This window comes from Terrimonas ginsenosidimutans, assembly GCF_022012415.1.
Lineage (GTDB): Bacteria > Bacteroidota > Bacteroidia > Chitinophagales > Chitinophagaceae > Terrimonas_A > Terrimonas_A ginsenosidimutans.
The window spans coordinates 1-57671 of sequence record NZ_JAKLTR010000018.1 but is presented as its reverse complement, the minus strand read 5'-3'; the positions used below and the strand labels follow the sequence as shown (position 1 = coordinate 57671).

The following is a 57671-nucleotide window of genomic DNA, read 5'->3' as shown; positions in this document are numbered from 1 at the left end:
AATACTGAATTGGAAAACAACCAGTCCTTTCCGAAGGGAAAAACCGCTGCGGTTCATCGTCGCTCTGCCTTTGATTGCAGTTACGGGCTTGAAAGAACTCAATACAAAGGCAACATATCCACCGGCCAGCAGCGCACCCACGATCACGCAGGTAATTGCCCCGGCCCAGAACCAACCCTGGTTCAGCACACCCAATGACAGCTCTTTTCCCGTGAACCTGTTGAAAAGCCCCTGCGCAAACTGTACGATGACCAGCGACAGTCCGATGCTTACCAGCGTAAGCAGAAAAGTTTCTGACAGGTATTGCACCGTCAGCTGTTTCCTGCTTGCTCCCAATACTTTCCGGACACCGGTTTCCTTTGCTCTTTTCAATGCCTGAACTGTCGACAGGTTGATATAGTTCACCCAGGCGATCAGCAGGATCAGCAAGGCTACTGCCAGCAGCATTGCCACTAATTTTAAACTCCCGAACGTATGATATGAATAATCAAATGATGGTGCCAGATGCACTTCACTGAAGGGTTGTAAAAATGCGATCTGATCTTTTTCATCCGGCTGTAATGAATGGATCAGCTGCGTAATGCCAGCCGCTGCTTCCGTTGGCTTCGCATCTTTTTTCAGCAATACATAACTGGTCACAAATCCATTCTCCAGCGTTGCAGGATCCGCCCAGTCGTTTTCATTCCTGTTCGCAGCAGTTGCCAGCGTATTGAATGAAAGCAATACTTCCGGTTTCAGGTCAGACTCAGCCGGGGGAGTTTTAAATACTGCGGAAACTGTGTAATCAGTATTTCCAAACTGGTTGCTCACTTTGATGATCCTGCCCGCAGCCTTTGTCGTTCCGAATAGCTTTACCGATGTATTCTCAGAGATCGCCATTGCCTGCGGCTGATCCAGAACCGGGGCACCATCAAGAATTGCAAAAGAGAACGCGGAGAAGAAGCCGCCGTCCGTATAGGAAATATTTTCTTCGCGGAACGCATTGCCGGCAACTCCATTATCCATCACACTGAGCACCCCGCTTCCAAGTCCATCCGCCGTTCGTACAAACGCTTCTACTGCAGGTAGCTTCTGCACAATCGGACCTGCGAGTCCCGGCGCAAAATGATAGTTCTGATCACCGCTCTTGCCGGTCGCACCAAGCCTGTACAGGTGGTCATAGTTCTGATGGAACCGGTTTGCGCTCCACTCAAAACCGATATACTGAAATATCAGCAGGAACACAGCCAGGCCTATCGCCAGCCCGGTGATATTGATAGCGGTGAACGTTTTGTTACGCCACAAGCTCCGGAATGCAACGGTTAAGTAGTTCTTGATCATACGATAGATGCTGGTGTATTGACAGCCCTTACTGGTTTTCAAGGGCTATGCCACTCCACAAACCAATGATTATCAATGGCAAATAATAGCTTCGCTTTAGGATTGTGCGATAATGGACAAAAACTGTTCGAATACGAACAGTTTTTGTCACTAAAAAATGCAGCTGGTATTGGTACGGGTTATTCAGCCCGAAGGTTGCGAACGGGATTGCTGGTCGCCGGTTTCATCGACAGAAGGCCGATCAGCACGACTGCAATGCCAAATACAGACAGACCCGCCACAAAGAAAGGCGTCAGGTTTTGCTGTACCCGGTAAACATACTGCTGCAACCATTGATGAGCAAACCAATATGCAAGAGGCCATGCGATCACATTTGCCAGCAGGATCAGCCATGCATATTCTTTGATAAAGAGCAGGAGAATACTTTTAATATCGGCACCAAGCACTTTTCGCACGGCAATCTCCCTGTTACGTCTTGCAATGGTAAAAGAGATAATGCCGAAGACCCCCATGAATACGATGAACAGATTCAGGACGGTAGCAAGACTGGTCGCCTTTTTCAAACGAAGCTCGGACGCATAGAGCGAAGCGAACTTATCATCCATAAAGAAATAATCAAACGGCGCATTGGGCAAAAGCTCTTTCCATTTCGATTTCACCGAATTGATGGCAGCTGTCATGTCATCACCCACCACTTTAATGGCGAAGAACCGGTAACTCAACGCATCTTCAATATGAAAAAATGCCAGCGGCCCTATCTCTTCATTAAACGAAGAATAATTAAAATCCTTCACCACCCCCTTTACCGTTAAAACATTGGATGGTGGAAGTTTCAGCGTTTTGCCTATCGCAGTTTCCGCAGTCCAGCCAAATGCTTTCGCGGCAGATTCATTGATCACTACCTGGCCGGGAATATGCGCTCCTTTATCATTGAAGAATGTACCTGCACTAAGGTTCAATCCCAGCGTTTTCCCAAAGTTCTCGTCAACATTCAGTGCAGGGATCAATACAGGTTGATCCATTCCCTCTCCTTGCAGACTGGCCGCATTGGGCGGCTTTCTGTCTGGGATTTCAAATGTGAGACTCGCTGCTTTTACGGATGGTACCTGCTTCAGCCCCTCTCTGACGGCCATCATACGTCCCACACCTGTTGAATCCCATTGCTTGGGAAATGCAGTCACGATCAGTACCTGTTCTTTATTATAACCAAGATCTTTATTGAAGATGTAGGAAACCTGGCTGGAGATCGTCAGTCCACAGATAAACACCAGTATCGCCAGGGAGAACTGGACCACCAGCAAAGATTTTCTCAAGATCATTCCACCTCTTGAATCATCCATCTTTCCCTTAACGGCTTTACTGATCCTTACAGCACTTAACACAAGGGCCGGGTAGATCCCTGCCAGCAACCCAACAGCAAGCAGCAATAATACAAAGAAGCCGATCTGCACCCAGCTGAATTGCCAGCATGGTAATAAGGAGGTCTGCAGGACCTGGCTGAAAAAAGGCCGGAGCGCTTCATAGAATATGACCGAAAGAAAACCCGAGATCAGGGTGAGTACCATCGCTTCGGTGAGATACTGCATCACGAGCTGACTTCTTGCTCCGCCAAACACTTTACGCAGTCCGATCTCTTTCAAACGGTATGTTGATGTACCGATATTGATATTAATGAAATTGATCACAGCCATCGAAATGATGAACAGCGCCACCAGCGAAAGTGTTACGATCACCCGGTTTACCGCATTGTTATTATCCTTCAGATAATAATCCCGCACGGGAGCAAGCTTTACCGTCAGGTTGGCCCGCGTTGTTTCGTCAGCATATTTTGCCAGTACCTGCTCAAAAGGTTTCTCCATAGAGGCAGGCGTGACGCCGGGCCGCAGTTCAAGCAAACCAATCTCGTAAATGCTTTGCCAGGAAACAGCAGGATCACCACCGGGATAGTACCGGTTACCAATTGTCGGAACAAATACTGAATATGTTTCACCAAACAACCCTGTAACAGAGTTTTTGGAAATATCCTTCATCACGGCAGATACCAGGTAATCCTGTTGTTCGCCGGTTGTTGCAGCAATACTGATCCGCTCATTTAATACATCTGTTTTTCCAAACAATTTGATCGCCATTGATTCGGTGATGACTGCAGAATTATTATCTCTGAAAGCCTGTTCGGTATTGCCGTGCAGTAAAGGAAAACCATACATGGATACAAGAGTCGTATCTCCTATTGCAATATTCTCCTTAAAATGCTTATCACCAGCAGACACCACATTCGTTACCGGGTTAAAGCGGTAGTAATTCGACACAAGATGCGGGTACTCCTCTTTCATCGCTTTCGGAAGTGGCGCCACCGTAGTGATATCAAGCCCCATTTCTTTAACCTTCCAATCGCTTTTGACAATAAATTGCTGGTCCGGATTTTTCAGATCCGCATTGACCTGCTTCTCCTGGATAATATAAACACCGATCAAAAGGGAAAAAGCAATCCCAACTGAAAGACCAAGGATATTGATCAGGGAGAACAGTTTCCTTCGCATCAGGTTCCGGAATGCTATTTTCAAATAATTTCTCAGCATATGTAATGTGTGTGTATGTGTGTATGTGTTCGTAAATTATTCCGATCTCAATGTTTTGCCTGGATTTCGCAATGCCGCGGCTGATGCGTTCAACCCAACAGTGACCAGCGCAATGATCAGCGTGATACTGCCTACCAGCAAAAATACTCCCGCTCCGATATTGATCCGGTAATTGAAATTCTTCAGCCATTCATTCATCGCCCACCATGCCGCCGGTATGGCCACCAGGAAAGCAAGCCCTACCAGTATAAGGAACTCCCTTGACATCAATACCAGCACCTGTTGCACCGAAGCTCCCAGCACTTTCCTGATCCCGATCTCTTTCGTACGACGTTCTATCGTAAAAGAAACCAGCCCAAATAAACCAAGACAGCAAACAAATATGGAAAGACCCGCAAAGATCACCGCCAGCTTACCGATCAACTGCTCATTCAAAAACTTCTGGTTGAACTCATCATCGATGAAACGGAATTCAAAAGGATATTCGGGGCTGAACTTTTTGTAAGCCGCTTCGATCAACGATAAAGATTTCCGCACATCCACTCCTTCATTCAACCGGATATTGGCAAAGCCCGACCATTTATTATCATAAGCAACCATCATAGGTGACGCAGCTTCATACGGAGAAGTCATTACCATATTGTCAACCACCCCAACGATGGTACGCTGACGCCCTGCCCAGGTAATCTCTCTTCCTACAGGAGATTCAAGGCCCATCAACCGGATCGCTTCTTTATTAAAGATAACGGTATTGCTATCCCCGTCGCAAAAATCCCGCCCATCGATCAGCTTCGCATTTAATGTTTTTGTGAAATCATTATTGGAGAACAGGAAACCGATGATCAGTTGGGTATTCGGATCAGCGCCCTGCCACCGGATGCCTGAGGTAAATCCAAGGATCGTGGTCAAAGGCGAAGAGGTCCTTACCACTGAAGACAGCACGCCCGACTGCTGCAATTCATTTCTGAAGGCATCATAGTTCTTCGTAAGATCTTTATTTGCTTTTACCTGGATCAGGTTATTCGTATCATACCCGATATCTCTTTTCTTAACATGTTGTAACTGCTGATAAATGATCAGCGTTGCGGAGATCAGCACGATGGCAGCAATGAACTGGGAAGTAACCAGGATCTTCCTTGGAAGAACAGCCTGCTTTCCCTGAAGGATCGTCCCCTTCAACACTTTCACCGGCATGAAATCAGAAAGATAGAAAGCCGGATAACCACCCGCTACAAAACCCGTCAGCAAAATGATGCCCAACACGATCGCCCACATGGCCGGTTCGCTGTATGGTATGATCACTTCGATATTGAGTAGCTTCGTAAATGAGGGCATCGCGGCGTATACAACTGCTGTTGCCACAAGAAAAGAGATCAACGCCAGTAAGACAGATTCAGACAGGAATTGTGCGATCAGCTGTTTCTTACCGGATCCCAACGTTTTGCGGATCCCCACTTCCCGCGCCCTCTTTTCGGATCTCGCTGTCGACAGGTTCATGAAATTCACGCAGGCGATGATCAGGATCACAACGGCAACCCAGGTAAAAAGATTAACATACTGGATCCGCCCACCTGTATTCTTTCCTCCACGGAACTCTTCAAACAATCTCCACTTTTCCATTGGGTGAAGGAGAACAGATCCGCGGGTGGTCGGATTCTCGCCATTCGTTCTTTTACGGATCAGGTTGATCAGATTCGACTCCAGTGAGCTGACACCCGTTCCCGGCTTAACATCCAGAAAAACCTGGTAGCTGCAATTCACCCACTCACTCTCCGCTTCTTTGATCTCAGGTGAAGATGGATTGAAAGGAATAAGGCCGTCAAACTGTACAGTTGAATTTCTGGGCACATCCTTCAGGATCGCTTTTACAACAGCATTCCGGTTATTGTTAAGCCGGACCTGCTGCCCCAGTACATCTGTTGATCCGAATACAGCTTTCGCCGTACTTTCCGTCATAACGATCGCATCCGGATCTTTAAGCACTTCCTTGTTCCCCCTGATAAAATCAAAAGTAAAAATATCAAAGAAGTCCGGAGATACAGTCAGGGTGGTCTTATTGATCCTTGTTTCGCCATTTCCCATCAGTGTTGATCCGGGAAAGGAAACAGTGACAGCATGCTGCACTTCCGGATGAGTTGCCTGGATCGCGCTCACCAGCGGATACATCAAATCCGGACCCGTGGAAATTTCTCCATTGAAATTCCTGTTGACATACAGTTGGTATACACTGTCATATTTCTTGTGATACCCATCCCAGTTCTTTTCATTGTATACCCACAGCGCGATCAGCATGGTACACGCCATACCGATGGCAAGACCAAGTACATTGATCAGCGAGAATGTTTTGTTGCGGGTCAGATTGCGCCAGGCAACTTTGAAATAGTTCTTGATCATAGAAAGGTTTGTTATTCGATGGCTTAATGGTTATAATCGTTATTCAGTTCTTAATGATTTGACAGGGTTTGACAACGCAGCGCGCAGCGCCTGTGTACCCACCGTGAACATGGCCACAAAAGTGATCGATAATCCCGCAACAAGGAAAATGTATACAGGAATATCTGTACGGTAAACAAAGCTGCTCAGCCATTTTTCAGAAAGCATCCAGGCTACAGGCACTGCGATGAGGAAGGATATAAAAACAAGTTTAACGAATTGGTTCACCAACGACACTGTGATCCTTGCTGATGATGCACCTAAAACTTTCCTGATCCCGATCTCCTTCGTTCTCTGCTGTACAGAATAGGCCGACAGTCCGAACAATCCCATGCAGGCCAGCAGGATCGCAATGGTTGCAAATACTTTGAACACATCACCCGTCCTCATTTCCGATGCATACATTTTGTTATAGTCCTCATCCATAAATGTGTACATGAACGGACGATGTGGAGCGAGTTCCTTCCAGGTCTTCTCCAGATGGGCAATCGTCTGAGACATATTGTTACCAGTCATTTTTACCTGCATTACCGAACCCCAGTTATCCGGGAACAGTACCAATGGTTCAACTGCCGTATGCAATGATGCAAAATGAAAATCCTTAATAACAGCCTTTACCTCACCCGGGCGCTGGTCGCCAAGAAACATCCTTTTCCCGATCGCTTCTTCCGGCTTCCAGCCCAAAGCAGCAGCGGCAGATTCATTCAATACGTAGTGGAAATAAGGTTTCCTGGTCGTATCACTCGTGTTAACATCCAGCAGATCCTGACGGCTCAGGTCAGTTCCCGCAATGATCTTCAGATTATTGACCTTGATATAATCTTCGTCGATGGGATTAGCTTTTACCGACATCGCATTCTCATTCGACAGGGAGTTACTCATGGAGTACCCACCCATAATATTTACAGGCGTGTTATAAGACTTTGAAACTGCCAGAACCTCGGGGTCCTTTTTGAGTGCCGTTTTAAACAGCTCCGTTTTTTCATTGATCCGCGAGTCCATCGGTAATACGACAATATGCTCCCTGTCATACCCAAGCTTCTTCGTTTGGATATACTTTAACTGGCGTTGCAATACAAACGTCGCGATGATCAGGAATGCGGAAACAGTGAACTGAAAAACAGTCAGTGATTTTCTGATCCATGTACCGGATGAAGAATTTCTGAATGTCCCTTTCAAGACTTTTACCGGTTGGAAACGCGAAAGGATCAGCGCGGGATAACTTCCTGCCAGCAATGATATGGATGTAAGTATCAATAAGGCAATGATCAGGATAGACGGTTTGAGCAATCCGCTCAAAGAAAGAGACCTTTCTGCAAGCTCATTAAAAGAAGGCAGCAACAGACCTGCAAGCACAAAACTAAGTATCAGGGCTATTCCTGTCAGAAGTGAAGACTCCCCGATGAACTGCCAGAATACCTGGCTTCTGAATGCCCCCGATACTTTCCTGATACCAACCTCCTTTGCCCGCTCCATTGACCGTGCCGTACTTAAATTCACATAAGTAAAGCAGGCAATGATCAGGATCAGCAGGGCTACTCCACCGGTGATATAGATATAATTGATATTACTGTTCGGTTCAAAACCATCCAGCCCGGAATGAAGATGCACGCTCGTGTAAGGTTCAAGATGGAAAGTCATCGCAGCATCCGTCATATCTTTTTTCATGAACGGCGCTATCTTGGGTTGAAGAGAGGCGATAGATGCTTTATCCTTCAACAGGAAATAGGTAATGAAATTAGCATTGAAATAAGTAGTCTCCTGTGCAGGCCCAAGACTTGAGAAAGAAGCAAGGAAATTGAACTTGATCTGGGAATTGGATGGGCAATCTTCCGCCACACCCGTGATCAGATAGTTGGTCTGTGCGGCACCTACCTGTAATGTTTTACCAACGGGATCATCATTACCAAAAAGTTTCTTTCCGGCAGACTCACTGATTACAAGCATATTTGGCGCCTTCAGAACCTGGTCAGCAGTGCCCTTCAACAATTTGAAAGAAGAGAACACAGAAAAGAAAGTTGAATCAGCATGAATAAAACCTGGCTCAATGAACACCTTATCTTCATATTTGACCAGACCAGACCTGCCACCCGACATCCGCACACCATCTTCTATTTCCGGGAAAACCCTCTTAAGCGCAGGAAGGACCTTGGTACTCGTCATCACGATCTTACGCGGTTCTCCCCCGCTCATACTATACTCCATCGTGACCCTCGCGATCCGGTCCGCATTCTTCTGAAACTTGTCATAGCTGAGTTCATGCTGGATATACAGCACCATCAATATCACGCAGGTCAGCCCAACGGTCAGACCGGCGAGGTTGATAAAGGTGAAGGTCTTGTTCTTCCAGAGATTACGGAACGCGATCTTAAAATAGGTCTTGATCATCTGATGGTTTTTATCTTGTTATATATCTATTCGGAACGTAATGATCTTACCGGGTTAGCTAACGCTGCCCGTATAGCTTTTACACTGATCGTCAATAAGGCAATAACCGCAGCGGATATTCCAGCCAGCATTATTATCTCCCACGAAATATCGATCTGATAAGCAAATTCTTTCAGCCATTTATTCATAAAATACACCGCAAGCGGGGCTGCGATCACAAAGGCAATACCGATAAGAATCAAAAATTCCTTTGAAAAAAGCAATACGATCTTCAGCGATGAAGCACCCAGCACTTTCCGGATCCCCACTTCTTTTACCCGCTGAATAGCCATAAAAGAAACCAGCCCGTACAAGCCGAGACAGCTTAGGAACATAGCCAGTGCTGCAAAGATCTTATACAGTCCGGACAGCCGCTGCTCCTGTGCATAGAAGTTGGCAACCTTTTCATCCAGGAACTGTTCCTGGAATACAAAGTCAGGAAATGTAGCGGTCCATAATTGCCTCAATGATGTAAGCGCTGTTCCCATATCAGCTGTTTGCAGCTTGATACCCGCTTTCCGGTAGTTTGTCTTATTGGTAGAGATGACCACCGGCACAAAGCCGCTGCGAAGAGAAAGTGCATTGAAGTCTTTGACCACACCGACAACATTCCCCTTCATCGCATCCCAGATACTGATCTCTTTATTCAGCACTTGCCGGACATCCGTAATACCCAGTTGTTTCACGAATGTCTCATTCACCAGGAATTCAGCAACTGTATCAGACGGGTAAAGATTGCGTCCCGCGATAAGCTTGATATCATAAGCGTTCAGGAAATCATGATCAGCCCACTTCAGATTAGCAAACCATTCTGTCTCTTCCGCAGCGTGATCAAACCGGAAGTTCGAGCTCCAGTTTCCATTGTCAGCCGGGCTTGCAAAACTGAAACTTACTTCTTTCACTCCGTTTATTGATTTTACTTTCGAACGGAGAAAGTCCATTTTACTCATCGAAGCACTGTCTGACGGAATGGACAGATTCACGATCGCTTCCTTATCAAAACCCATATCGTGCTTTTGAAAAAAGCTCATTTGTTGTACGATCACCACCATGCCGATGATCAGTACCTGCGCTACTACAAACTGAAAGACTACAAGACCTCTTCTTACAGCTACTCCACCAGATGCTTTACGCGTAAGTTTTCCCTTTAAAGCGGTAATAGGATTATAGCGGGAGAGAACGATCGCAGGATAAAAGCCCGCGAGTGCAACAACTAAGGCAAGCATTCCTGCCAATGCCAGTAATACAGACGGTTTCAGCAGGAGGCTGTTATCCAAAGGCAGGTCTAATAGACCACCAATCGCAGGAAGCGCGGGTATAGTAATCAAACCAGCCAGGATAGTTGCACAGGCAGCCAGTAAGAACGTTTCTCCATAGAACTGGCTTCTGATCTGAAACTTGCTTCCACCCAGGACTTTTCTTACACCCACTTCTTTCGAACGGTTGAACGCCTGCGCCGTGGAGAGATTCACGAAGTTAACGCAAGCGATCAGCAGGATAAATCCGGCTATAAGAGACAACGTGTTTACCAACTGACCTGTAACTGCACGGCCGGTATAGTTACTGATCTCTCCATTATAATGCACGTCAGTAACAGGCTGCAGCGCCTGTGCATCACCTTTCTTCTTATCGTCAGAGTGTTTAGCCAGCAGGGCTGTCAGCTTAAGAGAGATATCAGCGCTTTTTGTGCCTTCAGGCAGAAGAAGGTAACAATTATGGTTGCTGGCAGTACTATGCCAGTCATCACTTGTGGACAGCCATTTTTGAGAGGAATAAGAAACAAATATCCCGGATCGCAGATCGGTATTTACAGGAAGATCTTTCATGATCCCCGCCACTTTTATCACCTGGCCATTCTTACGGAATGTTTTGCCGGTAGCCGTTCTCCAATCACCGAAAAACCGGTCGGCAACTTCCTTGCTGAGCAACGCAGTATTGGGATCGGCAAGGGAATGATAGTCGCCAGCCTCTACAGCAAAATCAAATATCTCAAAAAACGAAGGCTCTACGCAGAATACACTCCCTTCCTCACGGAATCTTTTGACGGGCCGCCCCTGCTCATCATCGATAATGATCTGCACATTTGTTTCCTGGAAAACGCCGGAAGAAATAACACCGGGCATTTCTTGTTTAAGAATACCAGGCATGGGATAAGGCGCCCCCGGCGAACGACGGATATCACCCGATTGTTCACGTTCAGAGATCACGCGAAAAATGCGGTCCTTGTTTTTATGAAAGCCGTCAAACCCCAGTTCAAACTGCAAAATGGTAAAGATTATCAGGCATACAGCAATGCCTGCGCCGAGCCCGGCGATATTGATCAACGAGAATCCTTTGTTTTTCCAAAGACTGCGGAACGCAGTTTTGAGATAACTTCTGAACATAGAATTATTTAAATATTACTTAAAGAACAGACTGCCCTGCTTATCTGCATTCACAATAAGCAACACGCCTGGCTGTGCCGCGAAATGATCAGTTTGATCGCGCAGCCAACACTTTCTCTCTATGTGTGGTAATATTTATTCCGACCTGAGTGACTTCACGGGATTGACCAGTGCAGCTCTGACTGACTTATATCCGACCGTGATCCATGCTATAACGACAGAAACCAGGATAGCAAGCGCAAAGATCCATACACTGATATCTATCCGGTATTTAAAATCTCCCAACCACTGGTTCATCACGTACCATGCGAGCGGAGCCGCGATCGCAAAACCAACCAGGATAAGGATCGTAAATTCTTTGGAGAACAGATATACGACATGCGCCACAGACGCACCAAGAACCTTCCGCACCCCGATCTCTTTTCTGCGCTGGACCGCCATAAATGATACCAATCCGTATAATCCCAGGCAGGAGATCAAAATGGCGATCACTGAAAATATCTTATACAACAGCGAAAGCTGATTCTCCTGCTGATAAAACCCTTCGATGGATTCATCCATGAAATAACTGTCATACGCATATTGAGGATAGAACTTATCCCAGGATCGTTGGATATCCTCCCTTATCTGGGCAAGGTTACTCGTTTTAAGCTTGATACTTGTGCATCCATACCGGTCCTGCCGGGAAGCGATCATCAAAGGCTTGACATCTTCCCGCAATGAATTCGTCTTGAAATCCTTCACTACACCTACTATCGTCTTCCAGCTATTCCTGCCTATACGCATCTCCTTTCCGATTATATCAGCAGGATTCTTTACACCAAGCTGGCTGACCATTTTTTCATTCACCACAACATCCTTGATCGTATCACTTTGTCCATACCGGTTGCCCGCCAAAAGCTGAAGGCCGAATGTTTTAAAATAATCCTCATCTGCAAATTTCATGAACACATCAAAGTCTTCATCGTCCTTATGATCAAAAGCAAAATTAGCCGACCAGTTATTCTCCGATGAAGGAACATCGCTGCTGAAGCTGACCGCCTCTACTCCATTCATGGCAAGCAGATCCTGCTTAAAAGCACTTTGCTTTGAAAAGATCACGCTATCCGCATTTGAGGTCATTACCAGCACTGCGTCTTTATTGAATCCGAGATCCGCATTTTTTACAGAATTCATCTGGCTGATCGCAATGATCGTACAGATGATCAAAGCCTGCGAGATTGAAAATTGCAGAACAACCAATCCCCTTCTCAGCGATATACCACCTACGCTGGCCGAAGTGATCTTATTTTTCAGCGCAAGCATCGGCTTGAAACCCGACAGGATCAGTGCAGGATAAGAACCTGAAAGGAACGTCACCAACAGTGCTGCCAGTAAGGTGAACAGCAGAACAGAAGGCGTAAAAATAGAAAGTTTGTCACTGATAGATGCCACATGACTGATGAATGGAAGGCACACAAGTGCTATCGCAAGGGCAAGTACAACCGAGATGAATACGATGATACCTGTTTCTCCCATCATCTGCCAGAACAGGCTCATCCTGTTGCCGCCGAGAACTTTCCGGATGCCGACTTCCTTTGAACGGTTGATCGCTTGTGCGGTTGAAAGATTAATGAAATTGATACAGGCCATCGTGATGATCAGCACACCGATCAGCGATAAGGTCCATAACGTAGATCTATTGGTGATATGGTCCCCGAAATTTTCCACGCGGGTATCAAAATGAAGTTCACTGAGTGATTGAAGTAAAACCTCACGTTTTGTCTTACCCGGCGCGTCAGGGAAATGTTTTTTACTGAATGCCGCAAGTGCAGTAGCCAGCTGGGCTTCGGGCATATTATCCGGTTTGCGGACAAACACCTGGTAGTTGCTGGTAGTGCTTCCCCAACGTGGATCATAGCCACTGACGCCTGCATTATTCTTAGCCGTGACAAAAGAAGTGACCACCTTAAAAGGGAAGTCTGAGTTGCCTGGCACATCTTTCAGAATACCGGCAACCTTCACGGTAATGGCATTATCCAGCCGGATATACTGTCCGACAGCGGATTGCCAGCTGCCAAAATATTTGTCGGCAATGCCCTGGGTGAGCACGGTCATATTGGGTTCGTCCAATACGGCCGGAGAACCGGTTAGCCAAGGGAATTGCAGAACATTAAAGACGTTTCCATCTCCATAGAATACGCCTCCATCTTCAATGAACTTTTTGCCAACGACTGCATTGGGATCATTACCAAGGACGGTCATCTGGCTGCCAAAGCTGGAGAATAGAGAGCCGGCCTTGAGATCCGGCATATCAACTTTTATTGCATCATATAAAGGGAAGGGAACACCAGATGTGTACTCTTCACCACTGGCTTCCTTGTCTTTAGTGATGATGTGGTAAACCGATTCATGACCAGGTAAAAATTTATCATAGCTAAGCTCATACCGAACTACCAGGAAAAGCAGGATACATGAAGCAATCCCAACCGCAAGGCCTAATACGTTCAGTAAAGTAAATCCCTTATAACGGGAGATATTACGAAAAGCTACTTTAAAATAGTTCCTGATCATTTTGAAATAATAAAAATGGTAGAGTAAAATTCTAGATCATAATGTTTTCGATGACCGTCTGACCATCCAGCATGCGGATAATACGATGGCTGTAACGTGCATCATGCTCACTGTGCGTTACCATGATGATGGTTGTACCCTGCTCATTCAGATCAGTCAGCATTTCCATTACTTCGTTACCATTGCTTGAATCCAGGTTACCGGTGGGCTCATCGGCAAGGATCAGCTTTGGTTTGTTTACAACCGCTCTGGCCACAGCCACACGCTGCTGCTGACCACCGGATAATTGTTGCGGGTAGTGATTGCGACGGTGCATGATCTGTACTTTGTCAAGCACTTCATCTACACGCTTTTTTCTGTCAGCCGCTTTCACGCCTGTATAGATCAGGGGCAGTTCTACGTTTTCAAAAACAGTCAGTTCGTCGATCAGGTTAAAACTCTGGAATACGAACCCGATATTTCTTTTGCGGAGGTCTGCTCGTTTTCTTTCATTGAATTTCGCTACTTCAATTCCGGCAAATACAAAGCTGCCGGCATCGGGATCGTCAAGCAGGCCCAGGATATTCAGCAGGGTCGATTTGCCGCAACCGGAGGGGCCCATGATCGCCACAAATTCACCCTCTTTCACTTCGATGGATAATCTGTTCAGCGCCACGGTTTCAACTTCCTCGGTCCGGTAGATCTTTTCGAGATCAGTAATCTTAATCATTTAAATAAATTATTAGGTGAAGAGTAATTACATATTTAATACAAAGAACCCTACGGGCGAAAGGTCATATCCTTTCTTTGCTGCGGCTACATCTGCTTCAGCAGCATGCTGCCCCTTCGCCGGTTCGACGATAAAGGTATCGCTGCAGCGCTGTCTTGCAAAGGAAAGCGGACTCATACCGCAGGCCAGCAATAACAGGTAAACAAATTTCTTTTTCATGGCTTTACTTTTGTTGGTTTGGGTACGGACGATATTTATTTCTTTAAAATAAGCTCCTGCATCTTTCCATAATTCTCATAGCTGGATGTAATTACCTTGTCGCCCTCTTTCAAACCATTCGTTACCTGGTAGAAATCCGGGCTTTGCATCCCCAGTTGAATATCCACTTTATAAGCAGTTTTTCCATCCTCACTGAGTTTGAAGATCCAGTTACCGCCCGTTTGCTGATAGAATCCACCTTTAGGCAAAAGGATCGCCGTGGTTTCTTCACTCAGAGCAAGACCGATCTGAAGCGTCTGGCCGCGACGGACATTTGTTGGCACTTCACCCTCAAATTCCATATCCACCTGGAAACGCCCATTGGTCACCTGCGTATATATCTTTTTGATCTTGAGTTTATATTGTTTGTTGGCAAATGTGAACGTACCAACCAGTCCTGTATAGATCCTGGAAATGTAATGCTCATCGATGTCTGCTCTTACTTTAAAACCGCTGAGCACATCTATCTGCCCAAGACGCTCTCCTTTATTCTTTGACTGTCCGATCTCTGCGTCCAGTGAAGTAAGCTGTCCGTCTACCGGTGAGCGAACGATCAGATCCCCCACTTTCTTACGCATTACATTCAATGCATTCTGTGTACGGCCATAAGACTGGCGGGCCTGGTCAAACTCCTGCTTTACAGAAAGAGAATCTTCATTCAGGATCTGGCGGGAAAGGCGTTGCTTTTCGCGCAGGTAGTTATAGCTGTTTTCAGACTGTTTGAACTCCTGCAGGCCGATCGCTTTTTCTGAATACAGATGCTTGTTCAGGTTATATACCCTCTCTGCTTCTTTGAGGTCATTGTCAGCGTCGGTCATCTGATTAAGCTTGCCGATAGTATTCTGGCGCGCATTGTTCTGGGAGATCTGCATCTGGGTAAGCAGGTTATAAACGGAAGTCTCCTGGTTCACAAGGCTAAGTTCCAGATCTGTATTGGAAAGACGCAGGATCGGCTCACCTTTTTTCATGACCGTTCCGTCTTCAACATACTTTTCTTCCACACGACCTCCTTCCAGCGCATCCAGATAGATCGTGGTGATAGGCAATACCACACCATTGACAGGGATGAACTCAAGGAAAGGCCCTTTTTTGATCTCACTGATCGTGATCCGTTCAACATCTACATTCAGTTGCGACTTGCCTGTGGTAGCCAGATAACTCGCCACTGCCAGCGTTGCTATACCCAGCACACCTGCCAGCGTCAGGATTCTTTTCTTACCCCATTTCTTTTTTTCAATAACGCGATCCACTTGTTGTATTACTTTAATTGATGAATATCCGTTTTACTCTTCCGGAAAAACGGTGGCTTTCCCGGCGACATCCGATTAAAGTCATAAGTATGCCAGTTCCAAACCCTATTGATTAACAGATAATTACACCGAAAAACGTCGTAAAATCGTTCTCTTTCGATACAACAACTGTACGCTTTTGATACAGCACCTTTAACGTAAAAATTCAAAAGTAAAAAGTAAAAATATTACGCCCGAAACCCGCGAATGTTACACCCGCCATCAATAGTTTTAATTTTTACTTTTGAATTTTTACTTTCTACTTTTGACTTTTACTTCAGGCAACTTCAAAACAAATCAATTCCAGCTCATGAATCTAAAGAACGCCTCCATTCTGATCGTTGATGATGACACAGATGTACTCACCGCTGTGAGGCTACTATTGAAAACAGAAGTAAAAGAAGTCGTCACAGAAAAGAACCCGGAGAATCTTCGCTGGCATTTGTCAAAAGATAATTTTGATGTGATCCTGCTGGATATGAATTTCAACAGCTCGATCAATACCGGTAATGAAGGATTGTTCTGGCTGAAGGAAGTACGCAAAGTCCGTCCCGATACAGCCGTTATCATGATCACCGCCTATGGCGATATCGATCTTGCAGTCCGTTCACTCAAAGAAGGCGCAACAGATTTTGTAGTGAAGCCATGGCATAACGAGAAGCTGATCTCCACGATCAAAGAGATCCTTAAAAGAAAAGGATCCAAGAACGGAGCTCCTTCCTCCGCCAATACGGATTCCATCATTGGTAAAGATCTACTCGGCGAATCTGAAGCAATGCAACAGATCTTTACCAAACTGGAAAAGATCGCACCTACAGATGCCAATATCCTGATCCTTGGAGAAAACGGAACGGGAAAAGATCTTATAGCCAAAGCAATTCATCAGCAATCCTTACGGGCAGCTCAGCCGCACGTAAAAGTTGATGTGGGCGCACTGACAGAAACACTGTTTGAAAGCGAATTGTTTGGTGTCAAGAAAGGAGCCTTCACCGATGCACGCGAAGATCGCGCGGGAAGATTTGAAGCTGCCGATAAAGGAACATTGTTTCTCGATGAGATAGGCAATATCCCCTTGCATCTGCAAGCCAAATTGCTGAGTGTACTACAAAACCGGCAGGTGATGCGCCTCGGCAGTAATGAACCTGTTTCTATTGACATAAGACTGGTCTGTGCAACCAATGTACCGCTCGCAGAACTTGCGAACGAGAACCGGTTCCGCAAAGATCTGATCTATCGTATCAATACTGTCGAGATCACCGTACCGCCACTGCGTAAGCGCGGGAATGATATCATACTCCTCGCAAAACATTTTGCAAAGGTGTACAGCAGCAAATACATGAAACCCACCCCCGACTTTGACTCAAAGGCACTGGAAAAACTGATGAACCACCATTACCCGGGGAATGTGCGCGAACTCCAGTACATCATCGAGCGGGCAGTGATCATGGCGGATGAGAACTTACTGCAGGCCCAGGATCTGATCTTCTCTCCTATCGAAACTTCATCTCCAGCGGAATCGGAACCGGCCGAAATGAAATTAAGTTCAGTGGAAAAGAATACTATCCTCAAAGTGATCGAAAAACATAACGGCAACATTACAAAAGCGGCAAAAGAACTTGGATTAACACGTACCGCCTTATACAGAAGACTCAGCAAGTATGACATTTAGGAACTACGAATGGAAAATCGCAGGCGGCATTCTTTTGCTGCTGATCACCCTGAGTGCAGCTGCATTCCTGATCGTGAATGGATATTATGTATATCTCGTGATCGTTTTGCCTGTGATCATTTACCAGGCCATGGAATTCTATCGCTTTCAGCGGAAAGCGTACCGCGAACTTGACCAGTTTGTGGAATCGGTTCACTACCGCGACTTCTCCCGGCACTTCGATGTCAAAACAGCTTCCTCGGACATCCAACCCCTGCGACAGGGATTTAATGAGATCAACTCTACGTTCAAAGTCATCAGCAAGGAAAAGGAAACGCAATATCAATACCTGCAACGAATACTTGAACTGGTGGACACCGGCATTCTTTCTTATAATGAGGAAGATGGTGAAGTGATCTGGATGAATGATTCCCTGAAAAGAATGCTGCAATTACCGTATCTCAAAACAGTACATTCATTAGCCCGGCGCGACGAAAACCTGACCAGGGAGATCATCGATCTCAAACCAGGGGAGAATAAGATAGCATCTGCTCACCTGGAAAGAGCTACGTTCAAAGTGCTCTTGTCTGCTACCGCTTTTCAGACAGGGGGAAATACATTTAAGCTGATCGCATTTCAGAATGTGAACGAAGCCCTCGATGAAACAGAATCCAAAGCATGGCAAAAACTGTTAAGCGTTCTGACGCATGAGATCATGAACTCGGTGGCTCCTATCTCTTCACTCGCGGAAACATTGAAAAGCCGTTTGCAGGAATCAGTCCCCTTGTTGAATAATGAAACAGGTTCCGTCGATGATCTGGAGATCGGCATTGAAACCATCCGCAGACGAAGCGAAGGCTTATTAAAATTTGCGGAAACCTACCGCAACCTGAATAAGATCACCAACCCTTCGTTAAAAAAGATCTACGTCAGGGATATATTCGAGAATCTTTTGCAGCTGATGCAACCCATGCTCGAACAAAAAAATATCGAAGTAGAAACCATTTTGAAAGATCCTGATATCACACTGGAAGCCGACATCCATTTACTGGAGCAGGTGATGATCAACCTGGTTGTCAATGCCGTTGAAGCAGTAAAGGAAAAAGAGGAACCGCGGATCGTTCTCTCCGCTTATCAGAATGTGAACCGTCGTGTGCTGATCAAAGTGGCAGACAACGGATCGGGCATGCCCCCTGAATTACTCGATAAGATCTTTATCCCTTTCTTCAGCACCAAAAAAAGTGGCAGCGGGATCGGGCTTAGCTTGTGTAAACAGATCATGATGCTTCACAAAGGAAATATTCAGGTGCAATCCGCCGAAGGCGATGGAACTGTTTTTATCCTTCAGTTTTAGTGATACTAAATCTATCCATCCACTAACCGACTAACGTAAGAGTATCGCAAAGAATACAATGCTTATCCTTCCAAACAATGCATTTCATTGCGCTCTTAGCGATCCCTTGCGTTCTTTGCGATACTCCTACGCCACTCTACCTCAAGAAATTCCCGCCCCCATCTTCACACTCCCTTAACCACGGTTAATCCACCGTTAAGTGAGCGCGATTATTCGTCACATTGAAAATCTTACCCCAACTTAGCTGTATCAATTTTAATCCTAAAAGATACAGTTTATGAAAAAGTACATCGTCCCTGTAGCAGCAATGTTACTGATCGCAGGCACAGCTGGCGCACAAACTACAACCCCTAAAAAAGCTTCCCATGAGGCAATGGCTAAGAAAGAAGCGGTGGCAAAGAAAGCCCCTGCTGTAGATAAATCTACCGCCAGCATTACCAGCACGGACAAGAATACGGCGGATAGCAAGGCGACCGCTATAAAAAGAAAACATCATCATAAAAAAGCAAAACCCTCTACGAAAACAGAAGGATAGTAAAAACGGTGTGTTGGTTCAGGATGGACAGTTCGCCTCGGGGCGGGCTGTCTTTTTTTATGTCCCTTGCCGGAAATCAGTTAACTTTCCCTTAACCAATGTTAACAATGAGCGTTAGCAATTTGGTGCCGCCCATTCATACTTTAGCTTATGTTTTCTGTGAGGTTAAGATCGTCCACCATTCGCCTGGTGTTGTTCATCAGTTCGCTGATCATCGCCACAATACTGGTGTTCCAACTGGTATGGCTGAAAAAGGTGTATACATTTGAACAAAGAGAATTCAATCATAACATAGTAAAAGCGATCAGGGGACTTTATGAGGATCTTGACATGAGTCTCTATAACTACTCACATCTGAATGAGCTGGTTGAAAATCCCTCTCCAAATCTTTATGTCGCAAAGATCAACAAACCGGTAGACTATGATTCACTCATCATCTATCTGCATTACGAGCTGGACGACTTCGGTATATTCACTGACTGTCACGCGGCGATCTATGATGTTTCCGCAAAAGGTTATGTGCATTCCGCGATACTGACAGCTGATAAAAAAGATACCACTGTAAAGATCCCTGCAACGCCGCGCAGTTATGATCATCTGACATTATTCTTTCCCAAACGACAGCACTATATCCTGACAAGAATGAATTTCTGGATCATCAGCAGTGTGCTGCTGTTCCTTGTACTGATCCTTTTTGGCGGCAGCCTGTATTATTTTTACAAACAGAAATTCCTGAACGAAACACAAAAAGATTTCATTCACAATTTCACCCATGAATTTAAAACACCGGTTGCCGTTATCAGCCTGGCCGCCGATGTTTTAAAGAACCCGGCGATCCTGGAGAAACCGGAAAAGTTGTTAACCTATGCCGGCATTGTAGAATATCAGTCGAACTATCTGCGCAACCAGATCGAACGCCTGCTGAAGTTTGCTTATACAGATTCAAACCAGCTTCACCTCTCCAAAGAAAAGGTGAATCTCCATGACCTGATACAGGAGGCGATCAATAATCTCGGACCGCTGATCGCTGAAAAGAAAGCCAACTTCGAATTATCACTGGACGCGGCTGATCCTTACCTGTTAGCCGATAAGGATTACCTCGTCATTGTGATCACCAACCTCATCGATAACGCGATCAAATATTCGAGAGATCCGAAGATCCGCATCCGGACAGGCAATCGCGGAGAACAAACGTTCTTCACCATTACCGATAATGGGATAGGGATCGAAAAGAAACAGCTCAGGAAGATATTCAACCGCTTTTACAGGGTAAGTCAGGGCGAAACATATCATGCCAAAGGGTTTGGATTGGGCCTGAGTTTTGTGAAAAAGATCATTGATGCACACGATGGATCCATCAGAGTAGAAAGCGATCCCGGCCATGGGTCGGCATTCACGATAGACCTGCCGCATCCAAACAATGAAAACTAAAAGAGCTAAGAGTAACTAATCAATCAAAAAATCAACCTGATCATGCAGCAAAAAACAAAAGTCCTGCTGGCGGAAGATGATCTTCAATTAGGATTCATTATAAAAGACAACCTGGAAGAAGCAGGTTTCCAGGTAATCAACTGCCCTGACGGAGAAACAGCCTGGGAACATTTTCAGAAAATAAATCCGGACATCTGCATACTTGATGTGAATATGCCATATCGCGACGGCTTTAGCCTGGCTAAAAAGATCAGGCAGAAAAGTGATCGCGTCCCAATTCTTTTTCTGACAGCCAAATCGCTGGAAGAAGATAAACTGAAAGGATTCGCTGCCGGTGGCGATGACTATATCCTGAAGCCCTTCAGCATGAAAGAACTCCTGTCCCGGATGAATGTTTTCCTGAGAAGAAATAAGATGATCGTGGATGATAATAAGTCGGCCCTTAAAGTGGGCGAATTATCTTTTTATCCTGACGAATACAAACTGGTTGGAGATACTAACACCATCACTTTAACACAACGTGAAGCGGAGCTGTTACATTTCCTTTGCAGGCATCCCAATAAAGTATTGAAGCGTGAAGAGATCCTGTCTAATGTTTGGGGAAAGAATGATTTCTTCCTTGGCAGGAGCATGGACGTGTTTATGACGAGGCTAAGAAAATTGCTGGCAGTGGAAACTGGTGTCACCATCGAAACGATTCATGGTGTGGGTTACAGATTTACTGTGAATGCCTGAGGGATTGACTGGCGTGGGAGTATCGCAGAGGGCGCTAAGTAAGTACACGCAAAGCGCGCAAGATCTCTGCGCTCATTGCGCTTCCTTAGCGCCCTCTGCGATACTCCCACGCGAATCAGAACCTAAGCAATCCTTCCAATGCCGTCTTCAACTTCTCCGTATTTGGCAGCATCGCCTGTTCCAATCCCATATTCATCGCAACTGCCGGAACATTTAACGCTCCAAGCACTTCCACCGGAGCATCCAGGTATTTAAAACAGGCTTTTGATATTCTTCCAGCCAATGCCTCAGCAAAAGAATTACGTTGTTGCTCTTCCGTCAGGACGAGACATTTACCATGTGCTTTCACCCGTTCAAAAATCAGCTCCTCATCCAGTGGAAATAAAGTTCTCAGATCAATGATCTCTACCCGTCCATTCATCTGTTTAGCTGCCGCTTTCGCCCAGTATATACCCATCCCGTAGGTGATCACCACGCAACTTTCACCATTATCAACAGCTCTCTCCTGGGCATGTTCAACGATCCGGCCTTTTCCCAGTGGAACTATATAATCACGTGAAGGCTCCATTGTTTTCGCGTCTTCCGTCCCCGGCACTTTGCTCCAATAAAGGCCCTTATGTTCTAACATCACTACCGGATTGCCATCATAGTATGCCGCCTTCATCAGGCCTTTCATATCTGCTGCATTGGACGGATAAACTACTTTAATACCTTTAACTGATAGCAATGTTGTTTCTACCGAACCACTATGATATGGTCCGCCGCCACCATAAGCACCGGTCGGTACACGTAATATCGTCGACACGGGAAACTTGCCACAGGTGAGGTAACAGCTTTTTGAGATCTCTGTCACCAGCTGATTCAGTCCCGGGTAGATATAATCAGCAAACTGAACTTCAACCATTGGTTTCAGCCCCACTGCGTTTAATCCAACCGTTGATCCAACAATATAAGCTTCCTGGATAGCGGTATTGAACACCCGGTGATCCCCAAATTTCTCTGCAAGTGTGGCTGCTTCGCGAAATACCCCGCCAAGCCTCCGGCCTACATCCTGGCCGTATAGTAACGCTTCAGGATGATCTTCCATCAACTCCCGGATAGCAAACAATGCAGCATCCACCATCAACACTTTCTGGGCGCCGGAAGGTTCACGTTCTCCTTTCTCCTCTGTTACAGGGGTTGGAACAAATACATGATCTTCTACGGTTGCCGGTGAAGGGTCTGGCGCTGCCATTGCTTTTGCAAACCCGGTCGAGACAAGTTGAGCAGCACTATCCTCGATCTGCAACAATTGCTCTTCGATAATACCCGCTTTAAGCAACTCCTCTCTTAGTAAAACACGCGGGTCAGTTTTAGCGTGCGCCGCCAGGTCTTCCTCCGTGCGGTAGAATTCCTTCCTGACACCGCTTGTATGATGTCCAAGCAATGGCACGGTCGCATGCACGATAAAAGGTTTGCGCTCTTTACGTACAGTGTCCACCACCTCTTTCATCGTATTAAAAGATGCATTAAAGTCACTGCCGTCAACCTGTACCCGGTTCATGCCTTTAAACCCTGAAGCAAATTCATACGCATTCATAGCCCGTGCCTCGCTGGCAGTAACGCTGATGCCCCAGTTATTATCCTGAACGAGATAGATGATCGGCAACTGATGCAATACCGCAAACTGCATCGCTTCACTGACCTCTCCTTCCGTTATGCTGGCATCGCCAAATGAGCATAGTACGACCGGCAATTCATTACCGGGTCCTCTCTTCAACTTTTCAATGTCAACTTTCTCCCAGTAACGGATCCCCTGTGCAATCCCCGTTGTAGGAATTGCCTGCATGCCCGTTGCACTGCTCTGGTGAATGATCGTTGGTTTATCATTGCCGCGATAGTTTGCATGTGCATAATACTCGCGCCCTCCTGTGAATATATCATCGCCTTTTGCCAGCAGCTGCAACATTAATTCATAAGGAGAAAATCCCGCCCCCAGCAGCATGCTCTCATCGCGGTAATATGGACTGAAAAAATCTTGTGGTTGTAATTGGAACGCAGCGGCCAGTTGTATGGCTTCATGTCCGCGCGAAGTGGAATGTACATACTTACACACCGGTCTGTTCGCCTCATACGTTTCTGCCATCAGCTTCGCCTGATGCATCAGGCGATACGCTTTAAGTAATATTGAAGTGTCTGTCATTTGCAATCGATAAGGTGGCAAAATTAGGCATTGTGGGGGAAAGGTTGGGGAGAGAAAGAGGTTGGGAAGGTTTCAGGATCAAGCGTAAAAGTTGTGGGATGGTTGTTTAAGTTTTAATGGTTTAAAAGTTTAAAGTTTTTGCTTTTGCTTCGGTCCTTCGTAATCAGGCTTGCCGGTATTCTGCAAACGGGTTATTATCACTTGTCCACTTACAAATTTTTAAGCGATAGCTGTCGGATCGGGCACAAAAAACGTGAGTACGCCTTGAAGCGATATATGCTCCTTAGATACGACATTCTGGCACGCGAAGCCAGCTGATGTGTTGACTGATGATAATCATTCAGGGTCAAACTTCGCGTGTTTTTGAAATGCTTGTTAGTCGTCGTTAGTCCGTCTCTTGGTCGTCCTTTGGCCGTCCAAAGTTTGACGGGATCTTAGGCAGTGAAAAATGGTGACAAGCTGACACGCTGAGGGCGATAAATCTTTTGAGCGACTGGCCAGGGTTCCCTCCTCCGCTTCGCTACGGTGGAAGGGCCGCCAGAAATTTATGCGAGCGATGCTCGTCCGGAGCCTTTCAACCTAAGCCATTTTATAGACCATTCCCAGCTTTTCAACATGATCCAGGTTTCATAGTTTCCATAGGTTATTTAGAGGCTATTAGAGGTTCTTGAAATCCAGGAAATAAAAAAGGCTTGAGCGCTCAGTAGTTGCACGTTCAAACCTTTTTACTATTATCAGGTATTTTTTATCCTATGGCACCTATGTAACTTATGGAACCTATGAAACCTCCCAAACCTTCTAAACCTCTCTTCCCCCCAACCTCTTACTTCACTTCCAACTTAAACATACTCACATCTTCCAGGATCCCTTCCAGTTCATCACCAACAACAGCTTCGCCCACCCCTTCCGGAGTTCCGGTGAAGATCACGTCACCAATATTTACAGAGAAGAAATTGGAGATGTAAGAAACAAGGCTGTCAAAGTTGTGCATCATGCTTGATGAATGCCCCTGCTGAACGAGCTCCTTGTTTTTATATAAGCCGAAGTTGATATCTTTTTTATTTTTCACATCCGCAAGGGGGACCCATTTGCCGATCACCGCTGAGTTGTCCCATGCTTTTGCTTTTTCCCACGGAAGTCCTTTTGACTTCAATTCATTTTGTATATCACGTGCAGTGAAGTCGATCCCGGCAGTGATCGCATCATAATACTTGGAGGCAAATTTCTCTTGTATATATTTTCCGTTCTTGCTTATGCGGATCACCAGCTCACATTCATAATGAAGTTCGTTGGTGAATTCCGGGTAATAGAACGGAGTGTGCGGCTGCAACAGTGCACTTTTGGGCTTCATAAATATTACAGGCTCGTCAGGAATGTCATTTCCCAGCTCTTTTGCATGTGCTGCATAGTTTCGGCCTACACAAAAAATCTTCATAATCAGGATGGGTGTTTGTTAAATACATCGGATACTGGAGCATCAGGATTTGTTCATCCCATATATTTTCAGGTAATCGTAAGTGAATTGGATTTTCGAGAACTTAGGGGGTTCGACTTGCTAAAATAAGTAATCATGATGATTAATCATAATGAAAATATCTTATTATTTAGCTGGTTCATGGCTGCCGTCAGTCCCTGTGCGGCAAAGACTTCGATAGCTTCAACGGAGGCGTCGATTTTTAGTTTTACAAGGGGTTCTTCTTCTTTCTTCCACTTACTGAGTACAAACTCTGCCTGGAGCCCTTTGGGGTAGTTATTGCCTATGCCAAACCGGAGCTTGGGATATTCAGCAGTTCCCAGCAGTTCTGCAATGCTCTTCAGACCATTGTGTCCGGCATCACTTCCTCCGGGCCTGACCCGGATCTTTTCGAGCGGAAGCGCCAGATCATCCACAATGGTGAGCGTATTGGCAACCGGGATCTTTTCCTTATCCATCCAGTACTTCACCGCCTTTCCGCTGAGATTCATGTAGGTGGTCGGGCAGATGCAGATGAACATCTTCCCCTTCCATTTTGCTTCAGCTACATAGGCAAGCCTGTCTGTCCGGAAACTTCCTCCATGTTTCAACACGAAAGCATTCACCACATCAAAACCGATGTTATGTCTGGTATGAGCATATTCATTGCCAACATTGCCGAGGCCTACAATGAGAAATTTCATGTTACATGAATGTGAGAAAACGGATAAGTTGTTCCGTAGACTGATCATATGCCAGCTACCTGATCCGGCCGTCCTGCAGGAACAGCCTGGTGCCGTTCATCCGTTGCAGTACTTACCGCCTTACGGAGTGAAGAGCTTCGGGTCCTGATCAGTCGGATAAAACAAAAACCCACCTTCGCTAAGCTTCCGGTGGGTATATGTCTCTTTTTGCTGAAGATTATTTTTTAGCAGCAGCACCTTTTGCAGGAGCAGCAGCTTCTTCTTGTTTCAGCTGTCTTGTCATCACTACAGAAGCGATCGGAATACGTGGTGAGTTCAGGAACTCATAATTTTCTTCTTTCACGTCTTCTACACGGATGTTGCCATTGAGTTCGAGGTTATCGATAGGCACTTCAATTTGCGCTTTCAGGAACTTAGGATAAGTTTTTACCTTCAGAGAATTGATCTTGCTTACGAATTTACCACCCTCTTTCACACCTTTAGATGTGCCCACATATTTCAGCGGAATGTCAGCGACAACCTGTTTGTCTTCTACGAGCTCAAGCAGGTCGACGTGCGTTAAGAGGTCAGTTGTTTTGTTGAACTGAAGATCTTTCAGGATAGTCCTGTAGGTCTTGCCATCAACTTTAACTTCTGCGATCTGGAACTCAGGAGTATAAACCAGCGGTTTGAATGCTGCAGCCGGTGCATAGAAGTTAACTTCTGTTTGCCCGCCGTAAATTACACCTGGCACCATCTCCTGAGAGCGGATCGCCCGGGAGGCTGCCTTCCCGAATCCGGTCCTCAGTTGTCCTTCGATTGTAATTGTTTTCATTTGTATGTTGTTTAATAAATGACTTGCGTTGCAAAGTAAAAAGTAAAAATTAAAAAATCCTCTGTTAAAGGGCCTTCTGAATAATACTGAAAAGATCACTTCCCGTTTCAAAGTAAAAATTCAAACTATAGTGTCTGATATTTTTACTTTTTATTTTTGAATTTTTACTTCCTAAAGGCTAGGCCTTCTCTGTGAATGTACAAAGAGACTCGTGATACTCTTATTCTCGAACGCGTTGCGGATCGCAACACCGAACAGATCAGAAACAGAGATCACTTTGATCTTTGGGCTTTCTTTTTTCAGCGGTATGGTGTCACAAACCACGAGTTCTTCCAGTACACTGTTCTCAATATTCTCGTAAGCTTTTCCACTCAATACCGGGTGTGTGATCAATGCCCTTACACTTCTTGCTCCTTTCTCTTTTAACAGGGAAGCACTTTTCGCCAGCGTACCACCTGTATCACAGATATCATCAATGATCACGATATCCTTCCCTGTCACATCCCCGATCACCACCATGCTTGCGATTTCATTCGCACGCTTCCGGTGTTTATCGCAGATCACCATTTCCGCATTGAAATAGTTGGCTATTTCGCGGATACGGTTCGTAGCTCCTACATCAGGGGCCGCAAAGGTAAGGTTTTCGAGCTTAAGATTTTCAATATAAGGGATAAAAACTGCGTGACTGTCCAGGTGATCCACCGGGATGTCAAAATACCCCTGGATCTGTGGAGCATGCAGGTCCATCGTGATCACACGGTCGACCCCCGCAGCAGTTAACATATTGGCTACCAGCTTACTTCCTATAGCGACACGAGGTTTGTCCTTACGATCCTGGCGGGAATAGCCATAGTAAGGAATAACTGCGATCACTTTGTAAGCGGAAGCGCGGCGAGCCGCATCGGCCATCAGCAACAATTCCATCAGATTGTCCCCTGCCGGAGCATACGTGCTCTGCACCAGGAAAACAAAGTCACCCCTGATGCTCTCCAGGAACATCGGGCAGATCTCACCGTCGCTGAATTTCTGAATGGCGATCTTGCCAGGCTTAGAGCCGTACTTAAGGCAGATCTCATCGGCCAGTTGGGTTGAACTGGTTCCGGCGAAAATTTTTGCAGATTGCATGACGTGTTTAAAGCCAAAGGTAGATTAAGCGTTGGCCCCTTTGGAGCGGCGAAGATATTACTCTCGCGGGAAGATCGCAAGACGGGAGGATGTAAAAAGTAAAAATTAAAAAGTAAAAAGGCGGTTTGAGAAAAAGCCGCCTCTCTACTTTTAATTGCTTAAAGCAAAAATATCGCAACTAATTGTAAAATAATCTAATGCACAATTGCGGCTGTAGTTCCCTTCACCGCAAATGACGGCTTCTCCGCAGGAAGCTCTATGCGCTTGCCAGCACTAACCGTATCGGAATTAAAACTGTAAAACAGCGAAGAACAAATGAAGATGGAAAGAAACAAAACCACAACATACATCGCTGCAAAAAAAAGAATCGGATGCAGAGCACCCAACGAACTTGACCTGGTTTTCATACGCCGGATTTTAGTTTTTCAAAAAATTGGATTCGATAATATTGGTTTTTCAAACTACCTCTAAGTAGTATTGAGACAATAAAAATATATGTTAATTTGAAAGAGTGCAAGAGAATAAGTACTCAATAAAACAATGGGCAAAAGACGATCAACCTCGCGAAAAACTACTCAGTTTTGGCGCAAAAACACTGAGCACAGCCGAGCTTCTCGCTATTTTACTCCAAAGCGGTACCCGGAAACGTTCAGCAGTAGAGCTTGCCAGGCAAATACTGAACTTAGGAAATAATGATCTCGACGAACTGGGTCGCCTATCCGTAAAGGATTTAATGAAAATTGAGGGGATCGGCCATGCCCGGGCCATTAGTGTTCTTGCCGCATTAGAGCTTGGCCGGAGGCGGCATACCGGCGTATTCAGAACAAAGACAGCCATTCAATCCAGCACCGATATTGCCGTGCATCTGCAAACATTGCTGAAAGATTACCGGCACGAAGTATTTGCTGTTCTGTTCCTGAACCAGGCAAACCGCTTGATCCACTTTGAAGTGATCAGCGAAGGCGGCCTTACCGGCACTGTAGCGGACCCGCGGATCATAATAAAGAAAGCACTTGAGCAGGACGCCACCGGCATCATCCTCTGTCACAATCACCCATCCGGCAGCCTTCGCCCCAGTCGAGCCGACCAGCATCTCACCCGCAGGATCCGCGAAAGTGCCGCACTGCTTGACATACGCCTTATCGACCACCTGATCGTAAGCGATGAAGGATATTACAGCTTTGCAGACCACGAACTTATCTGACCAGCGAGTAGGCGGATGTTTAATAGTTGAACTGTTTAATAGTTTAAAAGTTATGGCAGTCGCGTCGCCCTAAACTTTTAAACATTAAAACCTTCTACGCCTGTGCCGTAGGCCCACCGAAATTCATCGGAAACGGCACTTCCTCCAGGTCTTTGATCGTGCCATTTGCTGCTTCGTACTTGTTGATATTCTCAGCTATGGCTTTCATGAAACGTTTAGCGTGCTGTGGGGTCAGGATGATCCGTGACTTTACTTTGCTTTTGGGAGTGCCTGGCATCACGTTCACGAAGTCCAGTACAAATTCCGCATGTGAGTGGGTGATGATCGCCAGGTTGGCATAGGTGCCTTCTGCGACTTCCTCGGAGATCTCTATATTAAGCTGGTTGGGTTGTTGCTGATCGGGTGCTGACATTTCGTAGAATTTCCACAAATATACGGCATTAAAAAAGGGCCTTCTGATGAAGGCCCTTTAAAAGTTGAGATATAAGAAACCGATTAAGGTTTATCGATCCAGATCTTGGTATTAACAGCGTCAGGACCTTGTGAAGCCAGTACTGCGTTGTAATTATTCAGATTCAGATCTCTTTCAAGCGTTGTATAACCCTGACGGCGAGGAATCTGGCCATCTGTAGTGTAAGGAGCCGGACCAGGACTCAATGTAGGGTAATTTGTTCTTCTCCATTCATTCCAGGCCTCATATCCGTTAAGATACAATGCGATCCAGCGCTGATAGGAGATCTTTCTTACTGCATCAGCAGGAGTATATGCTACTTCAGGTTGAGCAATGTAAGTGGCATAGGTAGTTGCATTAAATACGCCGTATTGCTCCATAGAAGCTTTAATACCATCGAGGTAATACTGTGCGGCAGCGGCATCATTCGCAGCGTTACCGGCATTCCAGCCCAGCTTCTCACCTTCTGCAAGAGTGAACAATACGTGAGCAGCGCTCAGAGTGTACTCAGGAGAATTTTGTCTGCGGAGATTGATCCCGATAAATGAAACTGAGTTATTCGCGATACCACTTGTATTTGCCAGACCATAAGGCATACCAACGTAATCAGCGTTACCATTTGTTGGCTTGTCAGCAAACACGGGAATACGCGGGTCATTTACGCTTTTCAGGTAAGTAAGGAAAGGCAGGCTGATCGCAAAGTCAAAACGTGTGAGGTAACGATCGTACCATGCGCTCTGGTTTGCAGTCTCAGACAGGTGATTGTATTTGAAAGTAGCAGCGTTTGTAGTGATCACGCCTGCATTCTTCGCATCCAGGAATTCAGCTTTACCTTTTGCAGGATCAGCTTTGCTCAAACGGAGAGCCATTACCAAGCGCAGTGAATTTGCAAACAACTTCCAACGGGCAGCATTACCGCTCAGGAAGATATCACCCACAACAGCTTTACCACCGTCAAATTGGTTAGCCGCTTCTTTCAATTCTTTGAACAGGTCAGCATAAATATCCGCCTGCTTGTCGAATTTAGGAGTCAGGTTATCACCTTGCTTAAGCGCTTCAGTGTAAGGAATGTCACCCCAGCGGTTCGTGATATGGAAGAAGAAGAATGCTCTCATGATCCTTGCAACAGCGATCTGGTTAGCATTTGAACCACCGTCCAATACCGTTCCTGCAGTTGCCGGGTTGGTATTGAATTCAATGATCTTCTGGAAAGACAGCAATGGCCCTCTGTAAAAATCAGTATATGCCACGTTGATGTCAATAAATCTTCCACCGTCCGTATACTGAACATCTGAAATGTGCTGAGCATACAATGCTCCGAGGGTTGAGTTCGTCACCGATGGAACACTTCTCAAAGCACCTGTCAGAAGATTCGATGTAACCGGAGTATCTGTTAAGTAAGGGTTGGTATTAGCGTCGTCAAACTTTTTAGTACACCCCGTCCCCACCAGCGTCAGAGCCAGTGCCCACGTTGCGACTTTAAGTGTTTTTATAGTCTTTTTCATAATCTTTCTGTTTGTTGTTATTAGAACCCGATTGAGAGATTTATACCATAGCTTCTAACCTGAGGCAGCTGTCCACCTTCGTAGAAAGAGTTAGCATTTTCAAGTTCGGCAGGATCGATACCCCATTTTTTTGCAGGAGCATGGATCAGCCATGGGTTACGAATAAATAACGCAAGGTTTGCTGATTTAACCAACTTGGTCCATCTGCTTACAGGAAGTGAATAACCCACACGTGCTTCTGTCATTTTGAAATAGTCAGCATCGATCAGGAATTCGCTTTGAACAGTTTGCAGGTTACCATAATAAACCTGAGGATCTACATATTTAGTAACAGCTGTTCCGTCAGCCAGCACACCGTCTACACGGATACCGCCACCGTCAGCAACTGCGTCACGGATCGGGAATCCTTTATCGTTGTTACCGATAGTCTGATCAGACAGACCAGAATACAGTAACCACATTTTTGTAGTAGAGAACAGTTTGCCACCGAACTGAGCAGCAAAAGTTGCACTCAGAGAAATGCCTTTGTAAGAGAAAGTAGTCAGCATACCACCTGTGTAATCAGGAAGTGCGCTACCCAGCACCTGGTTTGCATCTGTCTGATACAGACCAGCAGCATTAACTACAGGCAGACCGGTTTTAGCATCGATGCGGAGTTTTCTACCAACATAAGTAGCCCACTGCTCACCAACGCGTGAGTTAACTGATGGACCGAACGCTGCAGTACCCAGGTTATAGTTTCTCAGACCACGTGAAGTATCGAGATCGATAACCTCAGATCTGTTTCTGGAGAAGTTGAACTGGATATCCCATTTGAAATCTGAATTGCGAACAGGCGTTGCATTCACGATCAGATCCCAACCTTTACTGCGGATCAGACCAGCGTTAATGAACACGCTTGAAGAACCAGAAGAAGGCGTTACTGTTAACGGAAGGATCTGATCTTTACCTTCTTTGTTATAGTAGCTGAAGTCGATTCCCAAACGGTTCTTGAAGAACTGCAATTCAGTACCGAACTCATACTCACGGGAAAGAGAAGGTTTGATAGTAGGATCAAATACAGTGGTAGGAACAGACATGGTAGTCAGGCTTCCCTGAGGAGTCAGTCCGTATGCGACATTCAACTGATAAGGATCCAGATCCGAACCAACACGTCCATAAGAAGCTCTCAGCTTACCATAGCTAAGCACATTAGTGATCGAGCTGCTCTTCATCAGATCTGTAAACACAAAGCTCAAAGACACTGATGGATAAAGGTATGAACGGCTTTCACTTGGTAACGCTGAAGACCAGTCATTACGAAGAGAGTAGTCCAGGAAGATGAAATTACCGTAGTCAAAAGTACCTCTCGCATAAAGAGAGTTAATGCGGTAATCGTTCCATGTATTGGTTGCATTCGGACGGTCTTTACTTGCAGTGATGCTGTACAGACCCGGAACGCTCAGACCACCAACTGTGTTGGAACCATTCGCACGACGGAAGTCTTTACGCATGTTACCACCCACAAATTGTTCCCATCCGAATTTGCCGAAACGTTTTTTATACTCGATCAGGAATTCACTGTTATACTCACCTGTCTGACCATTGTTCAGTGCATACCGGTCAAGCTCCAGACCACCAGATGCGATACGTGCATCATCACTGTAGTTCAGCACGTTTGCACGGAAGATCACAGACGCTTTCAGGTCATTGAGGATCTTGTAAGACATTGACACGTCACCATAGATCCTGTTAGACCATGCGCGTTTGAAGCTTTCATAAACCTGATAGTAGATGTTATCCCAGTATGCAGGGCGTGGATCTATCGGGCTGCGGATGTTCCATGTTTTGAAACCACCTGCAGGGTTTTTGTAGTCACGCAGTTGACGCGTGTCTATCTGACGCTGCCACCACTGGTTAAAGTTCTGAGAGATATTCTGACCATCGTTCGTATATCCTTCTGTTCTTTCACCAGTCTGTGCGATGTTCAGGAAGTTCACGTTTGAACTAACTGTCAGTTTTGGTGTGATATCGATCGCACCTTTAAGAGAGAAGATATTCTCGTTCTTACGTGTGTTAGGGAAAGGCAAGGTTGTATAACGGCTGTTATAGCTCAAACGGTAAGTTGAATTCTGACCACCACCTTCAAATACGATATTATTGTTCAAACGGATCGTATTCTCATAAAAGTCGCGAACACTGTTCGGCGCAGGGGAGAATGGAGTCAGTTTACCAAAGTCAGCACCAGGATACCAGCTGTATGCACTGCGGTGAGGCGTGCCATCCATTTTTGGACCCCAGCTTTCATCAGCTCCGTAGTCAACTATCTTTTGTCCGTCAAATGCAGCCCAGTCTGCCGGGTGCACAGCTGGATTGAATTCAAATGTTTCCCAATCAGTAGAATAACCACCACCATATTCATTCTGATACTTAGGCAGCAATGAAACTTTACCAACTTCAGTCAGTGAATTGATCGATACTGACGGAGCTCTTTTCTTGCCTTTTTTTGTAGTGATCAGGATCACACCATTCGCACCACGGAAACCATAAATAGCTGTAGCAGAAGGACCTTTCAATACAGTCAGCTGCTCAACATCATCAAGGTTCACTGCGCTAAGGTTAACAACAGTTCCATCAACCACATAGATTGGATTACCACCAGTCAGTGAGGAAGCACCACGGATACGGATATTACCTTCACCAAAGTTTGAAGAAGGAGTACCCAGTACCTGCAAACCAGATACTTTACCAGCCAAAGCCGCCGCGATATCTGTAGAACGGATCTTGTTCAGATCTTCCGCACTAACCGTCTGCGTTGAATAACCAATTGATTTTTTTGTTTTTGAAAGACCCAGGGCAGTTGTAACCACAACTTCCTGAAGCTCACCGGTACGGATAGACAATGTAGCTGTAACATCTCCGGCACCAGGAGTTACCGTTGTTGGATTGAAACCGGTAGCTGTAATGCTCAATTGACCGGCTGCGCTGATTTTGATGGAAAAAACTCCTTTTTCGTCGGTTGTAGTACCATTGGAGGAGCCGAGTTCAGAGACAGTAGCGAACGGGATCGGGTCTCCTTTTTCATCTCGGACGACACCTTTCACAGTCCTTGTTTGCGCGATTGCTAATGTGCATAGCAGCAATAGCACGGCAAGCATGCTTGCAATTTTTCTCATGTGAAGTTGATTTGTTGTTAAATAATCAAGCGATTATCAGAAAGCTCATCTGCTTATTCAGATACAGTAACATTAGGGAGACATCAGAGCCTTTGAGAACGCTGCGCCAAATTAAAGTTTTTTTAACACCAAAAATCCAACTGGGTAATTATTTTTTACAAGTAAGGGTATTTTTTTATAACAACCCTGTCTGATTATTACAACACATATCCCGTATTATATATCTGTCATCAAACAAAAACTAAACGGAAACTATATAATAGTTATGTCATGCTTTTCCGGGATCATCCGGCTCACCCGTTATCGCCGTCCGCCGAACGAATAGATGAACTGCAGCTTGATCTCTGTCTTGAGACTCCCATCGATCAGGTCCGGCCCCGACCCAATCTCCGTCTGTGCAAAGTAGACCGTCTGCGCCCATCTCATCCCGGCTGACAGATCTCTCAATGGCCGCGCCTGGATCACCAGGTAATAACGGCACCCCCGGCCATACACCGCCGGAATAGAATGACTGTACAATACATCATTTTCAAAGCCATATAAACGGCTGGCATAACTGTCTGTTTCAAAGAACTGAAGACGGGCTGAAAACGAATACGGCCTTGCTGCGGGCTTAAACAAACCGTCTATTGACATCGCAAAACCATTCTCCTTTCCATTTTTCTGAAGTCGCACTGCCTGTATCCGGCAACGGATGCTGAAGTCCCTGCTTAACATATGATGCAGGTAGAACCGGGCATGAGTTCCTGGCACACTGATTAAATAATCTATTGCTGACATACGTATAGCTTCCGCCAGGCGTAGTGAGTGGGATATGCTGATCTGTAATTCTGTAAGCTTCGTGGGGGTATATGCTAACCGGAATAAAAGGTCCTTTCCAAATGACGGCGCATCGGTCAGGTATTTTAACCACGGGAACTCATAATGATCGGCAAACACATCTATCTTCCAACCATCTGAAGGGCGCCAGGTAATTCCCAGGTACAACCCTTTCTCGTTCACCGGCGACGCATTTTCCGTAAAAGCATTTGCATTCAACGATTGATATTCTTTTGCAATGTTGCGGTATACGAACGCAACATCCATCGAAGGATCCACGCTGAATATACCTCCCTGCAGCGTAGCAACATTGAACCGGTGATCCGCTGCGATCTCGCCAAACAAATGCATATTTCTGTATGTATATGCATAATCAATACTGACATTACTCCATTGCTTCCCTTTGATCGAAAAAAGGTTATATGGTTCATCCCTTTTCCGGAGCGGCAGTGAGAATTTATAATGCGTCATATTGATCCCAACCTGCAGAGAAGTCGTCCGGTAACGGATACTACCACCTGCCGTAACCTGATCCAACAAATTTCTGCCTGATAATTCACTGGCGGTTCTGTGATATCCGCTTGTCGATATGGACGAAACGAATACACCGCTGCTGTCTGCATCTTTGCTTACGCTTAACCGCCGTGACGAGGCAAACAGGGTAAGTTCCATCTTTCTTTTTCGTAGCGTGATCCCGATGCCACGTAAGAAATTATATTCCCCGGCGGAAGTGTATGGTTTTAAGACAGGCGATTGACGTTTTACAGCAATAGCATCGCCGCTTTTTTTAAATGCAAGGCTTTGCCAGTGGATCAACCCCTGCCCCATATTCACTGTATAATCTCCGAAAGCCAGAGATTCAATGATTCCCATCTTACGGGCAAACAGGTGAAGTGAGTTAAAATCAAAACCATATCGTTGTGAACCCGCAAAGAAGTTTTCTCCGGCATCCTTATCTCCGGACCAGCCATACTGAAGCAGGTTTTTGTACGTATACCGGTAGCGCGTAAATATCCGTTGCCGGCTGCCAGCATATTTCTTTTCCCCATCAATTCTTTTGAACCCTTGCTGCACTTCAAGCAGCTGAGACAACCTTAACAGCAAAGTTGCTGTTCCTCCTTTAAAGCGCTGCAACAGGTCATGCTTTGAGGGAATAGACTTGCTTACCGTCACAAATGGTATCAACCTCCGCAGAAGTTGCGCATCCCAGCCTGGCACCGCCTGCAATTCGTACACGCTTAACAGATCGCCCAGCAGCTGCCGGTATTTCAACAGGTTGATGATCTGCCACTCATTTAATACATTCAGTTCCCTCAGTTCATCTTCTCCGGCTTGATTTATATTTAGTGGTGAATTAAGAAGCCGTTCAAGTTGTTGCCAATAAGCATCGTCTTCGGTTTCCTCTCCACTGGCATCGGCAAGTTGTTCCAGCTGTTGTTGCAATTGAACCGGTATCTCCTGAGCAGATACTACCAGATAAAACAAAACGGCAAAAAAAGTAATGAAACTGTATCTGGAAAATGATCCCATGTCTTTTAATGATTAAAGTGTTTGATAAGTAAACTGGATGAACCCGGGTAACCGGTATATCGATCTAACTGATCCTCAGACATCGGCCATCTGCAATCTGCCACCGATCATCCCAATCGGTCATCGATCATCGGATGAACTTTCGGAAAAATTTTACGCTTCCTATTTCTTTTCCGTCTTCCGGCCTTGCGAAAAACCGGTCAGAATGAAGGATCGTAAAAAACCATCTTCAAGAACGTCCTGGTGGTAGCTATCTATGGTTGGCTGCAACAACATCGCTTTTGGCGTTCTTTTTCCAAAGCCAGTATACCTGCAGGCCACCGCTGGTCCCCAGGCGCGTGTGCCAGGAACTGTACAAATCTATTCTCAGATCCCCTTTTGTATACCCCGCGCCAAACACAAAAGATGGTTCGCGGGTTTGCATAAGTACGCGAACCAGTAATGGCGGAACTGGTTCGTATTGCAGGCCCAGCACTGCATTCAAAGGATGTGATTGCTCCTTCACAACCTCAGCAGAGATATAGAGCTGATCAGATTGATCGTACCCAATTCCCGCGCTGTAAACGCCGGGGATATACACCCCTGAGTGAATATTGCTGCCCGCGGGGTTCAGCAACTGCATCGCGAAATGAAGCTTGTCCGAAAAATGCAGGATAAGTCCCGCGTCAGGGGAGATGGACGCAGCTGTTCCATAACCTCCGATCTTCAACTGATGATAATTCCCCCTGATTGCCAGAGAGGCCCCCTCCCCCAGTTTACGGCCTGCGGCAAGGCTGAACCGCGACAGCCGGTATCCTGCAAACCCGGTGGACGTCCCCAGCACCGACAGGTTCCCCGGGCGGAACAACAGGGCCATCGTCAGCTAATAAACATCCAGCTCGGGCAATCCCTGATGCTTTTCAAGTCCGGCAATCAGACCTCCTTCGCCAAGTATTCCCAGCGATCCTAATTGCCGGGTCGCAGATTGTGGATCGGCATATTTGCTGCTATAGATACCCGAACCCCAGCTGCCCGTTTGACCGGAAGAAAGGAGAACCATATATAAATCAAGCAGTAGTAACATTATCACGACTCGCATACAGTTGTTTCATTTGTCCAAAACTCCCTGTTTCCGCTGGCCCAGGCATGGGTTTTTCAACGCTTTTTATGTTTTTTTCCCGGCTTACACCCGGCAAAACTTCCGTAATTTTGCGCATGCAAATTTTAGATGGGAAAAAAGCCGCACAGGCAATCAAAGACGAGTTGAAGATCAGCGTGGCACAGCGTGCCAATGAAGGAAAAAAAATACCTCACCTTGCTGCGATCCTGGTGGGAAACAATGGAGCCAGCGAAACATACGTTGCCGCAAAAGTGAAAGCCTGCGAAGAAACAGGTTTTAAATCCACCCTTGTCCGCCTCGAAGCTGATATTTCAGAGTATAAGCTACTCGAAGCCATCGAAGAACTCAATACAGATCCTGATGTGGACGGCATCCTGGTGCAACTGCCACTGCCGAAACATATCAGTGAAAAGAAAGTGATCAGCACGATCGATCCCGGTAAAGATGTAGACGGTTTTCACCCGATGAGCGTCGGTAAAATGGTAGAAGGGCTTCCGACTTTCATTGCAGCTACTCCCTATGGGATCATGCTGTTACTGGAACAATATAAAGTAGAAACCAAGGGCAAGCACGCAGTGGTGATCGGCAGAAGTAATATCGTTGGCCGTCCAATGAGCATCCTGCTTAGCGGCAACTCCAACCCCGGCAACTGCACTGTTACTCTTTGCCACTCACATACCGCGAACCTGAAAGAGATCTGTCTCCAGGCAGACATCATCGTTGCCGCACTTGGCATACCTGAATTTGTAAAAGCTGATATGGTAAAAGACGGAGCGGTGATCATCGACGTAGGTATCACCCGCGTCAGTGACCCATCCCGCAAATCAGGCTTCAAACTGAAAGGCGATGTGGCTTTCGAAGAAGTTTCACCAAAAAGCTCCTGGATCACGCCTGTTCCCGGAGGCGTTGGTCCAATGACCATTGCCGCCCTGATGAAAAACACCTATTTGGCCTGCGAAACGAAGAATTGATTAGTGACGACTGACATAATGGAACAAACAGCAATACATACCGCCGTATCCCTTCCTGTAATGGAACATTTCTATACGATCCAGGGAGAAGGGTTTCACCAGGGCCGCGCCGCTTATTTCATCCGTCTCGGCGGCTGTGACGTGGGATGCGTATGGTGCGATGTGAAAGATAGCTGGGAGGCAGACCGCCACCCAAAACAAACAATAGAGCAGCTGAGAGACCAGGTTTTGCAGACCCCTGCGGAAATGGTCGTGATCACCGGTGGCGAACCCCTGCTCCATAATCTTGACGAACTTACCGCCATCCTGCAACAGGCTGGCCTCGAAACGAATATCGAAACATCCGGTTCATCACCGCTGAGCGGAAGCTGGGACTGGATCTGCCTTTCCCCCAAAAAATTCAAAGCTCCCCTTCCTGAAGTGATGCCTCATGCCAATGAGCTGAAGGTGATCATTTACAACAAATCAGACTTTGCCTGGGGAGAAAAATATGCGGCACAGGTTGCTACGGGATGCAAACTTTATCTCCAACCGGAATGGAGTAAGGCGAATGAAATGACCCCGCTGATCGTGGAGTATATAAAGGCAAACCCCAAATGGGAACTAAGCCTGCAATTGCATAAGTACATCAATGTACCTTAAGAACGGCTGAGATATGGTGCACTGCCCTCGTTTAACTCCTATTTCATGCTCTCTCAGTTGAACGCTTCACTAATTCCACCCTGGTGTCCTTCCGCAATAACTACTGCCTGCTGGTCTGCCTATTAATGTTTAATTAGATGATTATCAGCGCTAATGGATGCGCTTATAATCATTATTAATGCCTGCCCCCTGACGCAACTCATAGGTATTGGACAAATTGTTGATTTTCGATACACCTATACCGCCCTGATAATTTCCCGCATAAAATTTGCCCCTCTTCGTTATTGTACAACAATCGTTTATCTGATGAAGAAACTTGCGTTCGCCTTTCTGTTCTGCCTGACGATAGTAGCCGGATCTGCACAGCAATACGACCCGACGAAAATCAGTAAGAAAGCTAAAACCGCTTACGATAAGGCTATTACCCTCGCACAGGATGGCAAATTGCAGGAGGCTGCAGTGTTACTGAAGCAGTGGGCTGAAACGGAGCCAAATTTTGTGGACGCGTATCTTTCGCTCGGCGGAGTTTACGGTGAACTGAAAGATCATCAGCAAAGTATCAGCTACTACGAAAAAGCATTTTCGATGGACCCTGAATACACCATCGAATCCAAACTTCCCTATTCTATCAATCTTGCAAGGATCGGACAGTTCGATAAAGCACTGGCTGCGATCAATGAATACCTCGACAAAAATCCTCCGGCAAATTCCAATACGCGGAAAGCTGCAGAATTCCGCAAGAAAACATACACTTTCGCGGTTGAGCACGCAAAGCAACACCCTGCCAATGGCTATGTGTTCAAACCGGTGAATCTCGGAGATGCGATCAATAGCACAGAATCGGAATATTTCCCGTCCATCACCATAGATGGGAGCAACCTGGTCTTCACCCGCAACCTGGGCTACGCCAATGAAGACTTTTACCAGAGCAAATGGAATGGTACAACATGGGACAAAGCAGTGCCGGTTCCCGGTTCGGTAAATACGCCGATGAATGAAGGGGCGCAAAATATCTCCCAGGATGGACAATTGCTGGTATTCACAGGTTGTAATCGTCCTGATGGATTTGGTGGCTGCGATCTGTACATGTCCCGCCTTACGCCAACCGGTTGGGATGAAGCAACCAATCTCGGCGGGCGGATCAACTCAGACCAGTGGGATTCTCAGCCCTGCCTGTCTCCTGATAAACGCGATCTCTACTTTGCCAGCCGTCGCTTTGGCGGTTTCGGCGGATGCGATATCTGGGTCTGTCATTTGCGGGAGAACGGGAAATGGAGCGAACCTGAAAACCTTGGCCCCTCCGTTAACACGCCCGGCGATGAACAATGTCCATTCATACATGCCGATAATCAAACGCTTTATTTCACCTCCAACTACTGGCCCGGCTACGGTGACGAGGATATTTTCTATACGAAAAAAGGCCCCGGAGGAGACTGGAGCAAACCCACCAACCTCGGCTATCCTATTAACACCATAGATCGCGACGGCACTCTTTTCGTGACCGCCGATGGGAAAACAGCCTATTACGCGAGTGATAAGATCGGCACAAAAGGCGGACTGGACATCTACAGTTTCGAGTTGCGCGAAGATCTTCGCCCTTCAAGAACGCTTTGGGTGAAAGGACAGGTATTTGACAAGAACACGAAAAAAGGACTCCCTTCCAATGTGGAGCTTACCGATCTCGGAACCCGGCAGATCATTTCAAAGGTCCAGACCGATGAAAATGGAAAGTACCTGATCACGCTTCCTGTCGGGAAGGATTATGTGTTCAATGTAAACAGGAAGGGGTATCTCTTCTATTCGGATAATTTTATGCTCCAGCAGCATTCATCCGACTCTACCTATGAAAAAAATATTCCGCTTCAGCCGATCGAAGTGAATGCGACACTGGTATTGAACAACATCTTCTTTGATGTAAATAAGTTTGACCTCAAGCCGGAATCACAGATCGAGCTCGATAAGATCGTTCAGCTGATGATGGATAACCCCACGGTGAAAGTAGAGATCAGTGGTCATACCGATAATGCGGGTAAGCCGGCAGACAATCTCGTGCTATCAGACAAACGTGCGAAAACAGTTGTCGCATATCTGATCAACAAACGTATTGCGCCGAATCGTTTTACCTGGAAAGGTTTGGGAGAAACGCAACCGGTGGCAGATAATAAAACGGAAGAAGGAAGGAGTAAGAACAGGAGGACGGAGATGAAGGTGACGGCGCAGTAGGGGTCTTCTTTTGATTCTTTATTTTCGGATGCTAACGTTTAAAGAGATCCTGACAGAGCTGAATCAGATTGACAACACCTTTATTAATTACAAAGAATAATCATCGCAGAGATCCAATCCGCCGATAAATAAGAGAGAAGATGTTGGAACAAATCTGTCTAACCTGTTGGGACCACTTATTCGCATCCTGCCCACTATCTAAGCTCCCAGATGACCTAATGGACTTTTCCAGGCTAAGTTGCTAAACACGGTGTTGGTCCCTCCGTTGATACGTGATCAATGGAGGTGAAATGGCCGCCATTTGGCAGGGATGCTGGCAGTGAGCGGCCTTGCGCATGGGATCCGATCGGGCGGCATTAAATAATGGAATAGCTTGATTTTTTTATAAAATCTGAATAATTGATATTCTCTTTTGGATTTCAATGAAGGGATGTCCATCTTGATTGTAACTGATCTTAAACGGTATTTGTCCCATAACATCTTGTTTCTTATAAATACTTTTCATTTTCGGAAAAATAAAATCCCTCCTGGAAACAAACAGCAGGGAAGATAACAACCGAAGGTGCTCAATCCTTCATTTATAATTATAGAGGAGATTACATAAAAGTCAAGTCAAAAAACAAAACCGACTCGTATTGAGTCGGCTTTAGCTGTACAAATGTTATTTGTCGGAAGGTTTTTTACGTTTTTTAGATTTAGGTTTCTTCTTTGGGAGAGATGGTTTGACGGGATGCTCTTCCGCATATTTTCTCCAAGCTTCAAAAATCTTTTGTTCTTCAGGGGTTAAATAATCTCGCTCAAGCGTTCTTTTTGTAAACATATAGGGCCTTCGTAATTCTACATCCGTTGAACTAGTCGCCATCAGAACAGGACAACCAAACTTCATGGCATGTTTTGGAAGCATCGTTATCGCTGGTGAGGACTCGCAATCCGTGTAAAAAACGTTATTCAAACTCACATTCAACGAATCAAACTTTTCCAAATACCGATGGTATTTTATGTTATCAATCAGAGTATCGTCAAGTTGTTGCGCCAGACGGGGGCTGTATTTTGCATCTTCATCTTTTATATCAAAAGGATATCCTGTAGTGAGCCTAAAAGTATCATACAAAAAATGTGACCCCATAAGTCGTGCGGTGTCAGAAAAACCAGAATACTCGAATAGTGCCTTCGTTCGATAATCAATAAAAATAACTCTGTCAACCCTAACGGACATCCTTGTTGTATTCTTCTCGGTGCGAATAACAGAGGTGCTAATTTCACGTATTAGCATACTATCAGCTAACCATGACATGGTTTTTCCATAAAAAATGGTGTCTTTACCTTGATTGTAATACTCTCCTACCTCAGTTAGAAACTTGCCTGAGAAGCCTGTCTGTGCTTTTGCAGTAAGACTCGCACTTAAGCAAACAATTATTTTAAGTTGACGATAACATTTAATCATTAGGGGAATAGTTCAGTGTAAATAAATTTACCTTCTTTTTCTATTGGGTACGGGGTTATAAGATGGCTTAGTTTGAACCCCTAAACCAAAATATATGCATTCTGTCCTTGTAACTGATCTTAAACTGTATTTGCCCCATAATAACTTTTTTTTTAAATACTTTTCATTTTTCGGAAAAAATAAAATCCGTCTCCTGGAAACAAACAGGAGGGAAGATAACAACCGAAGGTGCTCAATCTTTCATTTATAATTATAGAGGAGACTCCATAAAAACCCAAGTCAAAAAAACCGACTCATTGCGGAATCGGCTTTATGTGTTCAAATGTTATTCGTCGGAATGTTTTTACGCTTTCCAGATTTAGGTTTCTTCTTTGGGGGAGAGGGTTTGACGGGATGTTCTTCCGCATATTTCCGCCATGCTGCGAAAATTCTCTCTTCATCCTCGGTTAGATAATCACGCAAAAGCATTCGTTTCCTCAACATATACGGTCTTTTCCGGATATTAACTTCGTCTGAACTAGTTGCCATCATAACGGGACAACCAAACTTTCTAGCATGATATGGATATAATGATATTGATGGTTGGCTTTCGCAATCTGCAAAAAAAGTAAAGTAAAGAGTGCCATTTAGGGAATCAATCCGCTCCAAATATCGCTTATACCTGACGCTATCTATTGTAGTATCAGCAAGCTGCCGAGCTTGACGAGGTCCATACTTTACATCTTCATCTCGAATATTAAAAGGATATCCCGTTGTTAGACTAAAAGTATCGTACAGAAAATGGGGCCCCATTAGTCTTGCTGTATCCGACATGTTTGAGTATTCAAAAAGTACCTTCTTCCGATAGTCGATAAAGATAACTCTATCAACACGCACAGATCTTGTAATTTGACCATTAACGTTTTTGTTTACAGACGTGCTGATCTCTTGTATAAGCATGCTATCGGTCTGCCATGAATTCATTATTCCGTAAAAAATAGTATCCTTACCATGATTGAAATATCCTCCCACCTCCGTCGCAAACTTCGCGGAAAATTTATCCTGCGAATTTGCCTTAGTGCAAAGGAAGAAAATAGCAACTATGATTTTTATGTACCTAAGGAATTTGATCATTACGGGAATAATATTGTATAAACAAACTTGCCTTCCTCTTCAATGGGATGAAGTGGCAACCCTAATCCTATCCTAAACCCTTGCACCAAAATGTCAGCGTTTTGTCCACTGTTCTGTAATTCCCAACTTACTTGATGTACTTTCCAGCCGAAATTACTTGTTACAGTACTCGGCCCCTCCGTCGATATATGCTCAATAGAAGTGAAATGGCCGCCGTTTGGTAATGATGAACTTTTTTTGGCCTTGAATTTATCAGTCGAATAAACCTTCCAATCTACCAAAACTGGATCTGTGTAAACTAACCATTTATAATTTGTGCTTACCTGAATTTCTGGATCAGGATCAGGATTTCCGCCACCGCCATCTCCACCACCTGGCAATCCTTCGTTGCAAACACCATTTGGACACAAGGTGGTGCAGGTAGTCCCTAAATATTGCTCCGTAGTGGTAGTTGAACCATCATCGTAAAATGTCGTTGTTACCAAATACCAGTCAGTGCAGCTAGTGTTCTGAGTAGATACCTCACCTGATTGAGTTTGATCCCTGTTATTCCTTCTTTTCACCTCGCCAAAACTGATCTTCTTGCCTCCTGCAAATTTAACTTCATACAAGAGCTTGTCAAAAATAGTCAATAAACTAAACGTCCCGTCAACATTAACATCATTGCAATCCCATACGTTGCCAAGAGTACCCCTGGGTAATGATTTAGTTGAAGACTCGACTTGCATGATATTTCCTTTATAAACGCCTTTACTATTTTCAAATAAGAAAAGGTAGTGATCAAGAATCTTATCGCTCTTGTGAATCATTTTGAAGCTTGAACTCAGAGGAATAATATGTCCACCATTTGGCAAAGACGCCCTTTTTTGGCCTTGAATTTATCGGTCGAAAACACTCATTGCGGAGTCGACTTTAGCTGTTCAAATGTTATTCGTCGGAATGTTTTTTACGCTTTCTAGATTTAGATTTCCTTTTTGGCGAAGAGGGTTTGACGGGATGTTCTTCCGCATATTTTCGCCATGCTGCGAAAACCTTTTGTTCTTCTTGTGTTAAATAATCGCGTTCAAGTGTCCTTGTTGTAAACATATATGGCTTTGCTTGTAGATACGGAGAAAGTGAACCGGTGATAATTGTTATGGGACAACCCAACTTTTCTGCAAGCGTAGGGTAAAAAGTAACACCAGGATTGCTCTGGCAAGAAAGATAAAAAACCAAATATTCTGTTCGGTTCATAGTATCCAGCTTCTGCATGTACCGCTTATATGTCTTATTCTCTATTATGGTATCAGGCAAGCGTACTGTGTCCTTAACACTCTTTCTCGCATCTTCACGCGTTATATCAAAAGGAAAACCAGTTGACAACGAAAAAGTATCATATAAATAATGTGATCCGAGGAGCCTCGCTGTATCTGACATACTAGAGTATTCAAACAGAGTTTTAGATCGGTAGTCCACGAATACATACAACCTCACCATTACAGACCTAGTTGTAACTCCTTTCTTGGTTTTTTCCACAGCGGTGTTAATATCGCTGATGTACATACTATCCGATATCCAATAATGATCGTAGTGATAGAATCCTGTATCTCTGTTTTCTCTGAAATATTCACCTGCTTCTGTTCTAATTTTTCCAGCAAACCTTGCCTGTGCGGTAGCAACAGTACAGAACAAGCAAGTTAGAATGCAGCAAATTGCAATCTTAAGGACTAACTTCATTGCTAGAAAATTTCAGTGAAGATAATCTCTTCTTCTTTAAGGATTTCTTTTGGAAAAATATGTCCCATTTGATAACCAAGAACTAAAATTCCTCCATCTTGGCCATTGTTTTCAATCGCAGAATAAACATTTAAAACCTTCCACCAATAATAATTAATATCTGACTTGGGGCCAACTGTTCTCACATGCTCAATTGAAGTAAAATGTCCCCCGTTTGGTAATGAAGCTCTTTTTTTTGCTTTAATCTTATCTGTTGAGTAGACCCTCCATTCTGGCAGAATTGAATCCTCATAGACTTTCCACGTATAATCCGTGCTTACCTGAATTTCTGGATCTGGGTCTTCACCACCCCCATCTCCACCACCTGGCAGTCCTTCATTACAAACTCCATTTGGACACAAAGTCGTACATGTTGTTCCTAAATATTGCTCCGTAGTGGTAGTGGTGCCATCATCGTAAAATGTCGTTGTTACCAAATACCAGTCAGTGCAGCTAGTGTTCTGAGTAGATACTTCTCCTGATTGATCTCTATTACCCTTGCTTTTCACCTCACCAAAACTGACCTTCTTGCCTCCTGCAAATTTAACTTCATACAAGAGCTTGTCAAAAATAGTCAATAAACTAAACGTCCCATCAACATTAACATCATTGCAATCCCATACTTTGCCAAGAGTACCCCTGGGTAATGATTTAGTTGAAGACTCGACTTGCATGATATTTCCTTTATAAACGCCTTTGCTATTTTCAAATAGAAGAAGATAATGATCAAGAACTTTATCGCTCTTATTGATCATTTTGAAGCTTGAACTCAGAGGAATAATATAAAGAGATTCTCCGTCTTCCAATTTCTCAACGCTGGCTTTCTCGAAAATAAGGCTCTCTTTGATTGCGGATATTCGTCCTAACCTTAGTGGACCCGCGCCAACGCCTTTTGTCTCAAGCCAATCTTCGGCCTTTTGCTTTGATTGAACTTCGAGTTGTCGGTTTAAATTGAGATCGCTTTTGGAACAATTGGTTAAGAACATGGCACAACATGCCAATAGAAAAAGGAAGATTTTTCTTTGCATAAGATGAGGTTTAGGTTTAAAGCATCTTGCCTATAACGATAGACATTTGATACGATGAAAATAGCAGTTTAATCACCACCAACAAAAAATTGAATAGTTAATTGGCCTTTTTTTAAAAAGAGCGAAAATTATAAGTGCTTGCATTTTTTGTCAATTTTCAACCTCGATGAAGTAGGTCGGGGTTAACTATGTCACTTTAAGCATGTAGACAGTTATCACCAAATAACCACCCATGTCATTTTTTTATTAGCAATTTGGAATGGTATTTTCAACCAGAAGCCGCTTAAATGCGGATCGTGATACCCTACACTTTTTCACGGCCTATGATTGACTATAGTATGCTTCGCGGCCGAACATTATCAAAGTTGATTTATTACTCTCTCTAAACTGATTTATTCAATTCAGTTATCTTCTCTAACAACTTTTCTGAATCAGAAAAAAACAATTTTTCGCCGTGAAAACACCTGGGCTTTCATCGCAAGACTGTTTAACTATGTATCTCATTTCAAGTTTCTATGCATGCCGAACTCCTATACCAGATCGCTCTCACCCTCATCCCCAACGTTGGGCCTGTTCAGGCGAAAAACCTTATGGCTCAGCTGGGCTCAGCACGCGCCATCTTCACCTGCCCCATCGATACGCTCAAAAAGATCGAAGGGATCGGTGAGCTGAGGGCGGCTGCCATCAGAAAGTTCAATGACTTCAACCTGGCTGAACAGGAGATGAAGTTCATTCAGCAATACCAGATCAGCCCCTTATTCATCAACGACCCGGCGTACCCGAAGCGGCTGCTGCATTGTTATGACTGTCCTACGCTCCTTTACTACAAAGGCTCGGCAGATCTTAACAATCCAAAGACCATTGCCGTCATTGGTACAAGGACCAATACCGAGTATGGCCGGATCGTTACAGATCAGCTGATCGAAGGCCTGTCCTCACTCGGTATACTGGTGGTAAGCGGACTGGCGCATGGGATCGATGCGATCGCGCATCGGGCGGCATTGAAGAATGGACTACCGACGGTAGGAGTGCTGGCACATGGGCTGAGCCAGGTCTACCCTGCCGGGCATACCAGCCTGGCCCGCGAGATCGTTAAAGAAGGAGGCGGGCTACTCACCGAATTCCGCAGTCCCGCCATCCCGGACAGGCATCAGTTTCCGGCCCGAAACCGCATCGTGGCGGGGATGACGGATGCAACGGTTGTGGTAGAGACAGGTGTCAAAGGCGGAAGTATTATCACGGCTGAGCTGGCGAATGGATACAATCGTGATGTGTTCGCTTTTCCAGGGAAAATCTCAGATCCCAGGAGCGCGGGGTGCAATCACCTGATCCGGTGTAATAAAGCCGGGCTGATCTCTGATGCGGCATCCCTGCTGGAGACCATGAACTGGGGAACCGAAACAAAAATGACGGGGAGGCGATCAGGGCAGAAAGCGATCTTCATCGAGCTGACAAAGGAAGAGCAAGTACTTGCAGATCTGCTCCGGGGGCGGGATGCCGTACATATCGATGAGATCAATCTCAGAAGCGGCTTGCCGAACAGCGTCGTTGCAGCTGCAATATTGAATATGGAACTGCAAAACCTGGTTCTGACACATCCGGGGAAGCGCTACTCGCTGTATTGAAGGTGATCTGCCGGAGCGAATGTGGGCCACGGACCGTTGACCACGGTAGGTCGTTCTACTCGTGATTCCATAGCCTTACTGAAATATTGCGGTTTTTTACGCTTAAAGCAATCGCATGGGGAGATAATGCCGGACGAGTACACGAGACGTGTTTTAAAGTTTGGTCACGCGGTCAGGGTATTCGTTCGAGATCCAATTAAAAGCCATTTTCTAATCAAATGCCTAAAAATTAAATAGTAGTTTTATCGCCATGAAAGCTGTGCGGATCCCCTTCGTTCTTTTTGTATTCGTTGCCCTGCTGACTGCTCATTCTGCTCATTCACAATGCACAGCGCTGGGACAAAATCCGTCGACGGCCTTCCCCGTCTGCGGTACTACTGTTTTCCAGCAAACATCAGTACCTCTCTGCTCCTCACATTCCCTGTATGTTCCCGGTTGCCCTGATGGCGCAGCCTACGAGAACCGAAATCCCTACTGGTATAAATTCACGTGTTACACCGCCGGCTCTTTGGGATTTACCATTACACCTTCCATTCTTGCGGACGACTACGACTGGCAATTATATGATATCACCGGGCTTGATCCCGATGATGTTTACACAAACAGGAATATTGTTGTTACAGGGAACTGGTCGGGGTCATCAGGACCGACCGGTGCTTCCAGCACGGGTGTTAATTTTATCCAGTGTGCTTCAGATCCTGCGACAAATGTCAATACCTTTTCCTCCATGCCGAACCTGGTGGCGGGACACGAATACCTATTGCTTGTAAGCCACTATACCAATAGCCAGAGTGGTTATTCGCTGTCTTTTTCAGGAGGCACTGCCGTGATCACTGATCCGAAGGAACCGCATCTCAGCAAGGTGATCCCGGATTGTGACGGCCGTACACTTACCGTGATCATGAATAAAAAACTCCGTTGCACCTCTCTCAGCGCCGGTGCCGGTCTGGGTTCAGAATTCAGCGTAAGTGCACCAGGCAATACTGTCACTTCGGTAACATCAGCACAATGTATCAACGGATTTGACTTTGACACCCTCACCGTCACGCTGGCCAATCCGCTCCCTCCGGGAGATCACCAACTGGTGATCAATAACGGAACAGATGGCAATACCCTGACGGATATCTGTAACCGCAGCATTCCGCAACTTGAAAGCGTGACTTTCCGCTATGACCCGCCTGTTCCCATTTTTGCCGATAGCATCGGGAAGACAGGCTGTGCGCCCAATCAGATAAAAGTATATTTCCCAAAACGTATAGAGTGTAGCACTATCGCGCCGGACGGAAGTGATTTTACCATAACCGGGCCATCCCCCGTTGCTGTTACAGGTGCACGGGGAGAAAACTGCAGTAACGGAAGAAGCTATGTGATCTTGCTGCAACTGTCTGCCCCTATCGAGGTTGGAGGCAATTATACCGTATTGCTGAAAACAGGAAATGATGGTGGCACCATTACTGATGAGTGCGGCCTTCCCTCTCCCACACACACGAGAAATTTCCAGGCAGCTGATGTAGTTTCGGCTACCTACAATTACACAACACAACTTGGCTGCCGTCAGAACACGCTGTCTTTTTCCCACGATGGCGCTAATAATGTGAACTCGTGGAACTGGAGTTTCAACACCATCAATACGATCACGACGCAGAATCACTCCATTACGTTTCCCGCATCCAGCACCAATACCGTGCAGCTGATCGTGTCCAACGGAGTATGCAGTGATACAGCATCCGAAACGATCGTAATGGACAACGAAGTAAAGACCTCGTTCACCATGGCTCCGATCATTTGCCCTGAAGACCTCCTTGAGATAAAGAACACTTCGGCCGGGCTGGTCGATCAATGGACCTGGACCTTTGGCAATATTGGAAACAGCCAGCTCAAGGATCCCGCACCCGTTAAGTTCCCGGAAACAAATATTGAAGCGACGTATGTTATCAAACTCGTAGCGCAGAATAATTCACTCAATTGTAAAGACAGTACCGTACAGCGGGTAAAGGTGCTGAACAACTGTTTTATCGCAGTACCCTCGGCCTTCACTCCGAATAATGATGGCCTTAACGATTTCCTGTATCCAAACAATGCGATCAAGGCGGAAAACCTCGACTTTAAGATCTTCAACCGCTGGGGGCAGCTGGTCTTTCATTCAAAAGAATGGACGCGTAAGTGGGACGGTAAAGTGAACGGCATCGAACAAGGCACCGGCGTGTATGTATGGATGCTCGAATACACACACAGGGATACAAAGCAGAAAGTTTTTCAGAAGGGGACGACCACACTGATCAGGTAAGTTTGATTGGGGTAAGCTGATTCCGGGTCACTGATCACGGGTGGGAGCATGGGGGCAAGATCCTTTTAAGGGTTGGAAAGCAATAGAGTATGGTTGTCCACGATTTTATTTAAGCATTCCTGCAATGTAGTCCATTAATTCGCGTAATTCGTGTAACGCGCGTATCATGAAACACTACTGCATCATAGTGCTTTTATTTACCTTATTTCTGCCTTTGACCGCGCGGTTGCAGGTGTGCACTACGCTGGGGCAAACTCCTGAAACAGCCTTTCCGGTTTGCGGTTCCAGCGTTTTTACGCAGACAAACGTGCCAATTTGCAGAGGTGGTACCGTACCCGCTCCCTGCGCTGACGGAGGATACCAGGACGTAAATCCTTTTTTTTACCGTTTCAAATGTTTTGCTGCAGGTACTCTTGGTTTTACCATCACCCCTCTGCAGACGACTGATGATTATGACTGGCAGCTTTTTGATATTACCGGGGTGCCGAATGTTCGCGATATCTACTCCAACATCGCTTTATTTGTAGCCTGCAACTGGTCTGGACGTTCTGGTATTACGGGAACAAGTAATAATAACAACGGCCTGATACAATGCGGAGGCAATACCTTTCCTAATTTCAGCAGCATGCCCGGCTTGATAGCCGGCCACGAGTATATTCTCCTGGTCAGTAATTTCAGCGCTTCGCAGCGAGGGTACAACCTTGCATTTTCTGGCGGCACAGCCGTGATCACAGACCCATCACTTCCGGCTCCCGCGGGTGCAGTGATCAACTGTGATGCAAATGAGGTGAGTTTCCGTTTTAATAAAAAAATGCGATGCCACAGCGTTGCGGCGAACGGCACCGATTTCAGGATTTCGGGCGGAGTGGCGATCACCGCGGCGGAAGGCTTTAAATGCTCAGCCAGCTTTGATTTCGATTCGGTACGCCTGACACTCGCATCGCCGTTGCCTCCCGGCAATTATACTGTCACCGTTGCCACAGGCTCGGACGGCAATACGATCCTCGATATCTGTAATACCAGCGTACTCGTAGGGGCCACGGCCACTTTTACTGTTCCTCCAAAGATCCCCTTACCGATGGGTACTGTTGTTCCTCCGGCCTGCACTCCTTCCGTGTTGGTATTTGATCTACCGGAACCCGTACGATGCAATTCGATCGCCGCTAACGGCACGGATTTTATCGTGTCCGGCCCCGGGGCGGTAACAATATCCGGCGCCACAGCCACATGTAACAGTGCAGGGTATACAAACCAGGTGTCCATAGAATTTACATCTCCTGTGGTTTTACCGGGCAATTACCAATTGATCATTCAGCAGGGTACCGATGGAAACACATTAACCGGGGAGTGTAACCGAATGATCGCCGCTGGTCAGGCAGCAGGATTCAACATAGCTCCGCAACCTCCGATCGCCATGGGAACCGTAGTACCTCCATCCTGTGCTCCCCAGACCATCACCTTCAATCTCCCTGAAAAGATCTTCTGCAGTACCATCGCTGCCCAGGGAAGTGATTTCAGGATCACCGGCCCGGCAGCGGTAACGATCACCGGGGCCACCGCCACCTGCGATGCGAACGGGCAGGCTACGGCGATCAGCATTCAGTTATCGGCACCACTTGCTGTAACGGGCAACTACCAACTGCGGGTTGTGAGTGGTTCAGATGGTAATACCCTGATCGGTGATTGCAGCAGGATTTTACCGGCCGGACTAACGACCGGCTTCTTCATTCCCGATGCGCCTTTCACCGCAATGGGTTCTTTCCGAACACCTGGCTGCGCGCCCAACACATTACAACTTGAACTGCCGGCAACGGTACAATGCAGTTCCATTGCATCGGACGGAAGCGATTTCCGCCTTAGTGGCCCATCTCCTGTTACTGTCACAGGTGCAACCGGCAACTGTACTAACGGTCTTAGCCAGTCGATCACGCTTCAGTTATCTGCCGCGATCACACTTGGCGGGAATTACACTATTGAACTGGTAAGGGGAAGCGATGGAAATACCCTGCTTAGCGAATGCTACCGCGAAACCCCGGCGGGCGGTATCACCGGCTTTGCCACTTCAGACACTGTATCCGCAGTGTTCAGCATCGATGTCGATTATGATTGCCTGCAAAATCAATTGCGGCTTGGTCATGATGGTGCGCATGGCGTCAATTCATGGAACTGGACACTGAATGGAACCGGTTTCAGCACGCTGCAGAATGTAACAAGAACGCTATCTTCTTTAAGTCAGAACCAGGTGACGCTGACCGTGTCTAATGGCGTGTGTACAGATACGCATACAGAGCAGATCAATTTCAGCAATAAACTGGTCGCGGCATTTGACCTGCCCGATATGGCCTGCCCTGGTGATAAAATTGAGATCGTAAATAAAAGTTCCGGGCCGGTTACCAACTGGAACTGGACATTCGGATCTACCATTGCTGCCAGCAGCCTGCAGACTCCACCGGCTATTACCTATCCGCTGACGGGAACCGATGCGTTCTACCCGGTAAGACTTACTGTAAGCGATAACAATGGCTGCGAAATATCGCGAACAGAGCAGATCAGGATCCTGGGTAGCTGTGTGATCGGCGTTCCGTCCGCCTTCACTCCCAATAATGATGGAAAGAACGATTACTTCTTCCCACTGAATGCATTTAAAGCCGACCAACTGAACTTCCGCGTCTTTAACCGCTGGGGGCAACTGGTGTTTCATACTACGGACTGGACGAGGAAATGGGACGGTTCGGTGCAGGGAATTCCGCAGGCAACCGGCACCTTTGTATGGATGCTGGATTATGTGCACAAGGATACGAAGGAAAAGGTGAGTCAGAGGGGAACGGTGACGTTGATCAGGTAATGTTATTGGTTAAGGTGGTGTCCTGGGTTTGTTCGATGACCGATGACCGATGGCTGATGGTCGATGACCGATGACCGATGGCAGATTGCCGATAACCGATGGCCGGCCTCCGCAGTTTGATAGTCTCCCAAAATCGGGCATCTCCCAACCAGAGATTCGATAGACACAAGAGATATCCTGTTTGTTGTTTGATTTCGGCCATCGGCCGATGACCATCGGCCATCGATCTGAACAGAAAGGTTCTTTAACTCAGGAACTGGTCCGCGCGTGCGATCCATGGTCCACCATCAATCTCTCCGGATTTTTTTTCAATTGTCCCAATTGCCCTACCTTTGCACATGGCAAGAATAAATTCCCCCTCAGACAAGAACTCCAACAAATTTTTCGGTGAAGGCTTAACATTTGACGATGTGTTACTTATACCAGGTTTTAGCCAGGTATTACCCCGCGATGTCAGCATCCGCACCCGTTTAACCAAAAACATCACGTTGAATTCCCCGTTGCTTTCCGCGGCAATGGATACTGTAACGGAAGCTCCTCTCGCGATGGCACTGGCCCGCGAAGGCGGATTGGGAATCCTGCATAAAAATATGACGATCGAAAAGCAGGCCGACCAGGTGCGTAAGGTAAAACGCAGCGAAAGCGGTCTGATCCTCGACCCTGTCACCCTCCAGGAAGATGCACTCGTTGGCGATGCATTGAGACTGATGAAAGAAAATAAGATCGGCGGAATTCCGATCGTAAGCAAAGACGGCAAACTCGCCGGCATTCTTACTAATCGTGACCTTCGCTTTCAAACAAATGTTAAACTGAAAGTAAGTGAAGTGATGACCAGTTCCAATCTCATCACCGCACCGGAAGGCACCGACCTGAAAAAAGCAGAAAACATTCTCCGCAAATACAAGATCGAAAAACTTCCTGTGGTGAACAGGAGTGGTAAATTGATCGGCCTGATCACTTACCGCGACATACTGCAGGTGACCAGCTTTCCGAACGCAGTGAAAGATTCGTATGGCCGTCTGCTCGTTGGTGCAGGCGTTGGTATCACCAAAGATCTTCTGGACCGTGTAGCTGCACTGCAGCATTCCGGTGTGGATGTGATCGCTCTTGACAGTGCACATGGCCACAGTAAGGGCGTACTGGATGCGCTGAAACAGGTGAAGAAGAACTTTAAAAAGATGAATGTCATTGCCGGTAACGTTGGTACTGCTGCCGGTGCAAAAGCGCTGGCGGAAGCTGGTGCAGACGCTGTGAAAGTAGGTATCGGACCCGGATCTATCTGTACTACAAGGATCGTGGCAGGCGCGGGTGTACCACAGCTTACAGCCGTCATGGAAGCTTATTCTGTATTAAAACAAAAGAACATCCCGATCATCGCTGATGGCGGTATCCGGTATACTGGCGATATGGTAAAAGCGCTTGCAGCAGGTGCTGATTGCGTTATGATGGGCAGCGTATTCGCCGGAACAGAAGAAAGCCCTGGTGAAACGATCATTTACGAAGGCCGTAAATTCAAACAATACCGCGGTATGGGTTCACTTGGCGCCATGGCAACAGGAAGCAGTGACCGCTATTTCCAGGATCCGGAAGATGATGTAAAAAAATTCGTTCCGGAAGGAATCGAAGGCCGTGTTGCCTACAAAGGTTCACTCAAAGAAATCGTTTACCAATATGTTGGCGGCCTCCGAGCCGGTATGGGTTACTGCGGTGCCTCCACCATCGACGAACTCAAAAAAGCACAGTTCGTAAAGATCACCAACGCGGGTATGCGCGAGAGCCATGCGCACGATGTTGACATTACGAAAGAAGCGCCGAACTATAGCAGAAGATAGGCGGCAGGGTGGGATAGTTTAAAGGTTTAATAGTTTAAAGTTTAAAAGTTGTAACAGATCTGTTATAGCATATCGCCAACATTACGGCGTAAAACTTTTAAACCTTAAACTATTAAACTTTTAAACTTTAAAACCTACGAACTATTAAACCTTTAATTCTCATACCTCCAAAACTCTCTTCTCTTTTGAAACGTATAGCAATCGACATGGATGGCGTGCTCGCCGACGTATATCACCAGTTCTTTAAAATGGATGAAGCTGAGTTCGGACAGCGGCGAAAGCTGCAGGATGTGGAAGGGAAACCGGAACGCGAAGGCTTTCCGCATATCATGGAGTATGTGAATACCAAAGGTTTTTTTCGCACCGCGCCATTGATCGCGGGATGCGTTCCCATCGTAAAAGAGATCAATCAGCAATATGATCTGTATATCGTATCGGCAGCGATGGAATTCCCGCTAAGCCTGCCGGAAAAACTTGAATGGCTGGCAGAACATTTTCCTTTTATCACCTGGCAGCAGATTGTTTTTTGCGGATCAAAGCAGATCATCAGGGCTGATATCATGATCGATGACCACTTCCGCAATCTTGATTCCTTCACCGGAGATACAAGTCTGTTATTCTCTCAGCCTCATAACATCCAATCAGATCCGGGCAGACATCAACGGGTAAATAACTGGGAGGAAATTTCGAAGATCCTTTTATAAACAATACAAAAGCAGTGCTGATTTCAGGACTGCTTTTCTTTTTCCCTCCCCACAGCCAGTCCTAACCGCTGATAGTAAAAAGAAAACAGCAATAGCAATACGCCTATGGCGATATAGCAGATGATCTTCTGTAGCGGAGTGAACCGGCCACTATCGATCACCAGCAATTTCAAGAGTGTAAGACCGATCAGTGTTACGGCCGTGAGCCGCACCCATGACTGACGACCAGCAATACCCCAGGCAAAGAGCAGCACTGATACCAGCACCCAAAGTAAGGTTACGAATAATCCATCCCACCGGAGAGAGATCCACAACAACAGTATCATCAATCCCACAATGACCAATCCCCGCTGTAAAAATTTTTCCTTTGGCAGCAAAGCGGTAACGATCAGGGCAGATCCGGCAGTCCAGACTGTTACCATCCCCGACGCCCATACCACATCAAATAAACACAATGAAGCGAGGAAAAGCGCCACATGATTGACCAGTAACTGCTGGGATTCCATAAAACTTAATGGCTGTTTACGTATGATGAGGAACGACATAGCATTAATGCAAAACAGCAGGTAGAACACTATTACAAACAGCAGACCTATCCACTGATCCTGTGATTGATCGGAGCGCATAAAAGCCCAGCCGATCACAAGCGTCCAGGTGATGATCATGGCAAGCTGCCCTACCAGCTTCCATGATCTGCGGAATGAAAGATATACCACACCAATATTGATCAGGAGCATATAGGAAAACAACTGTTCAAATCTGTCGCTGTTTGAGCTGATCAGAAATGGAATACCATAGGCTCCCACCATTCCGATCACCGCAATTTCTTTCCGGTCATATTTTATTGCCGTGAGAATTGTATACACCGTCAGCAGTGCCATGATCGCAAATGCCAGTCCCCCGGAAATGAAATGATAGTAGGTAAAACAGGCATAGGTTGTAAAATAGATCGATGCCATACTTCCGCTGAACAGGATCGCGCTAAAAAAAGTATAGGCTTTTCGTAAACGGACAGAAAGAAGGAACAGTACAATACCGGCCGAATAAGCGAGTACTATGCGCATCATTTCGGAGATCAGCTGGCCATCAATGGCATATTTTACGCCGATGGAAAGTCCGATCACCAATACGATGATACCAACGAGGTGGATCAGTTTCAACCCGATGAAATGTTCGATGCCCTGCGGTTTGCGTTGCTCCGCGTGTGGCGCGGCCTCTTCAGCCTGTATCAGAACAGGCACTCCATGTTGTTCTTTTAACAACCTGAGCTGCTGCTGGAGGTCCCGCAACTGTTGTTGCGAATGCTGGAGGTCTGAAGATAACTGGTGGAGCTGACGCTCCAGGTCATGGATTCTTTCTTCGGCATTCATATGGGCAATATAGAGTTTTTTGGGGGAATGGGGTCGAAGGGCTCTGCTTGCAGTTTTGCCGGGCGGGCAAAGCGCTTTTTCGAGGGGTTGCTTCGAAGACTCTGTTTACGTTTTTTGCCGGAGGGGCAAAGGCCTC

General features: G+C 45.9%; 41 protein-coding genes (1 of these 41 running past the window's edge). 14 read left to right on the top strand and 27 right to left on the bottom strand.

What is annotated here, in order from left to right; translation table 11 throughout:
- The 9 genes from LZZ85_RS22880 to LZZ85_RS22840 all read right to left on the bottom strand — a co-directional run.
- Positions 1-1320 carry the 5' portion of an ABC transporter permease gene (locus LZZ85_RS22880; protein ID WP_237875696.1) on the bottom strand. 1110 nt of this gene lie to the left of the window's left edge, so the window shows 1320 of its 2430 coding nt (coding positions 1-1320); it begins with the start codon at positions 1318-1320; its stop codon lies off the left edge, out of view.
- A 179-nt stretch (positions 1321-1499) separates the two neighbouring features.
- Entirely contained in the window at positions 1500-3899 is a 2400-nt protein-coding gene (locus tag LZZ85_RS22875) for an ABC transporter permease (RefSeq protein WP_237875695.1), read from the bottom strand.
- A 36-nt stretch (positions 3900-3935) separates the two neighbouring features.
- Complete coding sequence (locus LZZ85_RS22870; protein WP_237875694.1) at positions 3936-6293, bottom strand: ABC transporter permease; 2358 nt, start codon at positions 6291-6293, stop codon at positions 3936-3938.
- Positions 6294-6332: 39 nt separating this feature from the next.
- Positions 6333-8720 (bottom strand): ABC transporter permease, encoded by a 2388-nt coding sequence (locus tag LZZ85_RS22865; protein WP_237875693.1) that lies wholly within the window; start codon positions 8718-8720, stop codon positions 6333-6335.
- Between the two features lie 26 nt (positions 8721-8746).
- A complete protein-coding gene (locus tag LZZ85_RS22860; RefSeq protein WP_237875692.1) occupies positions 8747-11143 on the bottom strand; it encodes an FtsX-like permease family protein in 2397 nt (798 codons plus the stop codon).
- Positions 11144-11278: 135 nt separating this feature from the next.
- On the bottom strand, positions 11279-13696 hold the full coding sequence (locus LZZ85_RS22855) for an ABC transporter permease (protein WP_237875691.1): 2418 nt from the start codon (positions 13694-13696) through the stop codon (positions 11279-11281).
- Positions 13697-13727: 31 nt separating this feature from the next.
- Positions 13728-14405, bottom strand: a complete 678-nt coding sequence (locus LZZ85_RS22850; RefSeq protein WP_237875690.1) for an ABC transporter ATP-binding protein — start codon at positions 14403-14405, stop codon at positions 13728-13730.
- A gap of 27 nt (positions 14406-14432) precedes the next feature.
- Positions 14433-14624 carry a hypothetical protein gene (locus tag LZZ85_RS22845; protein ID WP_237875689.1) on the bottom strand — a complete coding sequence of 64 codons (192 nt, stop codon included), beginning with the start codon at positions 14622-14624 and terminating at the stop codon, positions 14433-14435.
- A 35-nt stretch (positions 14625-14659) separates the two neighbouring features.
- Positions 14660-15913 carry an efflux RND transporter periplasmic adaptor subunit gene (locus tag LZZ85_RS22840; protein ID WP_237875688.1) on the bottom strand — a complete coding sequence of 418 codons (1254 nt, stop codon included), beginning with the start codon at positions 15911-15913 and terminating at the stop codon, positions 14660-14662.
- Positions 15914-16262: 349 nt separating this feature from the next.
- Between LZZ85_RS22840 and LZZ85_RS22835 the strand changes: the two genes are divergently transcribed.
- From LZZ85_RS22835 to LZZ85_RS22815, 5 genes are all read left to right on the top strand, one after another.
- Positions 16263-17621, top strand: a complete 1359-nt coding sequence (locus LZZ85_RS22835; protein WP_237875687.1) for a sigma-54-dependent transcriptional regulator — start codon at positions 16263-16265, stop codon at positions 17619-17621.
- Complete coding sequence (locus LZZ85_RS22830; protein ID WP_237875686.1) at positions 17611-18954, top strand: sensor histidine kinase; 1344 nt, start codon at positions 17611-17613, stop codon at positions 18952-18954. The genes LZZ85_RS22835 and LZZ85_RS22830 overlap by 11 nt, the downstream gene beginning before the upstream one ends.
- 277 nt (positions 18955-19231) lie before the next feature.
- On the top strand, positions 19232-19489 hold the full coding sequence (locus tag LZZ85_RS22825; protein WP_237875685.1) for a hypothetical protein: 258 nt from the start codon (positions 19232-19234) through the stop codon (positions 19487-19489).
- 150 nt (positions 19490-19639) lie between these two features.
- Positions 19640-20920: a sensor histidine kinase gene (locus LZZ85_RS22820; protein WP_237875684.1), complete on the top strand. Its 1281-nt coding sequence runs from the start codon at positions 19640-19642 to the stop codon at positions 20918-20920.
- Between the two features lie 42 nt (positions 20921-20962).
- Positions 20963-21655, top strand: coding sequence for a response regulator transcription factor (locus tag LZZ85_RS22815; protein WP_237875683.1), 693 nt, complete (start codon positions 20963-20965; stop codon positions 21653-21655).
- Positions 21656-21770: 115 nt separating this feature from the next.
- Here LZZ85_RS22815 and LZZ85_RS22810 read toward each other — a convergent pair whose 3' ends face one another.
- The 6 genes from LZZ85_RS22810 to LZZ85_RS22785 all read right to left on the bottom strand — a co-directional run bounded on the left by LZZ85_RS22810 (position 21771) and on the right by LZZ85_RS22785 (position 28340).
- Positions 21771-23837 carry an alpha-ketoacid dehydrogenase subunit alpha/beta gene (locus LZZ85_RS22810; protein ID WP_237875682.1) on the bottom strand — a complete coding sequence of 689 codons (2067 nt, stop codon included), beginning with the start codon at positions 23835-23837 and terminating at the stop codon, positions 21771-21773.
- Positions 23838-24660: 823 nt separating this feature from the next.
- Positions 24661-25272, bottom strand: a complete 612-nt coding sequence (locus tag LZZ85_RS22805; protein WP_237875681.1) for a fumarylacetoacetate hydrolase family protein — start codon at positions 25270-25272, stop codon at positions 24661-24663.
- A gap of 146 nt (positions 25273-25418) precedes the next feature.
- On the bottom strand, positions 25419-25994 hold the full coding sequence (gene pth, locus LZZ85_RS22800) for an aminoacyl-tRNA hydrolase (protein WP_237875680.1): 576 nt from the start codon (positions 25992-25994) through the stop codon (positions 25419-25421).
- 217 nt (positions 25995-26211) lie between these two features.
- Positions 26212-26808 carry a 50S ribosomal protein L25 gene (locus LZZ85_RS22795; protein WP_237875679.1) on the bottom strand — a complete coding sequence of 199 codons (597 nt, stop codon included), beginning with the start codon at positions 26806-26808 and terminating at the stop codon, positions 26212-26214.
- Between the two features lie 171 nt (positions 26809-26979).
- The gene (locus LZZ85_RS22790) at positions 26980-27933 is read right to left on the bottom strand and encodes a ribose-phosphate diphosphokinase (protein WP_237875678.1); all 954 of its coding nucleotides are present in this window, start codon (positions 27931-27933) and stop codon (positions 26980-26982) included.
- A 194-nt stretch (positions 27934-28127) separates the two neighbouring features.
- The gene (locus LZZ85_RS22785; RefSeq protein ID WP_237875677.1) at positions 28128-28340 is read right to left on the bottom strand and encodes a hypothetical protein; all 213 of its coding nucleotides are present in this window, start codon (positions 28338-28340) and stop codon (positions 28128-28130) included.
- Positions 28341-28444: 104 nt separating this feature from the next.
- Between LZZ85_RS22785 and radC the strand changes: the two genes are divergently transcribed.
- Positions 28445-29137 (top strand): RadC family protein, encoded by a 693-nt coding sequence (gene radC, locus LZZ85_RS22780; protein ID WP_237875676.1) that lies wholly within the window; start codon positions 28445-28447, stop codon positions 29135-29137.
- A gap of 94 nt (positions 29138-29231) precedes the next feature.
- Here radC and LZZ85_RS22775 read toward each other — a convergent pair whose 3' ends face one another.
- The 6 genes from LZZ85_RS22775 to LZZ85_RS22750 form a co-directional block, all read right to left on the bottom strand.
- Complete coding sequence (locus LZZ85_RS22775; RefSeq protein ID WP_237875675.1) at positions 29232-29549, bottom strand: DUF3467 domain-containing protein; 318 nt, start codon at positions 29547-29549, stop codon at positions 29232-29234.
- A gap of 83 nt (positions 29550-29632) precedes the next feature.
- Positions 29633-31093, bottom strand: coding sequence for a SusD/RagB family nutrient-binding outer membrane lipoprotein (locus tag LZZ85_RS22770; RefSeq protein WP_237875674.1), 1461 nt, complete (start codon positions 31091-31093; stop codon positions 29633-29635).
- Positions 31094-31113: 20 nt separating this feature from the next.
- Positions 31114-34248 carry a SusC/RagA family TonB-linked outer membrane protein gene (locus tag LZZ85_RS22765; RefSeq protein ID WP_237875673.1) on the bottom strand — a complete coding sequence of 1045 codons (3135 nt, stop codon included), beginning with the start codon at positions 34246-34248 and terminating at the stop codon, positions 31114-31116.
- A gap of 300 nt (positions 34249-34548) precedes the next feature.
- On the bottom strand, positions 34549-36597 hold the full coding sequence (locus LZZ85_RS22760; RefSeq protein WP_237875672.1) for a ComEA family DNA-binding protein: 2049 nt from the start codon (positions 36595-36597) through the stop codon (positions 34549-34551).
- A gap of 250 nt (positions 36598-36847) precedes the next feature.
- Complete coding sequence (locus LZZ85_RS22755; RefSeq protein WP_237875671.1) at positions 36848-37453, bottom strand: hypothetical protein; 606 nt, start codon at positions 37451-37453, stop codon at positions 36848-36850.
- 6 nt (positions 37454-37459) lie between these two features.
- Entirely contained in the window at positions 37460-37675 is a 216-nt protein-coding gene (locus tag LZZ85_RS22750; protein ID WP_237875670.1) for a hypothetical protein, read from the bottom strand.
- Positions 37676-37791: 116 nt separating this feature from the next.
- Between LZZ85_RS22750 and LZZ85_RS22745 the strand changes: the two genes are divergently transcribed.
- The 3 genes from LZZ85_RS22745 to LZZ85_RS22735 all read left to right on the top strand — a co-directional run bounded on the left by LZZ85_RS22745 (position 37792) and on the right by LZZ85_RS22735 (position 41532).
- Complete coding sequence (locus LZZ85_RS22745; RefSeq protein ID WP_237875669.1) at positions 37792-38667, top strand: bifunctional 5,10-methylenetetrahydrofolate dehydrogenase/5,10-methenyltetrahydrofolate cyclohydrolase; 876 nt, start codon at positions 37792-37794, stop codon at positions 38665-38667.
- 18 nt (positions 38668-38685) lie between these two features.
- Entirely contained in the window at positions 38686-39309 is a 624-nt protein-coding gene (locus LZZ85_RS22740) for a 7-carboxy-7-deazaguanine synthase QueE (protein ID WP_237875668.1), read from the top strand.
- 306 nt (positions 39310-39615) lie between these two features.
- Complete coding sequence (locus tag LZZ85_RS22735; protein ID WP_237875667.1) at positions 39616-41532, top strand: OmpA family protein; 1917 nt, start codon at positions 39616-39618, stop codon at positions 41530-41532.
- Between the two features lie 661 nt (positions 41533-42193).
- Here the strand turns inward: LZZ85_RS22735 and LZZ85_RS22730 are convergent.
- The 5 genes from LZZ85_RS22730 to LZZ85_RS22710 form a co-directional block, all read right to left on the bottom strand.
- Entirely contained in the window at positions 42194-42976 is a 783-nt protein-coding gene (locus LZZ85_RS22730; protein WP_237875666.1) for a hypothetical protein, read from the bottom strand.
- Between the two features lie 318 nt (positions 42977-43294).
- The gene (locus LZZ85_RS22725) at positions 43295-44089 is read right to left on the bottom strand and encodes a hypothetical protein (protein ID WP_237875665.1); all 795 of its coding nucleotides are present in this window, start codon (positions 44087-44089) and stop codon (positions 43295-43297) included.
- A complete protein-coding gene (locus tag LZZ85_RS22720) occupies positions 44089-44943 on the bottom strand; it encodes a hypothetical protein (RefSeq protein ID WP_237875664.1) in 855 nt (284 codons plus the stop codon). Before LZZ85_RS22720 ends, LZZ85_RS22725 begins: the two co-directional genes overlap by 1 nt.
- A 73-nt stretch (positions 44944-45016) precedes the next feature.
- Positions 45017-45805: a hypothetical protein gene (locus tag LZZ85_RS22715; RefSeq protein ID WP_237875663.1), complete on the bottom strand. Its 789-nt coding sequence runs from the start codon at positions 45803-45805 to the stop codon at positions 45017-45019.
- A gap of 2 nt (positions 45806-45807) precedes the next feature.
- The gene (locus tag LZZ85_RS22710; protein ID WP_237875662.1) at positions 45808-46872 is read right to left on the bottom strand and encodes a hypothetical protein; all 1065 of its coding nucleotides are present in this window, start codon (positions 46870-46872) and stop codon (positions 45808-45810) included.
- A gap of 515 nt (positions 46873-47387) precedes the next feature.
- Here LZZ85_RS22710 and dprA point away from each other — a divergent pair.
- From dprA to LZZ85_RS22685, 5 genes are all read left to right on the top strand, one after another.
- Entirely contained in the window at positions 47388-48497 is a 1110-nt protein-coding gene (dprA, locus tag LZZ85_RS22705; RefSeq protein WP_237875661.1) for a DNA-processing protein DprA, read from the top strand.
- Between the two features lie 250 nt (positions 48498-48747).
- Positions 48748-50784: a T9SS type B sorting domain-containing protein gene (locus LZZ85_RS22700; RefSeq protein ID WP_237875660.1), complete on the top strand. Its 2037-nt coding sequence runs from the start codon at positions 48748-48750 to the stop codon at positions 50782-50784.
- Between the two features lie 166 nt (positions 50785-50950).
- Entirely contained in the window at positions 50951-53629 is a 2679-nt protein-coding gene (locus LZZ85_RS22695) for a T9SS type B sorting domain-containing protein (RefSeq protein WP_237875659.1), read from the top strand.
- A gap of 338 nt (positions 53630-53967) precedes the next feature.
- Positions 53968-55461 carry an IMP dehydrogenase gene (guaB, locus tag LZZ85_RS22690; protein ID WP_237875658.1) on the top strand — a complete coding sequence of 498 codons (1494 nt, stop codon included), beginning with the start codon at positions 53968-53970 and terminating at the stop codon, positions 55459-55461.
- Between the two features lie 185 nt (positions 55462-55646).
- Positions 55647-56165, top strand: coding sequence for a 5' nucleotidase, NT5C type (locus LZZ85_RS22685; RefSeq protein WP_237875657.1), 519 nt, complete (start codon positions 55647-55649; stop codon positions 56163-56165).
- Between the two features lie 23 nt (positions 56166-56188).
- On the opposite strand, the gene LZZ85_RS22680 is transcribed toward LZZ85_RS22685, so the two are convergent.
- Positions 56189-57535, bottom strand: a complete 1347-nt coding sequence (locus tag LZZ85_RS22680) for a DUF2339 domain-containing protein (RefSeq protein ID WP_237875656.1) — start codon at positions 57533-57535, stop codon at positions 56189-56191.
- Positions 57536-57671: the final 136 nt, after the last annotated feature.

What these genes read in the sequence shown, in the direction of transcription:
- LZZ85_RS22835 (WP_237875687.1), top strand. Translation starts at nt 16,263, where the DNA reads ATGAATCTAAAGAACGCCTCCATTCTGATCGTTGATGATGACACAGAT.
- LZZ85_RS22750 (WP_237875670.1), bottom strand. Translation starts at nt 37,675, where the DNA reads ATGCGAGTCGTGATAATGTTACTACTGCTTGATTTATATATGGTTCTC.
- LZZ85_RS22850 (WP_237875690.1), bottom strand. Translation starts at nt 14,405, where the DNA reads ATGATTAAGATTACTGATCTCGAAAAGATCTACCGGACCGAGGAAGTT.
- LZZ85_RS22845 (WP_237875689.1), bottom strand. Translation starts at nt 14,624, where the DNA reads ATGAAAAAGAAATTTGTTTACCTGTTATTGCTGGCCTGCGGTATGAGT.
- LZZ85_RS22760 (WP_237875672.1), bottom strand. Translation starts at nt 36,597, where the DNA reads ATGGGATCATTTTCCAGATACAGTTTCATTACTTTTTTTGCCGTTTTG.
- dprA (WP_237875661.1), top strand. Translation starts at nt 47,388, where the DNA reads ATGCATGCCGAACTCCTATACCAGATCGCTCTCACCCTCATCCCCAAC.
- LZZ85_RS22865 (WP_237875693.1), bottom strand. Translation starts at nt 8,720, where the DNA reads ATGATCAAGACCTATTTTAAGATCGCGTTCCGTAATCTCTGGAAGAAC.
- LZZ85_RS22710 (WP_237875662.1), bottom strand. Translation starts at nt 46,872, where the DNA reads ATGCAAAGAAAAATCTTCCTTTTTCTATTGGCATGTTGTGCCATGTTC.
- LZZ85_RS22730 (WP_237875666.1), bottom strand. Translation starts at nt 42,976, where the DNA reads ATGATTAAATGTTATCGTCAACTTAAAATAATTGTTTGCTTAAGTGCG.
- guaB (WP_237875658.1), top strand. Translation starts at nt 53,968, where the DNA reads ATGGCAAGAATAAATTCCCCCTCAGACAAGAACTCCAACAAATTTTTC.
- LZZ85_RS22815 (WP_237875683.1), top strand. Translation starts at nt 20,963, where the DNA reads ATGCAGCAAAAAACAAAAGTCCTGCTGGCGGAAGATGATCTTCAATTA.
- LZZ85_RS22735 (WP_237875667.1), top strand. Translation starts at nt 39,616, where the DNA reads ATGAAGAAACTTGCGTTCGCCTTTCTGTTCTGCCTGACGATAGTAGCC.
- LZZ85_RS22765 (WP_237875673.1), bottom strand. Translation starts at nt 34,248, where the DNA reads ATGAGAAAAATTGCAAGCATGCTTGCCGTGCTATTGCTGCTATGCACA.
- LZZ85_RS22700 (WP_237875660.1), top strand. Translation starts at nt 48,748, where the DNA reads ATGAAAGCTGTGCGGATCCCCTTCGTTCTTTTTGTATTCGTTGCCCTG.
- LZZ85_RS22740 (WP_237875668.1), top strand. Translation starts at nt 38,686, where the DNA reads ATGGAACAAACAGCAATACATACCGCCGTATCCCTTCCTGTAATGGAA.
- LZZ85_RS22795 (WP_237875679.1), bottom strand. Translation starts at nt 26,808, where the DNA reads ATGAAAACAATTACAATCGAAGGACAACTGAGGACCGGATTCGGGAAG.
- LZZ85_RS22825 (WP_237875685.1), top strand. Translation starts at nt 19,232, where the DNA reads ATGAAAAAGTACATCGTCCCTGTAGCAGCAATGTTACTGATCGCAGGC.
- LZZ85_RS22695 (WP_237875659.1), top strand. Translation starts at nt 50,951, where the DNA reads ATGAAACACTACTGCATCATAGTGCTTTTATTTACCTTATTTCTGCCT.
- pth (WP_237875680.1), bottom strand. Translation starts at nt 25,994, where the DNA reads ATGAAATTTCTCATTGTAGGCCTCGGCAATGTTGGCAATGAATATGCT.
- LZZ85_RS22770 (WP_237875674.1), bottom strand. Translation starts at nt 31,093, where the DNA reads ATGAAAAAGACTATAAAAACACTTAAAGTCGCAACGTGGGCACTGGCT.
- LZZ85_RS22875 (WP_237875695.1), bottom strand. Translation starts at nt 3,899, where the DNA reads ATGCTGAGAAATTATTTGAAAATAGCATTCCGGAACCTGATGCGAAGG.
- LZZ85_RS22860 (WP_237875692.1), bottom strand. Translation starts at nt 11,143, where the DNA reads ATGTTCAGAAGTTATCTCAAAACTGCGTTCCGCAGTCTTTGGAAAAAC.
- LZZ85_RS22855 (WP_237875691.1), bottom strand. Translation starts at nt 13,696, where the DNA reads ATGATCAGGAACTATTTTAAAGTAGCTTTTCGTAATATCTCCCGTTAT.
- LZZ85_RS22870 (WP_237875694.1), bottom strand. Translation starts at nt 6,293, where the DNA reads ATGATCAAGAACTATTTCAAAGTTGCCTGGCGCAATCTGACCCGCAAC.
- LZZ85_RS22725 (WP_237875665.1), bottom strand. Translation starts at nt 44,089, where the DNA reads ATGATCAAATTCCTTAGGTACATAAAAATCATAGTTGCTATTTTCTTC.
- LZZ85_RS22745 (WP_237875669.1), top strand. Translation starts at nt 37,792, where the DNA reads ATGCAAATTTTAGATGGGAAAAAAGCCGCACAGGCAATCAAAGACGAG.
- LZZ85_RS22755 (WP_237875671.1), bottom strand. Translation starts at nt 37,453, where the DNA reads ATGGCCCTGTTGTTCCGCCCGGGGAACCTGTCGGTGCTGGGGACGTCC.
- LZZ85_RS22715 (WP_237875663.1), bottom strand. Translation starts at nt 45,805, where the DNA reads ATGAAGTTAGTCCTTAAGATTGCAATTTGCTGCATTCTAACTTGCTTG.
- LZZ85_RS22785 (WP_237875677.1), bottom strand. Translation starts at nt 28,340, where the DNA reads ATGAAAACCAGGTCAAGTTCGTTGGGTGCTCTGCATCCGATTCTTTTT.
- LZZ85_RS22775 (WP_237875675.1), bottom strand. Translation starts at nt 29,549, where the DNA reads ATGTCAGCACCCGATCAGCAACAACCCAACCAGCTTAATATAGAGATC.
- LZZ85_RS22790 (WP_237875678.1), bottom strand. Translation starts at nt 27,933, where the DNA reads ATGCAATCTGCAAAAATTTTCGCCGGAACCAGTTCAACCCAACTGGCC.
- LZZ85_RS22830 (WP_237875686.1), top strand. Translation starts at nt 17,611, where the DNA reads ATGACATTTAGGAACTACGAATGGAAAATCGCAGGCGGCATTCTTTTG.
- LZZ85_RS22805 (WP_237875681.1), bottom strand. Translation starts at nt 25,272, where the DNA reads ATGAAGATTTTTTGTGTAGGCCGAAACTATGCAGCACATGCAAAAGAG.
- LZZ85_RS22810 (WP_237875682.1), bottom strand. Translation starts at nt 23,837, where the DNA reads ATGACAGACACTTCAATATTACTTAAAGCGTATCGCCTGATGCATCAG.
- LZZ85_RS22680 (WP_237875656.1), bottom strand. Translation starts at nt 57,535, where the DNA reads ATGAATGCCGAAGAAAGAATCCATGACCTGGAGCGTCAGCTCCACCAG.
- LZZ85_RS22820 (WP_237875684.1), top strand. Translation starts at nt 19,640, where the DNA reads ATGTTTTCTGTGAGGTTAAGATCGTCCACCATTCGCCTGGTGTTGTTC.